A 57,671-nucleotide genomic window follows, 5' to 3' on the forward strand; every position below is an offset into this window, starting at 1 on the left:
ACCTTCCTCAGCAACAGCGTGGTGCCGGCCTGAAGCCAGGAAGGGACGGGCGCCGCCATGCCGGCGCCCGCGCGCTTTCTGCCAGGGTTACGGTGCCGTCCGTTCCAGGAAATACTCCATCTCCTGGATGATGCCGCTCTGCGCGGCCCAGAGGGCGGCCTGGGTGCGGTTGCGGACGTTGATGGTCTGCATGATGTGGCGGACATGCAGCTTCACCAGATCCTCCGTCATCCCCATCTCGCGCGCGATCTCCTTGTTGCTGCATCCGTCCATGATCAGCTTCAGGATACGGGCGTGGCGCGGGTAGAGGCCGGGATAGCCCAGAAGTTCGCTTTCGTGCTGGGCCATCGCCCCGTCCTCTCCGCCCCGGCGGAGCGCGGTGGGGGAGAAATAGTCGAAGCACTCCTCCGGCACCACCGGCTCGCCGGCATGGATCAGGCGCAGCGCCAGCACGAAGGCGGTCGGGGCCATCCGGTTCAGCAGATAGCCGCGCACGCCGAAGCGCAGGGCCATCCGCATGTGATGCGCGGAGAACTCGTCGGCGATCATCGCCAGCTTGGCCTGCTCGCCGTACCAACTGCGGAAGTTCCAGGCGTCGGTCTTCAGAGAGGCGAGGTCGAACAGGACGATGTCCGCCGTCCGTTCGGAACCGCCGTTGCCGGCCGGCGGTTCCAGCGTGGCCACGGCCCCGCCGGCCGACAGGCCGTCGGAGTAGCGGTCGGGGCCGCCGTTGGTCCGGCCATTCCACATCGGCTTGGGTGAAAGTCCGGTTGCGAGGCGGCTTTGCGGATCAATGACCTCGAAACAGTCGTCCAGGATGTTCAGGATGGATTCGCGCAGCAATCGGCTTTGGTTGTGAACAATCACACGAATGCGATCGGACATGTCCGTCTCCCCCAAGAAATAGACGAATTGGCGGACGGTATCGCGCGGCCGGAAGGCAAGGATTCCCCCCTGGACGCTTTGCTTCGACGTCGGTGGCTCCGGTACATGGCAATTCAGGTCTGCCGGATTCTCGTGTCCGGCGTACACCCCTCGGCCCCCCGTTCGGGCCGTTGCCACCCTAGTCTCCGGTACCTCCACGCCTGGCCGCGCAATGCCGCATATCCGATGGACGGTGCACGTTGTATCGGTCCTCTCGTGCTCGCCCGATCGAATTTAGATCAAACTATGATCCGGCACTCACGGCATTGTCTGCTGCACTTCTGGAATGGTTCCAGGCTCAGTGGGGTGTGAACTCATACTGTCCGGGCAGAGTCCTTCGTCAGAAGGCCAGCAGTAATAAGTCATCCTCGCACGCGAATATGGAAGTGATTACCCGCTGAAGCGAGGTCCGTCCCTGGCGGGTTGCGCCGAGTGGGGAAGGTCCCAAGCAAAGGAAGCCAAACGATATTGCCGTTCAAAGAAGAAAAAGTTCTTTGTAAGACAACTTATATTAGATGGCTCGTCTTTGGGTCGGTCTGCACTGGGCCAGTTCACTGACGATAATATAGACTCTTAAACAGAGTTTGCCAGGACATTTTTCGCTGAACACGGAAACGAAAACGGAGCCCCGCCGGGACGGGACTCCGCTTTCGTTTCGACGGGTTGCCGCCGGGCTTCCGCTTTAGGCCGCCATGTCGTGGGTGATGGCGAAGACGCCGGTGTCCCAGCGGGCGATGGTGGTGTCGAAGCCGCCGACACCATTCACCACGTCGAAGCCCTGCGTGGTGTTGTGGATCAGGTCCTGGACCGTGTAGTGGCCGTTGGCGAGCTGAAGCTCCACATGGGTGTCAACCGCCTTGCGTGCCGCGGTGTCGTTGAAGTCGACCCGATCGGAGGCGACGACGATCAGCCGGTCCTTCTGGTCGTAGAAGCCGTAGCCGGTGATCTGGGCGTCCGGATCCTTGTCGGTGAAGGTCAGCGGGTAATGGTAGTTCAGCGCCTCGTCGCCGATCAGGACCGGCGCCTTGGCCTTCAGGGCGGCGATCTCGGCGTCGCTGAACAGGTTGTGGCCATCGTAGGTCGCCTGCGGAATGATCCAGGCGCTGGGCGTGCTGGCCTTGGTCATCGACGGCAGGGCCGCGTCGCTGACGTAATAGCCGAAGGTCGCGCCGGCATCATGCAGCTTGGTGATCGGCTCCAGCAGCTCGCCGAGATAGGCGTTGCCGATGGCATTGCCGTCGGGCTCCAGCGCGTTCATCGCCTTCTCGGCATTGGCGCTGTAATAGAGCGCCGGGCCGAAGGGACGGGTCGGCACGATGTCGCGCAGCATGTCCAGCCACGGCTGCTTCACCTCGCCCCAATCGTGATAGCTGCGCGACCACTGTTCCGCCGCGCGGCGGACGCCGCCCTGGTCGTCGGCGATCATCGTCCAGCCGCTCTGCAGCCAGGTCTGTTCCAGGCGGCCCCAGCCCAGTTCCTCGCGCACCGTACCGGTCACGCCGGTGTAGAGGCTGTTCACCGCACCCCAGTAATCATCCTCCGACGAGGACATCATGTGGCCGAAATGGGCGTCCGGCGCGCGGGCGGCATGGATGCCCAGCATCGCCTGCTCGTAGGAGGCCGGCGCCTGCTTGTGCTGCATCTCGAAGCGTTCGAGGGTCTGCACGTTGAACAGGATGTCCTTCTCGTTCATCGTGTCCGCGATCACGCGGGCGTCGACGCCGGCGAATTCGCGCATCGCCGCCGGGGTGAAGGACACCTGGGTGGTCAGCCATGCGGCGTGGCCGGTGTTCTTGACGATGGCATCGTCCAGCGCCTTCCAGCCATAGGCCCAGCCGTCGACGAAGTAATCCAGCCACTGGGTCGGGTGGTTGTCGACGATGTCCGCCGCCTGCTGCGCCAGCGTGCTGCCCGCCACCTTGATGCCGGTCTTGGCGCTGAACTCTGCGATCATGCGGCTGTTGAAGAAGTCCATCACGCCGGAATGCGGGCTGCCGTCGAAGAAGTCGGCCAGCTCATAGCCGCGGGTGCCGGTCAGGGCCGACAGGCGGCCCAGCTTGTCGGCCATCCAGTCGGCGTAATGGGCTGTGCCGCCGGTCCAGCCGGCCGGCGCGTCCTTGGCGTCCAACGGCATCAGCGGGCTGATATAGCCCCAGCCACTGGGATTGCTGCTGTCGGCGTTCAGGACGTAGCCCTCGGCGTCGCGGCCCAGATACTGCTGATGCGCCTTGACCCAGGACACCCAGGCCTTGTGGCCGCCCAGGCTGGCGAACTCACCGCCGTTCTGCGACTCCGTGAAGGTATCCTCCCACAGCTGCAGGCCGATCAGCGGCATCACCCCGTCGGACAGATGACCGGCGGCGACGTCGCGGGTTTCCTTCAGGTGGGCGGCGTTGGAGTAATCGGGCACAGATTCCCAGAACAGGTGCTGCGGCGCCAGCCCGCGGTCGGCACCCCAGGAGATGGTCGACACATCGGACATCAGCGGCGGCCGGTCGCTGCTGACCCCGGCGCTGGCGCTGTGGTCGTTCTTCGGCAGCGTGGTGGTGGGCGTCGTCGGAGCCGGCGTGGTGGGGGCGGGCGCAGTCGGGGTAGGGGAAGTCGGGGTGGGTGCCGTGGGCGTGGTGGTCGTCGTACCGCCGAGCATGTCCTTGGTGACGGGAACGCTCAGCGTGCCGTTCCACCAAAGGCCCTGCTGGCCGGAGATGACGTCCTTTCCGTCCAGCGCGCCGCGGTCATAGGTGACCCCGGCGGCGTTGGAGGCGACGCTGTGCCCGTTCACCACGACCGAACCAACAAAAAGGCTGCGGTCCTGGCCGTTGACGACGGCGTCATTGTCGTACTGGACCTGGACCTTGTGCGCCTGGGTCGGGTCGAGATCGACCGTGAATTTGTAGGCGGTCTGGCTGGTGGCGGCCACCTTGGCGTCGCCCACCGCCTTGCCGTCGACGAGAAGCTTGAAGTGCGGCGGCACGCCGCCGGCGCTCTTGCCCCAGGCATTGACGACGACGCTGTAGGACTTCGTCCCCGCCGGCACCGCAGCCGCCGGATCGGCAATATCGGCCGCCGGGAACAGCGAGGCCGGCAGCGGCACGTTCAGCGCGCCGCCCCAATACAGGGCTTCCTGCCCCTTCACCACGTCCTTTCCGTCGACCGCACCCTTGTCATAGGTGACCGACGGATCGGTGGCGGCGATCGACGTGCCGTTCACCGAGACGGCGCGGACGAACAGGTTGCGGTCGACGCCGCCCGACAGGCCGTCATTGTCGTAGACGATCTGCAGCTTGTGCGCGCTGTCGGCCGCGACCTTGGCGGAGATGGTGTAGCGCCCCAGGGTGCTGCTGTTCACCGTCGCCTGACCGATGGTCGCGCCGTCGAGCTTGAGCGCCAGATGCGGCCAGACGCCGCCGGCTGCTTGTCCCCATGCGTCGATCGCGAAGGTGACATCGATGAGATTGGACCCGGTGAGCGACATCGGCACGACTCCCATTAATCGAATATTAAGATCTTGCTAGACTGGGTTAACCGTATCGGTTGGATTACCCTGCTCGTTGGGAGTAGTCGCACAGAATTCGCTATATAATGGAGAGTCAATCTTGGGACATGACTCTGACTCATCTTTGACTCTTCCAAAAAAATCGATTTTGAGTCCGCGAATGTTTTAGTGTCTGAAGGACTGAGTCAGACAACGGCAGTCTTAAGCCTGTTGTGTGGTGTCCGTATCTTTCGTTTGTTTGGCGTGGGTGCCGGCGCCGTGCTCCACTTCGGCACGAACCGCCGCAAATACCGCCGATCAGACCGGGCAGGAGATCGTTCCATGCGCACCGCTTCCCTGCGCATCGCCGTCGTCACGCAGAAGATCGTCCGGCATGACGGACAGGGGCGTGTGAACGCCGTTGTGGTCGACGAACTGCTCCGCCGCGGGCATGAGGTCATCGCCATCGCGTCGGAATTGGCGGAGGAACTGGCGCGCCATCCCCGCTTGCGCTGGGTCCCGGTCAGCGGCGGCGGTGTGCCCACGCAATTGGCGAAGGACCAGCTGTTCGCCTGGAGGGCGAGCCGGGCCTTGGCGCGGGAACGGCAGGCGGGAATTGACCGGGTGGTGGTGAACGGCTTCGTCAGTTGGGCGCGGTCGGACGTGAATGCCGTGCATTTCGTCCATTCCGCCTGGATGCGCTCCGCCACCCATCCGATCCGCAAGGGCGTTTCGCCGCTGTCGCTCTATCGCGCGCTCTACACCCTGCTGAATGTCGGCTTCGAGCGCTGGAGCTTCCGCCGCGCCGGACGGCTGGTGGCCGTCTCACGGACCGTTGCGGACGAACTGCGCCGGGACGGCATCGAGACTGCCCGGCTGCGGGTGATCGACAATGGCGTCGATGTCCGGGAGTTCCGTCCGGGCACGCCCGATCCGACGCTGTTCGGCCTGCCGACCGGCCGTCCTGTGGCGCTGTTCGTCGGCGACGCCCGCAGCGACCGCAAGAATCTGGACGGGGTGCTGCGTGCGCTGGCCGAGGTGCCCGATCTGGCGCTGGCGGTGGTCGGCGACGAGCGCGGCGGCCCGTTCCCGGCGATGGCGCGGGCGCTGGGGGTGGAGGATCGGGTTCGCTTCCTCGGCCATCGGCGCGACGTGGCGGCGCTGATGCGGGCGGCCGACCTGTTCGTCTTTCCGACCCGCTATGAACCCTTCGGTCTCGTCCTGCTGGAGGCGGCGGCCAGCGGGCTGCCGGTCGTCACCACCCGGCTGGCCGGCGCCGGCCGTCTGCTGGAGGACGGCGCCGCCATCCTGCTGGACGACCCGGACGCGCATGGGGATCTGGTGCGGGCGATGCACGCTCTTGCCGCGGACCCGTCACTGCGCCGCCGGATGGGCGAGGCAGGCCGCCGCATCGCCGAGAGCCAGGACTGGTCGGTGACGGCCGGACACTATGCCGATCTGCTGGAGGAACTTGGGCCGGCGGATCAGCCGGTCGACGGGCGGCGGCTGTTGACCGGGTCGGCGTCCTGACCGGCCATCCTTACCGCAACTCCAACCTCAGCTCCATGACCACGTTGTCGGTTCCCGGCGCTGCGTCCGTCACCGCGATGCCGACCGGCGCCGCCGGTCCGGGGGTGGGATCGACACGCTGGGGGGTGCCGCTGCCGGGGCGCAGGACGGTGCCCATGCGGATGGCGGCTCGGGTCTTGCCGACCGGGGCGGTTCCACTGGTCGCGACGGGAACGACGCCGCCGGCGGCAGCCGAGGTCAGGGCGACGCCGTCGGCCGGGCGGTCGGGCTCCAGCCGGCGCACCCGGTCGTAGTCGCGCTGCACCAGATTCCCGGCATCGACGCCGCCGGCCCCGACCTTGCGGAACTCGCCGGAGCAGTCCAGCGCCTCGAACCGGTTGGCGCGGCAGGTGCCGGAGATGGCGAGAGCCGGGGCGAAGCCGTCGCGGCCGAGACGGATCAGCCGTTCCGCATCGTCGAACCGGTTGCCGACGGCCGAAGCCGCGACGATGGCGGCGGTCTCGATGTCGGCGGCGCGGTCGTTGGTGCCGTCGCCGAAGCTGGCGCTGCCGCCGGTGAATTGGTTGCGCTCCAGCGCCCGCACCACGATCAGGCCGGTGACCGGCCGCTTGACCAGACGATAGGCCGGCAGCAGCGATCCGCTGCACCCGATCAGCACATTGCCGTACATCTCCGCCATCGGCCCCTGGATCCAGCCGTTGCCGCAGGCTTCGAAGGCGCAGTCCAGGAACTTGTTGTTGGACAGGAAGGTCCGCTTCGCCGGCCCGTCCTCCGCCAGGATCGCGTAGGGCGAGAAGCCGAAATGGCAGGAGATGAAGCTGGAATGGTCGATGCCGTTCTCCGGCGACACGGCGATGGAGGCCAGCGTGTTGCCGGCGAGGTCGGTGTCGAGGAACAGATGATCGCCGAAGCTGTCGGTCCCCGCCGACCAATAGGCGCCGATGTGGTTCTTGGTCAGCTGGCAGGAGATCAGCGAGGAATGGTCGCGCCAGACGTCCACCCCGGCGCGGAAGCCGAACACCCCGACCCGCTCCAGCAGGAAGCGGGAGGTCAGCGCCAGCCCGTCCATGCCCGGCGGCGGATCGCCCGGCCGGTTGCCGGGCTTCGGCCCGCGCAGGCTGATGTGCGCGATGCGGCTGCGCTGATAGCCCTTGTCGTCGTCGCGCATACCCTGTCGGCTGCCAGCCCGGATGGCAAACCGTCCCGGCCCCAGATCTTCCGGCCAGGACAGCAGCGAGGCGCGCATGCCGGCGCCGACGATCTCCACCTCGTTGAAGGCGTCGTCGTAGCGGTCGAGGTTGGGCAGGACGATCTCGCCATCCAGCCGGTAATGGCCGGGCGGCACCAGCACCGTCCCGCCCTGTCCGCTGCGCGCCAGTTCCAGCACGGCGCCCTGCAGAGCCGCCCAATCGCACTCCTGGTCCAGGGAGCGGACATGCGGATGGACGCGCCGTGCCGCCTCCAGGCTCTTGTAACGCTCCGACAAAGGATGGCTGCGCCCGTCGCCGATGGCGCCGCGTTCGCGGATCGACAGGGCTGGGCCGCTTCTCGGCGGCTGGTCGGGGGTCGGACGCAAAGGCTTGTCCTGGGCGGCTTGGGCGGCAGCTCTGGCGGCGGGCAGAGCGAGGGTGGCTGCCAGCAGCGCGCGCCTGCCGATGCGGCAGCCGGGACCGCCGCTCATGGCGTGAAGGCCCGGGTTCGCCGGTCGAGCCGGCCCAGCGAACCGATGCCCTCGCTGAGGGCCGCGCGATAGACCTGCTCCAACCGGTCGAGATGGCGGTCAAGCGTGAAGGGCGCGCGCCAGTACCCGTCATGCGCGTTGCGGCCCATCCGCTCCACCTCCGCGTCGTGGGACAGCAGTCGGAGGCAGCGGGCAAGGTCGGCGGCATCGCCGCTGCGGAACAGGAAACCGTTCTCTCCCGGCAGCACTGCCTCCGCCGCCGCGCAATTGTCGCTGACGATGATGGGAACGCCATTCGCCAGCGCTTCATAGGCGGCCAGCCCGAACGTCTCGTACCACAGCGATGGAACCACCAAGGCCCGCGCCCGCCGCACCTCCTCCAGCACGGCGTCGGGCGGCAGCCAGCCGGCAAGTTCCGCATCGGGGTTCAGCCGCCGCACCGCCGCCACCTCGACGCCATCGCCCACGAAGCGCACCGGACAGCCGGCCTGTGCGGCCGCCTCGGCAAACAGAGCGGCGCCCTTCTCGCGCGACAGGCGGCCAACGAACAGCACGTGGCGGTTGCCGGCCACCGGAGCGGGTCCGCGGTCCCTGAGTTCGTCCGGGACTTCAACCGGGTTGGGGACGGGCAGGGTGACGGTGCCGGGCGGCAGATGGGGGGCGATCACCGCGCGCTGCCGGTCGCTGAGCGTCACCAGCGCCATGCCGCCGGTGAAGCCGCCGGCCAGCGCCCCCGCCGCATGGCGGGCGGCCCGCCACCATTTGTGGTGCCGGGCTCGGGCGTCGCAGTCGGTGGCGAGGCAACCGGCGGACAGCGCCCGGTGCGGGCAGTTGACGCCCTCGGGAAAGACGAAGAAGGCGCCGTTCGGGCAGAGCGGAAAATAATCGTGCAGGGTCAGCAGCACCGGCAGGCCGGATTTCCGGCAGACCGGGAAGACGCTGGGCGACAGCGCCTTGGCCCAGCCATGGATATGGACCACCGTGTCGTTGGCCGGGCAACTGCCGAGCAGGCTTTCCAGCGCGCGGGCCGCCTCCCGGTTCCAGATGCCGCGCAACGCCGCCTGCACGCGGTCGGCATTGCCCTTCAGGTCGGGCTGCTCCAGGCAATGGACGGTGATTCCCTCCGTCAGCAGGGCGGGGTCGATGGGTGGGACGGCGGTGAAGAAATGGACCCGGTGACCGCGCCGGGCCAGCCCGACGGCGCCGGCGATGGCGACCTTCGCCAGCCCGCCGCTGGGGTGGGCATGGTCGCAGAGGATGACGATCGTGCTCATCGCGGGATGCTCATTGCAGGGCGCCGCGATAGACGGCGGCGGTGCGGGCGGCGATGACCGGCCAGTCGAACCGGCTGCGCACCAGGGCCCGGCAGGCGTCGGCGTCCGGCAACCGGCGGACGCCGGTCAGCGCCTCCGCAAGGCCGATGCCGATTGAGCGTGCGTCGGTCCCGGCCAGCACGAGGTCGCCGTCCAGCCCCTCCACCACCTCGGGAAGGCCGCCCACGGGCGTGACCATCACCGGCGTGCCGGCCGCCAGCGATTCCAATGCGGTCAGGCCGAATCCCTCCAGCGCCTGCGACGGCATCACGCACAGGTCGGCGGCGCGGTAGGCGAGCGGAAGTTGCGCGTCGGGAACGAAGCCCAGCAGCCGCACATGCTCCTCCAGCCCCAGCGCGCCGATGCGGTCCTGAAGCGCCGCCGCCTCCGGTCCGCGCCCGGCGACGACCAGCAGCACGTCGGGCACCCGGCGGCGCAGCTCCACCATGGCGTCGACCAGTGCGGTCAGCCCCATGCGCTTCACCAGTCGGCGCACCGTCAGCAGGATGGGGCGCCCCTGCGGCCAGCCGAGGCGGGCGCGCGCCTGATGGCGGCTGTCGGCAAGGTCGTAGCGGTCGGCAACGACGCCGCCGGGCACCCGGTGGATGCGCTCCGGCTGTACGCCATAGCGTTCGGCCAGGATGGTGGCGAAGGACTGCGACAGGACGACGAAGCGGGCGGCGCGGCGATAGACCAGCCGCTCCACCATGAATTTCAGCCGCACCGCCAGCGGGCCGGCGCCCTCCGCGGCGCTTTCCAGCGCCCAGGGGCCATGGAAATGGACGACCAGCGGCCGGTTGCGCAAGGCGGGCAGGGCGCCCACCATGTTCAGCGCGAAATGGGCGGCGACGAGGTCGGGCGCCTGCCGGCGCAGGGTTTCGGCGATGGCGCTCCGGGCCGCCGCCACCCGGCGCGGCAGCGAGGCGGTCGGCGGTGCGAAGCTGTCGATGCGGGCGCCATTGTCCAGCGTATGGGAAACGGTGCCCAGCACCAGCCCGGAAAAGGCGATGCCCTCCTGCGGCAGGTAACGGGCGAGGTGGTAGAACATGTTCTCCGCCCCGCCATGAGTCTCCGGAAACCAGCCCAGCCCAAGCTGAAGCACGCTGGCCTCCCGCTTCTTCCCAGACAGGGTGCCGGGCAGGATCAGGCTTCCGTCCATTGCTTGTCCTCTTGGAAGTGATGGGCCGGGACGAATTCATGGACGGGTGCCGGGGCGGCGCCCTGCAGGCTGGCGAGCCCGTAATTCTTGGCCGCCATCGCCATGCCCAGGAAGAACCAGAAGCCGACGCCGGTGACCTTCACCAACGTGTGTTCGAACACCATGCAGCCGAGCATCGTCAGGGCCGCCGTCTCGGCGCAGCGGGCGAACGGGTCGGGCGGGGCGCCGCCGCGGCGCAGCATCCCGGCCGTCAGGGCGATCAGGCCGGCGACATAGCCCAACGCGCCGGGCCAGCCCAGCTCATAGGGCACACGCAGGATGCCGCTGTCGAAATTCGCCAGAATTCCCAGGTGCCCGTCCTCGTTGGTCAGCTTTGTCGCGGTGTCGATGGTGCCGAGCCCGGCGCCACGCACCTCGGTCATCGCATAGAACAGGAACGTCACGTAGAATTCCTGCCGGTCCTGAAAGCTGCGGTCGCTCTCCATCGAATTCAGCGTGTCGAAGCGGGAGACGATGGCCTGATTGACCTTCGGCACGCTCAGCAGCGGCAGGGAGCACAGGACCAGCCCGACGCCGACCGCGATCAGCCGCATCCGGTGGCGGCCGGGCATGGTCAGCATCAGCCAGGTAAAGGAGAACAGTCCGGCGAGCCAGGCCGCCCGCACGAGGCTGAGCAGCAGCGAGCCCAACGCCAGGGCGCCGGCGACCGGCACCAGGACGCCGCGGGCGGCGGGAAGCAGGGCCAGTCCGGTGACCAGCAGGAAGGCGAGCGGGCCGGAGGAGTTCATCGTGCTGAACACCCGCACCTGCATCGGCAGCGGCAAGCCCTGGTTGGTCATCCCGACATTGAGGAGCCACCGCGCGTCCCAGGCCGGCATAAGGAAATACTGGATCAGGCCATAGCCGCCGACCAGCGCCAGCCCGAGGACGAAGGCGCGCAGCACCGCGTCGCGCATCTGCGGGTAGATCGGCCAATGCAGGGCGACGTAGAGCCCCAGCGTCACCGGGATCAGCCAGTTCAGCAGGGCGAAGGTCGCCGCCGCCACGCCCGCCTGGGTGATGCCGTTGACGTAGGCGTAGGAAATGCCCAGCATCACCGGCACGAAACCGAAAAAGGCGCGGTAGCGCAGCATCGGCAGATATTGCGCGATCACCAGCCAGCTCATGGCGCCGACGACGAAGGGCGTCACCATGATCGGGCTGATGACGCTCCAGCCCGATTGGTAATCGACCAGCCGGCGCACCTCCGGCGTCAGGAACCACAGCCACCACGTGAAGGCGGCGAACCGGGCCGGGTCGCGGGTCACCAGCAGGGCGCCGACGGCCAGCGCCCCGATGGGAAAAACGATTTCCAGCACGCCGGCCTTGCCCATCAGGACCGGGACCGCCACCAGGAACCAGAAGACCGGTGCAGCCATTCTGTTCAGGGACGGCAGGCCGCCCATGCCGTGGTGGCCGGCGTCATGATGGGCCGCGCCGTGATGGCCCACGCCGTGATGGCTCTGCTCGAAGCCGGCTGTGGCGAAGGTCATGCCGCCGTCTCCCGCCAGTCACGCATCCCCTCCAGCCGGCCGCGCACCGTGGCGCGCAGCTTGGCCCCGGCGTGGCGGTCGCCGCGCAGAGACAGCCGCGCCCATTGCGCCAGACCGGGAAACTCGCAGGTCCCCACCAGCATGGCCCAGGCGGCGAAGGCGGCGCGGTTGGCCGGGCCGAAATGGGCCATCAGGGCCAGCGTGTCGTTGAAGGTCGCGTTCTCCTGCGCCAGCGGGTGGAAGTGGTTCGCGCCGCGCTGGTCGATGTCGAAGCGCACCGCCGGGAAATGGTCGACCGCCACCAGCGGGTCATAGACCAGCCGCCATCCCCGACGGGACAGCCGCAGGCAGAAATCCACCTCGTTGCGAACCTGGGCGCCGCTGCCGCGCAGCCGGGTGTTCAGCCGCTGGCCGTCGATCGCCGCGCGGCGGAAACTCCAATTGGCGCCCTTCAGAACGTCGACATCCTGAGCCGGGCCGACACCCAGATGATGGTTGCCGATGACCCGGCCGAACCATTGCAGCCGGCCGACGACCTGGGCCTCCCCGGTTTCCGGCACGCCGTCGTGATAGACATGGTCGCGGCCGCCGACACCGCCGATCCGCGGATCGGCGCGATACCAGGCCTCGATCCGTTCGACCCAGTCGGAATGAGGAACTGCGTCGTCGTCGGTGATGGCGACGATGTCGCCGCGGGCATGATCCATGCCGCGGTTGATCGCCGCCACCTGCCCCGGCACGTCGATATCGGCGACCTCGATCGGCAAGGTGGATGCGTAGCGCCGGGCAACCTCGGCGGACTCCGGATCGGTGTCGCGCACGGTGACGACCACCTGAACCGGTGCCAGGGTTTGGCGGACCAGACCGTCCAGGCAGCCGGCGAGCTGGTCCGGCCGCCGATAGGTCGGGACGATCACGGTGACGCCCAGCCGCTCGGCGGCATCGGGCGCGGCGGGGGCGACGGTGGACGGGTTCATGGCGACGCTCATGCCGGAGCCAGCTCCCGCCCGCGGGCGTCGTTGGCGGCGGCTCGCGCCGGGGCCAGGGCCGGTTCCTCGCCGTTCATCCAGCTGTCGATGGTCTCGCGCAGCCGTGCCTTGAAAACGGCACGGTCGAAGCGGGCGGCGTAGGCCTGGATGACGGTGGGGTTGAAGCGGCGTTCCTGCGCCTCGAAGCGTTGCACCGCCTCGATCAGCGCTTCCGGCGTCTGCTGGTCGAAGAACAGGCCCGACAGCCCGTCCCTCACCGTCTCGGTCGCGCCGCCGCGGTTCAGGGCGATCACCGGCCGGCCGGCGGCCATCGCCTCGACGGGCACGATGCCGAAATCCTCGTTGGCGGTGAAGATCAGGGCGCGGCAGGCGGCATACTGCCGGTCCAGTTCCTCGGCGGAACAATGGCCCAGCAACTCCACCGTCGGCCCGGCCATCTGCTTCAGCCGGCGGTATTCCTCGCCCTCGCCGACCACGACCAGCTTGCGGCCCATGCGGTTGAAGGCTTCGATCGCCACATCGGCCCGCTTGTAGGACACCAGTTGGCTGACGAACAGGTAATGATCGCCGGGTGGCTCCGCGGTGGCGAAGCGCCGGGTTTCCACCGGCGGGTTGATGACGGTGGAATCGCGGCGGTAGACCCGCCAGATGCGCTTCGCCACCGTTTCCGAATTGGCGATGAAGCGGTCGACCCGCGCCGCCGTCGCCAGATCCCATTGCCGCAGCCGGTGGATGGCATAGGGCATCAGCGGCCGGACAATCGGTCCGGCCGAATGCAGGTAATCGTGGTAGCCGCTCCACACATAGCGCATCGGCGTGTGGCAGTAGCAGACGTGCAGCGCGTCCGGCCGGGTCAGCACCCCCTTCGCCGGGCCGGATTCGCTGCTGATGACGAGGTCGTAGGCGCTGAGGTCGAGCTGCTCCAGTGCCAGCGGCATCAGCGGCAGATACTTCTGATACATCCGGTGGGCCATCGGCAGCCGGTCGATGAAGGTCGTGGTGACCTGATGGCTGCGGATGATCGGAGAGATCCGCTCCGGCCGGTAGACGTGGGTGAAGACGTCGGCCTCCGGATACAGCTCGCACAGGGCTTCGATAACCTTCTCCCCCCCGCGCATCCCGACGAGCCAGTAATGGACGATCGCGACTTTCATTGTGGGTCCTCCGGCAAGGGGCAGGCCTTCACTTGGGCCGAGGTTTTTTGGGTTCTGGATACTTCCGCTCAGGCGATGCGGCGCAGGCGGTACGAACGGCCGCTGGGCGGACGGGCGCCGTATTCCAGGTTCGCGTGGTCGCGGGCGTTGACCATCGACAGCACCGCGCCGCCGATCCGCCCGCCGACCTGCCGCACCTGCTTGATGCCGGCGCTGGCGAGACTGGTGGCGGTGCGCGCCCAGCGCACGACGTAGAGGACACGGTCGGCCAGCGGCGCCAGGATCAGCGCGTCGGACACCGACAGCACCGGCGGCGTGTCGAGGACGACGACGTCGTAGCGTTCGGACAGCTCCACCAGCAGCGACAGCATGGCCTTGGAGCCGAACAGGATCTGCGGGCGCTCGACCGGCCGGCCGGCGGCGATCACCGCCACCCGGCGGCGGTCATCGACCTGCACGACCTGATCCAGCGTCGCATCGCCTTCCAGCAGGTCGGTCAGCCCCATGGGCGGGCGGGTGCCGCCGAGAAGCCGGTGCACGGCGGGGCGCCGGGTGTCGCAGTCGACGATGACGACCCGGCGGCCGGTGTCGGCCAGGAACGCGGACAGCGCCACCGCCAGCGTCGTCTTTCCCTCGCCCGCGACCGACGAGGTCAGCATCACGACCTCGCCGCCCTTGACCGTGGCCGGCTCGGCGCCGGTGCGGACCAGATGCAGCCGTGCGCAAAGCCGCCAGACCGCCTCGGCGAATTCACCGCCGCCGGTGTTGGAATAGGGATCGCGTTTGGCGTCGGAGCCGGCGTACCGCTTGATCCGGCCCAGCAGCGGCACGATGCCGACCGCCGGAAGCCCCAGAACCGCCTCCACCTGATGGGAGCTGTAGACGCCGCGCTGGCTGGCGGTCCGCACCAGCGCGATGCCGGTGGCGATGGCGCCGCAGACCACTGCGGCCAATGCCGCCAGCACGGACTTGCCCGGCCCGACCGGCCCCACCGGGACGTCGGCGGAGGACACGATGCGCACGTCGGGCGTCATCTCCAGCGCCTGGAGCACCTGGGTCTCCTTCAGGCGGGTGACGGCGCGGCGATAGTTGTCGTCGGATGCGTCGGCCTGCCGCTGAAGCTCGCGCAGCCGCACGTCCGCCTGCAGGTTGTCGAAGGACTCCGTTCGCAGGGCCTCCAACCGGCGGGACAGGCTCTGGATCTTGGCGATCTGCTGCTCCACCTCGCCCCGCAGGCTGCGGATCACGCGATCCACCTCGGTGGCGAGGGCAGCATTGAGTTCGCGCAGTTCGGCGGTGGGCCGAGCCAGCGCCGGGTGACGGTCGCCATATTGGGCGCGCAGCTCTGCCAGCTGGGCGCTCAGCGCCGTCTGACGCTGGCGCAGGCCGGTGATCAGCGGGTCGGTGCCGATGTCTGCGCCGGTCAACGATTCGGGATTGCCGGGTTGGACGGACTGCAACTGGCGCAGCCGCCCCTGGGCATTGGTCAGCGCAGTGCGCGCCTCCGCCAGCTGGGCGTTCAGGGCCGACATCTCTTCGTTCACCAGTGGGGCATCGCGGCCCTTGGTCATGCCGGTTTCCGCGCGCATCGCCTCGACGGCGGCGCGGCCGGTGGTGGTCATGTCCTGGCGCAGCTCGTCCAATCGGCTCTGCAGCCACTCGCTGGCGTTCTGGGTGGCCTTGCGCTTCGCCTCCACCTGGATGGCGATGTAGGCGTCGGCGACGGCGTTGGCGGCGCGGGCCGCCAACTGCGGGTCCTTGGCCTCCACCGTGATGCGGATCGCCCGCGACTGCACGCCGGGGTTGACGCGCAGGTTCTTCTGGAAGGCGTAGATCAGGCGGGCGGTTTCCTTCTCCTCGGCACTGCCGGTCGGAGCGGGCGGGCGCGCGGCCGGCGTCAGCAGGGCGGACAGCGGTTCGGGAAGACCGGACGCCACATCCGTCAACAGGGCGCGGCCTTCTTCGAACAGGGGGGTCAGAAGGCCGGGCTTGTCGGGAGTCGCGGCATATTCCGGTTCCTTCCCGAGATTCAGCATCTCCACCACCCGGCGGGCCAGATCGCGGGACCGCAGGATCTCGACCTCGGTGTTGACGGTGTCGAGAAACATTCCCATCGGTTCCGACACCGAGGGGATGTTGATGACCCGGTTCGTATGCGGATCGATCACCACGACGGATGAGGCGCTGTAGAGCGGCGTCATGGCGTTGATCAGCAGCACCGCGGGCAGCCACAGCACCGCGGTCAGCCCAAGGATCAGCCATTTCTGGCGCCACAGCGTCTGGACCAGACGGCCTACGTTGACCTTATCGGCGCCCGTTCCGACCGGCGGTGCGACAAAGCCGGAGGGGATACCGGCCGTGCCTGGCGGCAATCGGTGTTCCGGTGCGTCCATGGGCTGAACTCCTTCATCTCGACAAACGGTGCGCGGAGGTGCAATGCGGCCGCGATGGTTCAGGCGACCAATAGTTCAGGCGACCTCTGCCGGGTCACGGGTGGGCTGGCGGGGAGCGGAGGGGGCGTCCGGCGCCGGGTTGCCGCGGATCTCCGCCGGCGGCTCCGGGATTGCGGGGGTGCCCCGTCCCGCCTTCGTCTCGGCCAGGATGCAGGCGTAGCGGGCGACGGTGTTGGGCGTGACGTTGACCAGCGTCCCGGTCCCGCCGCCGCCGGCGACGAGCCGTGCGACCTGGAACAGGGCGCGTCCCTTCTCCAGCACCTCGCCCGGCAGCATCCACAGGATGGAATCGATGTTGGACGCCAGCCATCCCGGCCGCCCGCCGCGGGTCAGGCGGCGTTCGGCCGCCCGCACCTGGGCGGTGTTGCGGATGGTGTAGAAGGGCGACCAGCCGTCCCAATCACCGGCGGTGAAGGGCAGGGCCACGAACTCCCCGTCGACCAGCGCCGGTTCCGCCGAACCGAAGGCGGCCTTGGTCCACATGTAGTCGAAGCCGGCGGAGCGGACGGCGGCGGCGACCTCCCGCCGCAAGGGACCGGGACGGGCGCTGTCATAGGGCCGCCACGCCTCGTAGAAGCGGTCGAGCCGGTAGCGGCGCAGCGCATTGCCGATCAGGCGCCGGGCGTCCATGGCCGGAGCCCCGGCCCGTGTCGGCGCCTTGCGGGGCGTGCCCTCCGTCGCGGCCTCAACGCTGGCCGCCGGGGTTTCCAACGGGCGCGGACGGGGCGAGATGCGCAGGACGGGCCGGCCCTCCTCCCAATGCAAACGCGGCGTGCGGCCCGGCACGAGCGGCGAGTCGACCAGCGGCCACCAGCCGCGCGGCATCAGCCCCGGCGGCAGCATGGTCGCCATCTCCGCGCGGGCATCGGTCAGCAGGCGGGCCAGTTCGTCGCTCGGCATTTCGCCTTCGGCGCAGACCCCACGGCCGGTGCTGCCCAGCAGAAGCTCCACCCGGCCCAACACGCCGCCGCGTTCCTCCGGCACCGACAGGAGCGCGAGGTCGGCGGGGCTGGACTGGGTCAGGCTGTCGACGGTGACCACCAACCCGCAGCGCAGGCCGGTCGCCGCCACCAGATCGAGGATACGCGGGATGCAGTGCAGTTCGCGGATCATGCCCGACCACAGCACCAGCGTGGTCAGCACTCGCCCTTCCGCCGCCCAGCGGCGCAGGGTGGCGTCGTCCGGTTCGTAGTCGGTGAAAGGGCGCGGCGGCTCCGCGATGCGCAGCGGCACGTCGGCCGTGCTGGCGAAGGGCGGATCGGGATCGACGATCTGCAGCCCACGGCCCAGGCGGCCCAGGGCGAAGAAGTCGTGGTCGTCGAACTGCCGGCCATAGACCGGGTCGGCCCCGTTGCGGATCAGGTCGGCGGCGCGTTCGATCACGTCGGTCTGCGGCCGGCCATAGAGCGGCAGCAGGCGCTTGGCCGCCGCCAGCGGCAACTGCGCCGCGATCAGATCGGGATCGCCCAGCAGGGTGCCGCGGCCCCAGCCGGCATGGCGGTGGGCCAGAGCGGCGCTGAAGCTGGCATAGCTTTCCCCCGCCACCCTGCCTTCCACGGCGTCGAGGCCGCCGGGGAAGTGGCGGGCGCGCACCGGGTCGACGCAATGGCCGGTGAAATGGCGGGCGCCCAGCGCCTCCAGCCGCTGCCGCAGCCCGGCGTCGGCGCCGACATCGATGCCGAGGCAGGGTTTCGCCATCAATTGCGGGTAGAGGAAGGGCGCGGCGACGATGCCGAGCGGGGTCTGCGGTGCCATATCCAGCACGGCGACCTCTGCCGGGATCGGCTGCTCCAGCAGGCGGAAGGCAGCCTCGTAGAGCGCAGCGGGGTCGGTGCTGCGCAGGGCGCATTCGCCCCCCGCCTCCACCACCGGCCACAGGGGGGAAGCCGGATCGCCCAGCGCCACGACGCGGTAGCGGGTGGTCAGCCACAGCGCATGGTCCAGGTGCCGGCCGCCGGCCATCAGGCTGCCGGTGCCGGTCGCTTCTGTGCGGTTGCCGTCCTCCCAGCCGCCGAAATGGCGACCGCTGCGCCGCCCGTCGTAATAGAGGTCGAAGGCCCAGCCGGCGCGTTCCGCCGCGGCGGCCAGCACCGGCGCCATGGCGACGCGGTGCGGATCGCCGCCATGGGCGAGGAAAAGGAGCAGGGGCGGTTTGGTCACGATGCGTGCCCCTCCGTGCCCTTGCCGCCGCGCCGGCACCACCACAGGTGCCACTTCGCCACCCCCGGCGGGCCGAAATGATCGGTCTTCTGAAGGGTCAGGCCGGTGGCGGCGATGGCCTTGCGCATTTCCGGCGCCCAATGGTGGCGGACCAGCGCCTTCCATTCCGGCAGGACGCCGTGGCAGCGCATGGTCGCCAGCAGCCGGTCGGGCCGCCAGCGGTAGTAGCCGGGATAGGCGATTACCCACAACGGGTTGGCGTTGGTGGTGTCGCAGACGATCCGCCCGCCGGGCTTGACCACCCGCTGCAGCTCGCGCACGCCGGCTTCGAGGTCCGGCAGGTGGCAGAGCAAATCCATCGCGATGACGAGGTCGAAGCTGTCGTCGGCGAAGGGCAGCTTGCGGGCGTCGGCCTGCTGGACGGTCAGGGCCGGGAAGCGCTCCTTCGCCTCGGCCAGCATCTCGTGCGAGATGTCGACCAGCGTCACGTCGTGACGGCCGGCGAAGGGGCCGGTGATGCGGCCGTATCCGCCGCCGACATCAAGGATGCGCATCCGCGGCAGCCGCTCCAGTTCCGCCGCCACCGCGCGCCGCTTCTCGTCATAAATGCGGTAGAATGGGGTGGTCGGGTGGTCGGGGCGGAAATGACGGCGATAGCCGTTGTTGTAGATGCCGGATCCTGCGGCCTGCGACCGCTCCGCCTTGGCATTCTCCAGCAGGGCGGCGACCTGGGCGGCGACCGCGTCGACGTCAAAGCTTTTGGCATGTTCCAGCCCCGCCGCGGCGACGGCCTTCAGCCCCTCGGGGTCGGCCAGCCGGGAGATCAGCATGTCGCGCAGCGGCTCCGCCTCCCCCGGCGGGACCAGCCAGCCGGTGCGGCCATGCTCGATGATTTCCGGGAAGCCGCCGCAGTCGCTGGCGACCACCGGCACGCCCAGCGCCATCGCCTCCACCACCACGAAGCCGAAGCTTTCCCACAGGGACGGGACGACCGCCATCTCCGCCCGCGCCACCACGGCCAGCGCATCGTTGCGCGGCAGGGCGCCGGTGAAATGGACCCGGTCGGCCACCGGCGCGACGTCGCGCCGGAACTGGTCGATGATCGCGGCGCTCGCGACGTCCTCTCCGCCGATCATCATCAGATGCAGGTCGGGGTTGGCGGCCAGCACGCCGGGGATGGCGCGGCCCAGCGTGGCGATGCCCTTGCGCCCCTCCAGCCGCCCGAAGAAGGCGATGAAGCGCTTCGGCAGCGCCATCGGCGGCTCGGCCGTCCGGTTCGCCGCCACCGCGGCGAGATCGATGCTGTTGGGGATGACCTGGACCAGCTCCGGCGGGATGCGCCAGTAATCGGCCACCCGCCGGGCGATCGCTCGGGTGGAGGCGTAGATCGCCGCGCTGCGTTTGGTCTGGTCGCGTTCGAGCGCGTTCAGCAGGTGGGTGTGCGGCACCCAGGGCTGCGTGTTGGTGTCCATCACCAGCCCGGTCGGCGTCGCCAGCCGCGTCACCACGGGAATGGTGCTGAAACGGGTCAGCCACCAGGCGTCGGCATCGAACTCAGCGGCATGAACCACGTCGGGACGGAAGGCGCGGACGGCGTCGGCCAGGCGGCGGTTCGTCCGGAACCGGTCCACGACCGCATGCAGGCGCGGCCCCGGATCGACGCGGTTCACCGTCACGCCGTCCTCGATGGTGGTGCCGGCCGGCAGGCCGCCGGCCTTCCACGGGGTCACCACCTGGACGGTGTGGCCCAGCCGCGCCAGCGCACGGGCCATCGTGTGGGTGTGGGTGGCGATACCGCCGAGCTTTTCGCCGGGTGGGTATTCGGGCGTCAAGAGCGACAGTCGCATTGTGTGTCCCCCCAATCCTGTAGGTTCTGTCATTTGCCTGCGGGTCCGGCCGGAGCGGCGGTCACCGGAGACGGTTTGGCGAGTGCGATCAGGCGCCGCGGCAAGGCCGCGAGCACCGCCGGGTCGGGAAGGAAGACGCGCCAGGGCAGTCCGGTCGCCCGGCGGTAGAGGATCGCCGCGGTGGCGAACACCAGCGTGTAGGCCACCGTGGAGACGATGGCTGCGGCCAGGATCCCGCCGCTGCGCAGGAACAGCAGCAGGCCGCCCAACGTGACCAGCATGCCCAGCAGGTTGGCCATGGTGGCGGTGAAGGGCCGGTTCTCCGCATAGAGGCCGTTCAGCAGGATCGAGGCGGCGGCGTAGAGAACTGCGCCCGGCAGCAGAAGCCGCAGCGGAAGCGCGCTGTCGGCGAAGGACGGGCCGTAGACCAGCCGGATGGCGATGTCGGCGAAGACGAACAGCCCGCCGCCGAGCAGCCCGCCGATGGCGAAGGTCACCTGCAGGCTGTTCAGCACCAGCGCCCGCCCCGACTGGCCCCGCCGGGTGGCGGCGGGCATCACCACGGTGGCCAGCGCGCTGGACAGGCTGACGATCAGCCAGGACAGGCTGGTCGCCAGGGCGTAGAGCCCGACCTGTTTTGCCGGCAGGACGGCCGGGATGATCAGCAGGTCCAGCCGCTGGGTGATGACGCCGCCCACCACGTCGCCATGGGTACGCAGCGCATACCAGAGCGTTTGCCGGCCGAGCGCCGGGTCGGGGCGGCCGATCCCGTGGCGGCGGACCAGCAGGACCGTGGCCACGACCAGCACCAGCGTGCTCATCGCCGCCTGCACGATGACGGCGGCCTCCACCGTGAAGTGGCCGGCGGCCCAAAGGACGGCGTAGAGCGTGGCGACGCCGGCCGGCTGGATGAAGTTCAGCGCGTTGAAGCTGCGGAAGTCCTGATCGCCCAGGATCAGCCCCAGCATCAGCTCCGCCAAAAGGGCCATGGCGATCATGGGCAGATAGAGGCGCGCCAGTTCCAGCGTCTCAATCGGCTGCGCGGCCAGCAGCAGCGGCAGCAGCAGGTAGCCGGTGCCGATCGCCAGCGCCGCCAGAGGCAGCAGGATCAGCGTCCAGGTGCTCAGCAGCCGGCCGCCGGCCGAATGGTCCCGCGACAGCGCGTAGGTGACCGCCTTGCCGCAGCCCATGGCAAACAGCCAGCCCAGCATCTGAATGGTGGTGAGGACGGCGGTCAGCGCCCCCCGCCCCTCCGGACCGATGGTGCGGGCGACGAGGATTCCCGTCAGCAGTCCGAGCGCCATCGTGGCGGCAGTGACGAGTACAGTCGTCACGCCATGCCGGGCGAAACCGCCCCCCTTCGCCGCCGTCTTGCGTCCGGTCAGAGCTTTCAGCATCGCGCCCTCACCCCCGTCGAAGTCCCTGAAGTGTGCGCACTGCGTCCTCCCCCGGATTCGTGCTTCTTGTTTTGTCGGCAGGCCGGTCCCCACCAGGGGAGACCATCATGGGTCATGAACGTCACCAAGAATTAGTTGGTTGTCACAACAATTACTTGGTTGCCTTAAAAATTATCGCGGAGTGGAACAGCGATCGTTGGTCTTCGTTATTAGCTCAGACGAGCATTTTTGTTGTGCATTGCAAACTGAACGGTAGTGGGGTGTTGGGCGACGGTCAACGCCGCTTTCGGAACTGTTCTTCCCGCACACCGGGGGAGTATTTTTCTTTGATCGTCCGTTGCCGGGAACTGGGAGTCCTATCGTATCTTTCGGGCATTGGTTATCGGCCACGCCCATGTTCCGGCATCGGGAGTAGTCCGTTGCCCGACCGGCGGCACACGAGAGGAGAGGGGGAAGCGCGGTTGCGTTTCGCTGCCGGGTGCGGCGGCGATGCCGCAGCCCGTTCGATGCGGGCTCCAATGTCCGGCCGGTCAGGCTGGTCGATGAAAGGTTGCAGTCGGGGCCGGTAGCCCAATCACCGCAGGACGCGCCGGTTCAGTTCCGCCGGCTCAGTCGGCGTCGGCCATCCGCGCGGCGGTTGAGCCGCGCACGATGCAGGTGCCGCCCAGGATGAGGCGGCGGCGGGGACGGTCCGGCGTTTCCAGCCGTTCGAACAGCAGGGTCATCGCCGATTGGCCGATGTCCTGCACCGGCTGCTCGATGACGGTCAGGCCGGGGCCGACCAGTTCCGTCCAGGGTTCATTGTCGAATCCGGCAACCGCCAGCCCGTCGGGAATCGACAGCTTCAGCCGGCGGGCGGCCTTCACCACGCCCATCAGGAACAGGCTGTTGCTGACGATGAAGGCTTCCGGCCTGTCGGACTCGGCCATCCAGTCCACCACCGCGGCCTCCGCCGCGTCGGCATGGGGGGCGAGGAAGCGGGCGGCGGGTGCCAGACCGCGGGCCGACATGGCGGAGCGATAGCCCTCGTACCGCTCCTGGCCGGTGGTGCTGGTGTTGCCGAACAGGCCGGCGATTCGGCGATAGCCCTGGGCGTGCAGATGCTCCACCAGCATCGCCGCGGCGCGCGGGTTGTCCAGGACCACGGCGTCGTGGCGGGCGGTGGGCGCGTTGCGGTCGATCAGCACGACGGGAAAGTCGAGGTCGAGCGTGTCGAGCCGGTCAAGCGTCGCGCGGGTCGGGGCGAAGATCAGGCCGGTGATCCGCTCCTCCTGCATCAGGCGCAGGTACAACTCCTCCCGCTCCGGATTCTCGTCGCTGTTGCACAGGATCACGCGCATGCCGGCGCGATAGGCCGCATCCTCCACCGCGCGGCTGACGGCGGTGAAGAAGGGGTTACGGATGTCCGACACCACCAGCCCGATCGTCTGCGAATGCTGAGAGCGCAGCCGCCGTGCCGACAGGTTGGGGCGGTAGCCGGTGGCGCGCACCGCATCCTCCACCCGTTTGCGCAACGCCTCGCTGACCGGGCCGTTGCTCAGCACGCGCGACACGGTGGCGACCGATACGCCGGCGGCCAGGGCCACGTCCTTGATGCTGGCGGTCTTGCCGGAGGCGTTCATCTGCAAACCAGTGGTGGTAGGGGGTGCCCCGTAAGGGGAGGCGATCTTAGCCGTGCGCGGCCCGGCCTGACCAGAGCGGGTTAGGGCGAGGACGGTTTTCTGAAAACGTTTCCAATACGATGACCGAAGCATTCCCCATTTCAGCCCGCTTGACAAGACGCTCTGCTGAAAAAGTGCCGATGCTGCATTGCGGCAGCCGTTGACAGTCCGACTGTAATCGTTTTCACTGAGCATCAAGAGGACAGACAAGAACACGCGGAGGAGACGGTTGCCATGGTCACCGACACGCACCCCTTGAGCCTTCCCCCCGATCTGATCCGCCTGGGCGCCGCCCCGGCCGGGAAGGAGGCGGCGATCCGCGAGGCGGCGCAGCTGCTGATCGCCGCGGGCTGCATCGACCCCGCCTATGCCGACAGCATGATCCGGCGGGAATCGGTGGCGAACACCTTCCTGGGCCATGGCGTCGCCATCCCGCACGGCATGGTGGACGACCGCAATCTGGTCCGCCGCAACGGCATCGCCATCCTGCAGGTGCCGGACGGCGTGGTCTGGAACGACGGGCAGACCGCCCGGCTGGTCGTCGCCATCGCCGCCCAGTCCGATGCCCACATCGCCATCCTGCGCCGCCTGACCCGCCTGATGCAGGACGAGGCGCGGCTGAATGCCCTGTTCACCACCGCCAATCCCACCGATCTCGCCGCCGCCCTGTCGGACGAGACCGCCGCGCCGGCCACGGCCGCGTCAGAGGGCGGCGACCTTGCCGAGAGCTTCGAGTGGGTGGTCGATTACCCGACCGGCCTGCATGCCCGCCCCGCGGCCACCTGGGTCGAGACCGCCCGAGCGGCTTCCGGACGGGTGCGCGTCCGTCATGGCGACGAGGCCGTGGACGGCAAGACGCTGGTGGCGCTGCTGCAGCTTGGCCTGCGCCCCGGCGACCGCATCACGGTGTCCGCCGACGGTCCCGATGCGCGCGCGGTGCTGAACCGCCTGCGCGCCACCATCACCGGCCTCAGTGCGCGGGAGAAGGCGGACGCCGCCGCCGCGGCGCGCAAGGCGAAGGCCGTGGTGCAGGGCTGGACCCCGCCGCCCGTGGCCGGGCGCGAGATGCCGGTGGTCGCCGGTATCGGTGCCAGCCCCGGTCTTGCAATCGGGCCGGTGCATGTGATGCCGAAGGCCGACCTGACGGTTCCCGACCGGCCGGCCCCGCTGCTGGAAGGCGGCAACCGCCTGCACGAGGCGCTGAACCTGACCCGCCAGCAGTTGAAGGCGCTGGCCGACGACACCGCCCGCCGGCTGGGACCGGCCGAAGCGGGAATCTTCGCAGCGCAAGCGGAATTGCTGAACGACACCGACGTCATCACGCTCGCCTGCCAGCTGATGGTGGAGGGGCATGGCCCCGGCTGGTCGTGGAACGAGGCGGTGGAGCGCAGCGCCGCCAAGCTGGCCGCCAACCCCAACCCGGTGCTGGCCGGCCGCGCCGCCGATCTGCGCGATGTCGGCCGCCGGGTGCTGACCCGCATCGATCCCGACCTGCGCGGCGGTTCCATCCGCGACCTGCCGGACACCCCCTGCATCCTGGTCGCCGACGATCTGTCGCCGTCCGATACCGCCGCGCTCGACATGGGCCGGGTGATCGGTCTGGCGACGGCGCAGGGCGGACCGACCTCCCACACCGCGATCCTGGCGCGCACGCTGGGGCTGCCGGCGATGGTGGCGGGCGGCGGCGCGCTGACCGAGCTTGCCAACGGCACGACCGCCATCCTCGACGGCCAGTCCGGCCGCCTGTACCTCGACCCGCCCGACACCGCCCTGGCCGCCGCGCTTGGCTGGATCGAGGAGCAGCGCGTCAAGAAGGCCCATCAGGAGGAGCGGCGCGGCCTGCCTGCCCGCACCCGCGACGGCCACACGGTGGAGATCGGCGCCAACGTCAACCGTCCCGATCAGGTGCCTGTCGCCCTGTCGCAGGGGGCCGAAGGTGTCGGCCTGATGCGCACCGAGTTCCTGTTCCTGGAGCGCGGCGACGCCCCAAGCGAGGAGGAGCAGTACCAGACCTACCGCGCCATGCTGGAGGCGCTGGACGGCCGTCCGCTGATCGTCCGCGCGCTCGACATCGGCGGCGACAAGCAGGTGCCGCACTTGCAGTTGCCGCATGAGGAGAACCCCTTCCTCGGCGTGCGCGGCGCCCGCCTGCTGCTGCGCCATCCGGAACTGCTGGAACCGCAGGTCCGCGCCCTCTACCGCGCCGCCAAGGGGGCGAAGCCGGGCGCGCTGCTGATCATGTTTCCGATGATCACCACGCTGCGCGAGATCGAGGCTCTGCGCGCCGTCTGCGACCGCATCCGGGCGGAGCTGGACGCCCCGGCTGTACCGCTCGGCATCATGGTGGAGGTGCCGGCCGCCGCCATCCAGGCCGACGTGCTGGCCCGCCATGTCGATTTCTTCTCCATCGGCACCAACGACCTGACGCAATACGCGCTGGCCGTCGACCGCCAGCATCCCGAACTCGCGGCGGAGGCCGACAGCCTGCACCCGTCGGTGCTGCGCCTGATCCGCATGACGGTGGAGGGGGCCGAGAAGCATGGCCGCTGGGTTGGCGTCTGCGGCGGCATCGCCGGCGATCCGTTCGGCGCCGCCCTGCTCGCCGGCCTCGGCGTCCGCGAGCTGTCGATGACCCCGCGCGACATCCCCGGCGTCAAGGACCGGCTGCGCGACAGCGACCTTACCGGATTGCGGGCGCTGGCCCAGCGTGCGCTGGACTGCGAATCCTCCGACGAGGTGCGGGCGCTGGAGGGGGACGTATCATGACGAAACCCGTCGTCACCGTCACGCTGAACCCTGCCATCGACCAGACCATCACGGTGGATGCGCTGAAACCCGGCAGCGTCCATCGCGCCAGGGCGGTGCGCCACAATGCCGGCGGCAAGGGCGTCAACGTCGCCAGCTGCCTTGCCGATTGGGGAACGCCGGTGGTCGCCACCGGACTGCTCGGCACCGGCAACGCGGCGCCGTTCGAGGCGCTGTTTCAGGCGAAGGGCATCGCCGACGCCTTCCTGCGGCTTCCGGGCGAAACGCGTGTCAACGTCAAGATCGCCGATCTTGCGGCCAACGACACGACGGACATCAACCTGCCGGGCCTCACAGCCGATCCCGGTGCGCTCCGCCGGGTGCAGGAGACGGTTCGCCGGCTTGTGGAGCCGGGTACCCCGGTCCTGCTGGCCGGCAGCCTGCCGGACGGACTGCCCACCGACACCTACGCCATCCTGACCGCCGATCTGGCGGCGGCCGGGGCCCGCGTGGTGCTGGACAGCAGCGGGGCGCCGCTGGCTGCGGCCCTGGCCTCCACCGGCGCGCTGCCCCACTGCATCAAGCCCAACCGGCACGAGCTGGAGGATTGGGCCGGCCGTCCGCTGTCGACCGATGCCGACCTGCTGGACGCGGCGCGTGGACTGCAGCGGCGGGGCGTGTCGGTGGTGGTGGTGTCGCTGGGGGCGGACGGCGCTCTCTTCGTGGATGGCGCCCGCGCCCTGCATGGCCGGTTGCCGCCGGTCCAGGCGCTGAGCACCGTCGGGGCGGGCGACGCCATGGTGGCGGGGCTGATCGCCGCCTTTCAGCAGGAAGGCGGGCTGGAGGATGTGGCCCGGCTGTCGGTGGCCTTCGCCGCCGCCAAGCTCGGCTGCTTCGGCCCCAACCTGCCCGATCCGGCGACGGTGCAGGCGCTCGCCGCGCAGGTGACGCTGAGCCGGTTCGACTGAACCTGCCGAAAGCATCCGACGGACTTCAATACAGTGACAGGCGCGGGCGCGAACCCGCGAGGAGGAAACAATGGCGAACCTGTTGGCCGTGATCGCGGCGGGAGACCTCACCACCCAGGCGGTTCTGGCCGCCGAAGCGTTGCGCAAGGCGGCATCGTCGGCCGGCCACCGTATCCAGGTGGAAATCCGCACCAGCCTCGGCATCCAGTCGCCGCTCGACGCGGCGGCGTTGGCGGCGGCGGACGGCGTGGTGCTCGTCGGCAGCGGCGATGTGGAGGAGGGACGCTTCGGCGCGGTCAAGCGCGTTTCCGCTTCGCTGGACGAGGTGCTGGGCAATCCCGGCGCCGTGCTGGGGAACGTGCTCGGTTCCGCTGCTCCTCCGGCGGCATCGGCGCCGCGCCGGATCGTCGCCATTACCTCCTGCGCCACCGGCATCGCCCACACCTTCATGGCGGCCGAGGGCATCCAGCAGGCGGCGACCGCGCTGGGCCACAAGGTCCGGGTGGAGACACAGGGCTCCGTCGGTGCGCGCGACACGCTGACCGACGAGGAGATCCGCGAGGCCGACGTCGTCCTGATCGCCGCCGACACCCAGATCGACCTGTCCCGCTTCGCCGGCAAGCGCCTGTTCCTCAGCGGCACCAAGCCCGCCATCAATGACGGCAAGGCCCTGGTCAACCGCGCCCTGGCGGAGGCGAAGATGCATGGCGCAGCCGGCGGTGCCCCTGGCGGCGCGACCCCGCTGGCCGATGCGGTCGCCGCCGGCAAGGCGGAGCGGTCGGCCCAGCGCACCGGCCCCTACAAGCATCTGATGACCGGCGTCTCCTTCATGCTCCCCTTTGTGGTGACGGGCGGTCTGCTGATCGCGCTCGCCTTCGCACTGGGCGGCATCTACGTCTATGAGGAATCCAATGCCGGGACGCTGGGCTATGCCCTGTTCCAGATCGGCGCCAAGGGAGCCTTCACCCTGATGGTGCCGGCGCTGGCCGGCTACATCGCGTATTCCATCGCCGACCGCCCCGGCATCGCCCCCGGCATGGTGGGCGGCATGCTGGCCGGCAGCATCGGCGCCGGTTTCCTCGGCGGAATCGTCGCCGGCTTCATCGCCGGCTATGGCACCGCCTTCCTCAACCGGCACATCAAGCTGCACCGCAACCTGGAAGGGCTGAAGCCGGTGCTGATCCTGCCGCTGCTGGGTTCGCTGCTGACCGGCCTGCTGATGATCTACGTCGTCGGCACGCCGGTCGCCGAGGCGCTGGCCTGGATGAGCGCCTGGCTGAAGGGCATGCAGGGCAGCAGCGCCATCCTGCTCGGCCTGCTGATCGGCGCGATGATGGCCTTCGACATGGGCGGTCCGGTCAACAAGGCGGCCTACGCCTTCTCCACCGGCCTGATCGCGTCGCAGGTCTACACCCCGATGGCCGCCGCCATGGCCGCCGGCATGGTGCCGCCGCTGGGTCTGGCGCTCGCCACCAAGCTGTTCGCCGACCGCTTCACCCATGAGGAGCGCGAAGCCGGCAATGCCGCCGCCGTCCTGGGCATCGCCTTCATCACCGAAGGCGCCATTCCCTTCGCCGCCCGCGATCCGCTGCGCGTCATCCCGGCGTTGATGGTCGGCGGCGCGCTGACCGGCGCCATTTCGATGGCGGTGGGGGCCGAGCTGAAGGTTCCGCATGGCGGCATCTTCGTCCTGCCGATCCCGAACGCGGTGACGCATCTGCTGGGCTATGTGGTGGCCCTGGTGGTCGGCACGGTGGTGACCGCGGTTGCGTTGCGCATCCTGAAGAAGCCGATCGCCGCTGCCGCGGTGGCGCCGAAGACGGCGGTTCAGGGGGCCGGCGTGCACGCCTGACCGTCACTCCGTTTCCTCTCGGGCGTCCTCCCGACCCTGGCCCCTTTCCGCAACCGCGGGGAGGGGCCTTTTTTTGCTCAAGTTTCCGCGCCAGCTTTCACCGGTCCGTCCGTGTGAACCGTCAAGACATCGCCCGGAGTGACGGACCCATGCTCGACGAGAAACCCGATGTGAAGCTGGGCAACATGCTGCTGCATGTGAACCTGCTGGCGCTTGGCACGCTGATGACCAAGATGATGGCGGAGTTGTTCCGCAAGGACGACGACCCGGCCGGCAAGGCGGACGAATGGCTGCGCCTGTTCGAAGCGACCGCCGCGCAAATGACCTTCGCCAGCGAGACGCCGGAATGGAGCGACCTGACCGCGCAGGAGTTCCGCGACGTGCTGATGCAGCACATCCACCGAGCCCGCGCCATGGCGCTGGGGGAGGAGTGCGACCCGAACGCCTATCTGCGCCATCACGGTTGACCGGAAATCAGGCGACGGCGGCCAGGATCAGGACCGCCGCCGCAAGGCATAGGGCGGCAAGCAGCAATTGCAGCCGCAGCCCGCGCTGGCTGATCATGGTCGGCGGCTGGTCGTAATCCTCGGTTGTCGTAAGCCGCTCCAGAGCCTTGCGGCGGAACAGCCGTTCGGCACCATGCGGTCCGGCTTCAGTCCGACTCATGGAATCCCTGGTTCTGGAGGCTTCGGCATGCGCGCCGGCGTTGAAAGACAAGAAATTTTGTTGTGGAGCTGAAACAGTTCCATGTCAGTCCTGACACCGCTTATTGCTTGCACCCCTTTGTTTCGCACGCATAATGGTTAGAGAGCATCCGGATTGTCCAGCGGACTTCGCAGGGTCTCCATCTCTTCCAGAGTGTGCATGATCGGGATCGCTGGCGTGAAGGATCGGGTTGGGATGAAGGATGTCACGGCGCCGAACGGCGGCATCGCCGGCCTTCGCGTCGCGCCGCTGTCCGGCAATGCCGCCGCATTCGCCACTCTCGGTTTTCCCCGGTTGGCTCCGGTGCTGGATCGGCTGGAGCCGCCATGGGTGGCCGTTGGCGCCACGGTCGGCGGGCTGCCGGCCGGGCTGGCGCTTGGGCAGAGGCAGGAGGATGGGGCAAGGCTGCTGTCGCTGACTGTCGCGCGCAGCCTGCGCAACCGCGGCATCGGCCGGGCCCTTGCCGCTGGGTGGGGGAGGGCCGCCGCCGCCGCGGGCGCCAGCGGTCTGATCACCGCCTTTTCGGACAAGCTGCCGGAACGCGCCGCGCTGGCCGCGACCCTGTCGGCGGCCGGTTGGACTGCGCCGCGCCTGACCCATGTCCGTGCCATCGGAGAGGCGGCGCCGATGGTCGAGGCGGTCGGCCGCTGGCCGTCGCTGACCGGCCGGCTGCGCGATCCCGACGGGTTCAGCTTCGATCCCTGGCGGACGCCGGACGTCGACGACCGTGGCGCCATCGCTGCGCTGGCGGCAGAGCCCGACCATCATCCTCTGATGCATCCCGATGTCCGTGCCGAGCGGATCGAGCCTGCCTGTTCCATCGCGGTGCGGCGGCAGGGTGTGCTGGTCGGCTGGGTGCTGGCGGAGCGGGCGGAAAGCGTTCCGCTCGACGGCTATCGCGACCGGCCGGCGATCGATTACCGCAGCGCCTATCTGGCGCGGTCGCTCTGGCATACGGGAATGCTGGTCGGGGCCTATTGGCATGCCTATGCCCGGCAGGTGGCCGCCTTCGGTCCGACCTCCATCGCCATGTTCGGCACCATGTTCCCCCGCATGATGTCGCTGGCCCGCCGCCGCTTCGCCCCGATCTCGCTGCGGGTGGACGAGACCTTCGAGATGATCCGCGAACCCGCGACCGGTTCGCCGTGATCGCCCGCCGCAGAGTTTTCTTCAGCTTTTCACCCAATCGCCAACTGGAGCATTTCCGAAATGAGCAACATTGACTTCGAGCAGATGTACGGCGCCGATGCCATCGCCGCGGCTGCGGAGCGGCTGAAGACCGACGACGCCTTCCGTGCAGAGGCTCAGGCCGACCTGAACGCAGCCGTGAAGCGCCATTACGATGTCGACCTGCCGATGCCGATGCGGCTGGTCGAGACCGATGGGGAACTGCTTGCCGTTCCGGCCGAGGACAGCCAGGCGGAACTGAGCGACGAGGAACTCGACATGGTTGCCGGTGGCTTCCCGCCCACCGGGTTCGGCCAGAAGGAAGCGAAGAAGGGTTCCGGCTTCGGGCGCTGAGGTCGTTCGAACCGGCAGGCGTTGCGTCTTGCGGAGAATTTCCCCGCGGACGCAACGCTCAGCAAGAATGAGCAACTCCCCACCATCGAATTTCACCCGTCAAGGCCGAAGGCGGACGGCGACGCCCGAACTGCGCCAGGGCGAGATCGCCGAGTGCGGTCTGGCCGCGCTCGGCATCATGCTGGCCCACCACGGCCGCCCGGTTCCCCTGGAGCAGTTGCGGGCAGAAGCGGGGTCGACCCGGCTCGGCGTCAATGCCCGCGCCCTGATCCGCATCGCCCGCGACCACGGCATGGTCGCCCGTGCCTTCCGCACCGAGCCGGACCGTCTGTCCTCCCTCGGCTTTCCCCTGATTGCCCACAGCCGCTTCATCCATTTCCTCGTGGTGGAGGCCGAAACCTGCGACGGGCTTCTGGTCAACGACCCGGGCGGCGGGCCGCATGTCATGGGCTGGGACGAGGTCGACGACTCCTTCACCGGCATTGCCATCACCATCCAGCCGCCGGAGCCCGGCGCACAGCATCCGCAGGGGAAGTGGCGTCCGCCGACACCGGCGCGGGCGCTGGCGACGCGGCTTCGGCCGCAAGCGGGCATCGTCTTGGCCATTCTGCTGTCCGCCGCGCTTGGCCGCGCCGCCGGTGTGGGGGCGGCACTCGCGGCCGGGAGTTGGGCCGACGGAGGCGCCGCCCTGAACCCGCTGACCGGAGCCTGTGTTGCCGCGGTCGCCGCCGGATGGGGCAGGGACCGGCTGACCGCGCTTCTGGGTATGAGGCTGGCCGACGACACCGCCGCCGGCGTGTTCGGCCGGCTCCGGCGGATGCCTGCCGTCTGGTTCGCCCGCCGGGATATGGCACAGGTGCTGGAGGTGCCGCTGGCGGGCGGTGCGCTGCAACGGCACATCGGCGACATCATGCGGTTGGTGGAACTGCCGCTGCTGGTCCTGCCGGTCGCAGCCGCGTTTTGGCTCGACGGGTGGAGCGGGGCGGCGCTGCTGCTGACCGTCATCCCGGCCTTGGCCGCGCTCGGCATGATTCATCTCAGGCGTGGTGCCGTGGCTGCACGCCGGAATGCGCCGACACCGTTGGTTCCGGACGGCGGAACCATCACGACGCTCGACACCCACAGGACCGGTGGGCGCGATGGCGAGGTTCTGGCCCAGCTTGCAGGCCGCCATGCCGTGCAGACCATCTGGCGGCAGAAGTCGGTGGCCCGCCATGCGCGGCTCATGGCGGTGCTCACCGGCGTCGCCGGGGTTGGTCTTGCGGCTGTATTGCTGACGAGCCTCGCCGCCGGCCGGATCGGGAGCGGTGGAGTGGTGGCGCTCGCCGTGCTGACGCTGGCGGCACATCGGCAGGTCCTGCGTCTGGACCGCGTCATGCCGGCGTTGCAGGATTTGAAAGCCGCCCTGCATCGCCTGGACGATCTGGAAGCGGCGGCAGCCGAGGCGGAGCATCCCCCCGCGGCAGAGCGCCCTGCCGCCCGTCTCTGCGTCCAGTCCGTCCGGTTCCAACCGTCGCCGCAGGCGCCGCCGGTCCTGCCCGGGATCGATCTGCGTCTCGACCCGGGTGAGCGGCTGGGGGTTTGCGGCGACTCCGGTTCCGGAAAGTCGGTGCTGGCCAAACTCGCCTGTGGGCTGCTGGACCCCTCGTCCGGAGGCATTCTGCTGGACGGCCGGCCGGTCGCGACGGTTGCCCGCCAATGTCCCGGCGCGGTGGCGCTGGTCGACCGTTCCAGTCCGGTGATCGCCGGCACGATCGCCGATAACCTGCGGGTCGGCGACCTCTCCGCAAGCGATGCGGCGTTGGTGGCGGCGCTGGAGCAGGTCCGGCTGTGGAGCGATCTGGAACCCCGCGGCGGCCTTTCCCTGGAACTGACCGAAGGCGGCCCGGAACTCAGCGGCGGACAGCGACGCCGGTTGGCCTTGGCGCGGGCGCTTCTGCGCAACCCGGTCCTGCTGGTGATCGACGATGCTCTGGATACATTGGAGCCGGCTTTGGCGCGTCGCATCCTCGACGGGCTGCAGCGACCCGACCGCATCGTCCTGGTGACCAGCCGTCGCCCGGCGACTCTGGAGGGCTGTGAACACCGTCTTCACCTCGACCCGTCTGCGGCCGGGGCGGAGATGCCGTCGTGACCGCTAGCGCAGGCGACATCGTGGACGGGCTGCGCGCCCTGATCCGCGACGGGATCCGCAAGGGCGGCGGGGAAGCGGACTTGCGCGCGGCGGCCCCGGCCTTTGGAATGCGCCTGCGCCGGGTGCGCTTGCCGCCGGGCAGCCGGGGGACGACGCCCTGGTGGCAGCGCGACCAGGGGCCGCTGTTGGCCTTCCGGCAGAGCGATGGCGGACCGGTGCTGCTGCTCCCCGATCGACGTGGCGGCTATCGTCTGGAGGAGACCGACGGCCGTTCCCGCCCGATGGATGCCACTCTCGCCGCGACGCTTTCCCCCGATGCCTGCGCCCCTGTCCGCGCCGGAGGTGTCGAGCCGCTGACGCCGGCGCGATGGCTGGAAGTTGCGCTGAGTGACGGCCGGGACGACCGGATGCTGGCACTGTTCGCGGCGGCCGGCGGTGGCGTCGCAGCGGTGCTGCCGGCGGTGGCGGTGCTGCTGCTGGGCGAGCGCGCACTGGCGCGCGGCGCGATGGCGTTAGCCGCCCTGGCCGTGGTTCTCCTGCTCGCGGCATCGGCGGCCGGACTGTGCGAACGGGTGCGGCGGGTCGCCTCGGCACGCTTCGGCGCGGCATCGGACCTCGGGCTGCATGGCCTGCTGTGGGAGCGGCTTCTGGCCGTCCCGCCCGCCATGTTGCGGGCGGTCGCCGGTGCCGTTCAGGAAGACCGGCTGCGCGACGGCATCACCGCGATGCAGCAGGCGGTCGCAGGTCGCGATGCGATGGTCGAGGCTTCGGTCCGGCTGGGGCCGGCGCTGGTGGTGATGGGATGGGCCGCAGCTTGGCCGGCGCTGGCAGGCGGCTTCATGATGATCGTGGGCGGGCTGCTGCACGCGTGGCTGTTGCGCCGGTCCGCCCGGATACGGCGGGCAGGGCGGGATGCCGCGGCGGACTCCTGGCACAGGATAGAACTCCCGGCCGCCAGCCTGCCGCAGCTTCGCCTTCTGGGGGCCGATCGCTGGGCGGCGGATCGGGCGATGTCGGCCTTGCGCAATCTGTCCGCCCAGGTCGGGCTCGCGGCGGCACGCAGGACCGACGCCGACGCGGTCGCACAGGCGCTGATGCTGGGAGTGCCGCTTCTGGTCGGCGGACTGGCGATGCGGGAGGGCAGCGGCCTGCCCGTCGCAGCCGCAGCAGCCTTGGCGGCGTTGCCGACGGTGCGGACCGTGCTGGGGTTGGCGGGAGCGTTCGGCCGGCTTCCCGATGGTGAACTGATCGCCCCCCTGCGCCCGCTGCTGGAGGCGGCGCCCGAAAGTCCGCCCGGCGCGCCCGATCCCGGACCGGTGGAGCGCCTGGACCTCTGCGACGTCACCTTCACCCATCCGCGAGCGCCGGCGCCCTGCCTGCGCGGCGTGTCGCTCAGCCTTGCGCGGGGGCAGGTGGTGGCGGTTGCCGGCCCATCCGGCAGCGGAAAATCTACGCTGATCGCGCTGGCGCTCGGCCTGCTTCGGCCGGATTCGGGAATGGTGCGGATCAATGGCCGCGACCTTCGCAGCCTGGATGCCGCCGCCGTCCGTGGCCGCACCGGCGCCGTTCTGCAGGACGAGCAGATCGGGGTGGCGACCATCAGGTCGGTCATCCTGGGCATGGCGCCGCTGCCGGTCGAGCGCGCGTGGGAGGCGGCGCGGCTGGTCCGGCTCGACACCGACATCGCGGCCCTGCCGATGGGCGTCCAGACACTGGTGGGCGAGGACTCCTTCCCGGCCGGATTGATGCAGCGGCTGCTGATCGCCCGCGCGCTGGCCCGCGATCCGGATCTCCTGGTTCTAGACGAGGCGACCGCCGCGCTGGACGAGGATATGCAGGCCGCCCTGTTCGCCGACCTGCGCGCCCGCGGCATCGCCGTGCTGGTGGCGAGCCACCGCCCGTCCACGCTCGCGCTCGCAGACCAAGTGCTCGACCTGTCCGGCTCGGCACGAAGCTGACCGGCCGGCCGCAAGCCGCTCACCGATACTCCGGCCGCCGCGCCAGCCCATCCTTCAGGTGCCGGATGGCCGCATGCACCTTCGCCGGCACGTGCCGCTTCTGCGGATAGACCGCCCACACCGCCGTGTTGGGCGGCTGGTGACGGTCCAGCAGGGAGACCAGACGCCCCTCCGCCACCGGCCCGCGCACGTAATAGTCCGGCAGCTGGCACAGCCCGAAGCCGCGCAGTGCCGCGTCGAGCACCGAGAAGCCGCTGTTGCAGCGCCAGCGCCCGCGCGGGCGGAACAGCCAGTCCTGGCCGTTGTCGTCGAACAACCAATGGTCGGTGGTGCCGATCAGGCATTGGTGGCTGCTGAGGCTCGCGAGGCTGTCGGGCGTGCCGTGACGCTCCAGATAGGTCGGGGCGGCGCACAGATGCATGACGCGCGGGGCGATGCGCGTCGCCACCAGACTCGATTCGCTGAGGCGTCCGAGGCGGATCGCCAGATCGTACCCCTCCTGCACCAGATCGAGCTGGCGGTTGGTCAACTCCACCTCGATGCTCAGTTGCGGGTGGCGCTCCATCAGGTCGTTGATCAGCGGCATGATGAACTGCTCGCCATAGGCGGTGGCGCTGGTCATGCGCAGCAGCCCCTTCACCTCGCTGGCGCTGCCGCCCTGCAGAGCGCCGACCGCGAGAAAGGCGTCGTCGCGCTGTTCCGCCAGCCGCTGGCAGCGGGCGAGGAAGGCCCGGCCGCTCTCGGTCAGGCTGACCTTGCGGGTGGTGCGGTAGAACAGGCGGGCCTGCAGCCGGTCCTCCAGCCGCGCCACGCTGCGGCTGACATGGGAGGAGGAGACGCGCAGCCGCTCCGCCGCGCGGGAGAAGCTGCCGCTCTCCGCCACCGCCACGAATTCGTCGATGCCGTCCCAGCCGCTCATCGAATTACACCCTGAACCCGCAGCATTATCCCCGTACCGCAAAAATCTATTCCCGAAATCGCCATTTTGGCAATGACCCGAGGCGTTTACACTGTAGGAATCAAAAAGCCATCCGCATTGGGGAAGGAAACCCACATGGTTCTGTCGCGCGCCGCCGTCGCCTGGGAAGCCAACCGTCCGCTGGAGATCGAAGAAGTCGAGGTCGCGGCGCCCAAGGCCGGCGAGGTGATGGTCCGCATCGTCGCCACCGGCGTTTGCCACACCGACGCCTACACGCTGTCCGGCAAGGATTCCGAAGGCGTGTTCCCCTGCATCCTCGGCCATGAGGGCGGCGGCGTGGTGGTGGAGGTCGGCCCCGGCGTCACGTCCGTGGCGGTCGGCGACCACGTCATCCCGCTCTACACGCCGGAATGCGGCAAGTGCAAATTCTGCCTGTCCGGCAAGACCAACCTGTGCCAGGCGATCCGCGCCACCCAGGGCAAGGGCCTGATGCCGGACGGCACCAGCCGCTTCTCCATCAAGGGCAAGCAGATCGCCCATTACATGGGCACCTCGACCTTCTCCGAATACACGGTGCTGCCGGAGATCGCGCTCGCCAAGATCAACAAGGCCGCCCCGCTGGAGAAGGTCTGCCTGCTGGGCTGCGGCGTCACCACCGGCATGGGTGCGGTGATGAACACCGCGAAGGTGGAGCCGGGCTCGACCGTCGCCGTCTTCGGCCTCGGCGGCATCGGCCTGTCGGCCATCATCGGCGCCACCATGGCGAAGGCCAGCCGCATCATCGGCGTCGACATCAACCCGTCGAAGTTCGAGATCGCCAAGCAGCTGGGCGCCACCGACGTCATCAACCCGATGGACTACGACCGCCCGATCCAGGAAGTGCTGGTCGAACTGACCGACGGCGGCGTCGATTACAGCTTCGAGTGCATCGGCAACGTCAAGGTGATGCGCGCCGCGCTGGAATGCTGCCACAAGGGCTGGGGCGAGTCGGTCATCATCGGCGTCGCCGGCGCCGGCGAGGAGATCTCCACCCGTCCGTTCCAGCTGGTCACCGGCCGCGTCTGGCGCGGTTCCGCCTTCGGCGGCGTCAAGGGCCGTTCGGAGCTGCCGGAATATGTGGAGCGCTATCTGCGCGGCGAGTTCGAGCTGGACACCTTCATCACCCACACCATGGGTCTGGAGGACATCAACCACGCCTTCGACCTGATGCATGAGGGCAAGAGCATCCGCTCGGTCATCCTGTACAACCAGTGAGGTGACGAGGGCTCCCTTCTCCATATTGGGGGAGGGAGCCTTGCCGCCATCGATTTTCAAAAGGCGTTTCCATGACCGACCCCCTGACCACCCTGTCGGAAACCCGTGTCTTCGGCGGCCGTCTGAAACGGGTGCGGCACCAGTCCGCGGCGGTGAATTGCGAGATGACCTTCGCGATCTTCCTGCCGCCGCAGGTGGAGGCCGGCGCGACCGTTCCGGTCTTCTACTGGCTGTCGGGCCTGACCTGCACCGACGAGAACTTCACCCAGAAGGCCGGCGCCTTCCGCGTCGCGGCGGAGCTTGGCCTCGCCATCGTCGCCCCCGACACCAGCCCGCGCGGGGAGGGGGTGCCCGGCGATCCCGACGGCGCCTGGGACTTCGGCCAGGGCGCCGGATTCTATGTCGATGCGACCGAGGAACCCTGGGCGCGCAACTACCGCATGCACGACTACGTGACGCGGGAGTTGCCGGCACTGATCGAGGAAAATTTCCCGGTCACCGACCGCCGGTCCATCGCCGGCCATTCGATGGGCGGGCATGGCGCGCTGGTCTGCGCGCTGAAGCATCCCGGCTTCTACAAGGCGGTGTCGGCCTTCGCCCCCATCGTCAACCCGGCGGTGGTGCCCTGGGGCGAAAAGGCCTTCGGGCGCTATCTGGGGCCGGACCGCGACCGCTGGATGGAATGGGACGCCTGCGCGCTGATCAGGACCGCGACGGAGCGGCTGCCGATCCTGATCGACCAGGGCGACCGCGACAGCTTCCTGGAAGTACAACTGAAGCCGGAGGCGCTGGTCGCGGCGGCGCAGGAGGTCGGCCACCCGGTGACGCTGCGCATGCAGCCGGGCTACGACCACAGCTATTTCTTCATCAGCACGTTCATCGAGGATCACTTGCGCCATCATTGGGCGGCGCTGGTGGGGTAGGGGCTGATTGGGTGGAGTTAGACCCCCACCTATCCTCCCCCGCTGGGCGGGGGAGGGACTGCCGCTGCTATTCCGAACAAGCACTTGCCCCCTCCCCGCCCAGCGGGGGAGGGTTGGGGTGGGGGTCTAACTCAGCCCCTCAAGCGACCCGCCGCGTCAGGTGGTTGTCCCAGCGGAAGGCCGGCGCCTTGCGCTCCGGTCCCGCTTCGGCGCTGACCGACACCGGCTCGATCACGCCAAGCCCGCTGGTCGCCAGATAGCCCTCGCCGTTCGGAGCCAAACCGCAGCTGTCGGCCAGCGCGGTGGAGCCGAGCCACGCCCCGTCCGCCGCGTTCCACAGCCCGATGAGCCCGCCCAACGGCGAGCTGGCGGCCACCGTCTTGCCATCCGACGCGACGCTGCCGATGTAGCCCTGCATGCGTGACAGCACATCCTCCGGTGCGTCGAACAGGCGGACCGCGCCGCTGCCGGGACGGTGGGCGCCGGTCAGGGGCTGCAGCATGCCGATGGGGCGTTCGTCCTGAACACCGAAGGCGACCCCGCCGTCGTCCAGCAGGGCGATGTGACGGATGCCGAGATTGGCGTGCTCCTCCGGCAGGCGGGCCTTGTCGAGCAGCTTGCCGGTCGCCGCCTCCACATAGGTCAGCGAGCTGTCCATGCTGTCGAGGTTCAGCTTGGCCCGGCCGGTGTCGGGGTGGGTGATGACGCCGCCGTTGGCGACGGCCAGGGTCGAGCCGTCGCGCATCAGGATCAACTCGTGCGGACCCAGCCCATGGGTCGGAATGACGCCGATCCGGCGGTAGCCGTCGGTGGCGTCGTAGACGCCGATGGCGCCCTCCTCGCGCGGGACGTCGTCCTCGGCGACATAGAGGATGCGGCCGTCGGCCGAATAATCGCCATGGCCGGTGAAGCGGCGGTCGTCGGGCGCCCGCACCACCGGGCCGGGGGTGCCGTCGGCCAGCGACAGGGTCTGGAACCAGCGGCCGGGCCGGCGGGCGAAGACGACCGCCTCGGCCACGCCGGGACGCGGCATGATGGCGTGGGCGCGGCCGGGCGTTACGGTGGTGAACAGCACCTTGCCGACGCGGTCCAGCGCGGCGACGCCGAAGCTCGGCTCCGCCCCGGCGGTGGCATAGGCGTTGAGGTAGAGCGTGCCGGCGTCCGCCGCATGGGCCTTGCCGGTCAGCACGGCCAGCAGTCCGCCGACGATGCGCCCACCCATTGCGCGTCCACCGAATACTGGCCCGGCGAGCACGCCCAGGATGTTCCTGCGGTCCATCGCCATGGTCAGTCTCCGTCCAGTTCGTTGAATCCCAGCGTGATGTCCAGCAGCGGGGCCAGCGTGCCCAGCATCTCCACCCGCGCCGCCTTGACCAGCCGCAGCGCGCTCTCCGTCTTCTTGCGGGAAGTGGGGTCGGTCACCGCCTTGTCCAGCGGACCGGGGATCGCCTCCACCGCGCTGATCGCGGCGGCGAAGCTCTCGTCGATGGCCTGCTTGGCGGTGGCGCCGTCGTCGTTCGCCGGCAGCAGCGAGACGAAGCCCAGCCCGCCATGCTCGCCCATCAGCAGGGCGCGCAGCCCCTCCAGGTTCAGCGCGATGTTGCGGAGCGACCGGCCGCTGCGCAACGCCTCCACCACCATCGGCTTGGCGTCCTCGATGCCGCCGCCGAGCGGGGCCATCAGCTTCTGGTCGATCACCACCTGCATGGCGGTGATGGCGGCGGAATAGAGCGTGTTGACCGCTTCCGAGGCAGTCGGGCCGAGGACGGTCGGCTGCCCGGCGGCGAGCGGCGCCTCCAGCTCCTTCCAGCCGTCGCGCGCTTCGGTTGCGATGGCGGCGATGTTGCGGGCGGCGGCGACGGCCAGCTGCCCGCGGTATTTCTTGGCCTCGCTGCCGGTGAAATTGTCCGCGGTGACGCCCTCGTCGAACAGCAGCCGTTCCAGCACGGTCAGCCCCTGCACAGCCGCGCTCTGGCGGGCGAGCGCGCCCGGCTGCAGCAGCTTGGGGTCATGGTCGCGCAGGATCTGGCCGATCTGGCGCTGGACCACGCCCGGCCGCTCCGGCCAGAAGGACATGCGGTCGGCGCGCAGATTCATGGTGAGGGGGCCCGGGCGCAGATGCTGCACGGATGCCCAGGCATCGGTGACTTTGGTGTGGGCCGCGCGCGCCTCCTCCAGTCCGGCGGCGGTGGGGCCGGCGGCGAAGCGGTCGAGCGTGTCGACATAGGTATTGGCGGCGGCGACCAGCGCGTCGAAGCGCGGCAGGGCATGGGTGCGGACCATGCCACCCAGGAAGGCGGCATCCTTGTCGGACTGGCGGGCGGCGAAGGCCGGGGTCCGCGGCAGCAGAGCCGCCACGGCGGCGGCGGCGGACATCAGTCCAAGCACTATGCGGCGTCGCATACGTTCAAATCCCTTCTGCCGTTGGCGTGGATCGAAGCCCCCGCCCTTCCTTTACAAACCCAGCACATAACGCACCAGCCGATTCCGCTCCCCACCCGCCAAGGCCATGAAGCGGTCCTTCGCCCCTTCCGCCTCGCCTCCATGCCACAGGATCGCTTCGGTGACGCTGCGGGCGCGCCCGTCATGCAGGAGCGACAGTTGCCCGTCCTTGGCCGCCAGCCGGTTCAGGCCCCACAGCGGCGTGGTTCGCCAGTCCGATCCGCGCGCCTCGCCCATCGGCAGCTCGTCTCCCAATCCGGGGCCGAGGTCGTGGAGAAGCATGTCGCTGTGCGGGTAGATCGCGCGGTTGGAGAGGGCCGGGTGGGCCGGGTCCTCCGCCGTGCGCCAGGACGGGCGGTGGCAGGCGGCGCAGCCGGTATCGGCGAACAGCGTGGTCCCCGCCTTGTCCTTCGGCGCTTCCAGACTGCCGTCGGGCGGCAAATCGCGCAGGTAGCCATCGATCAGTCCGATGATCGTGCTGGGAATCTCCAGCCCCTCGAACTGCTTGGAATCGCCGTGCGGTGCCTCGCGGCAGGCGGTCTGCGCCGGGGTGCAGTCGCCCCAGGGCTCGCGATAGGCCGGGGTCGACATGCCGATGTCGAGGCTGAAGGCTTCCGCATCCTGATGGTCCAGCGTGGGGTGCATCGCCTTCCAGCCGAAGCGGCCGACCTGCCGCTTGCCGTCCACCGTCACATGGTTCACCCGCCCGGCGACGGGACCGCCGGACGCCGCCTGCCGCGCGGCTTCGGCCTCGATCGCTTCGGCCGGGATGCGGTCGAGCAGGCCCATGCCATGGACGCGCGGCGGCACGCGGGCGGACATCACCGTCGCCTCCGCCAACGGGCCATAGCCGAGATCCTCGACCACCGGCGTCGGATGACGCAGGCGGACGGTCTCGCCGTCAGGGAAGCGCACCTCCTCCTCGCGGTAGGTGACGCGGGGGCGGCCTTCGATCACCTGTCCGAGAGTGGCGTTGGACTGGATCTGCCGGCCATAGACCGGGTCGGCGTTCAGCTTGATCGCATAGCCGACGCCCTGGTCGCCCTCCACCGCCGGATCGGGCGGCCGGCCGCCGCCGGCGCGCGGATGGCAGGTGGCGCAGGAGCGGGCGTTGTAGAGCGGCCCGAGACCGTCCGCCGCCTGGGTCGCGGTGGGCGCGGCCACCCACATGCGGCGGAAAAGCGCCTCGCCGATGCGGTTGTCGAGGCTGTCGGCGGCCTGGGCGGTGGGGGCGACGAGGAAGAGCAGGGCGGCGGCAACCGCGACGCGGAGCGACATACCCTCTCCCCCCCGGGGAGAGGGAAGGGGCCCGCCGCGAAGCGGTGGGAAGGGTGAGGGGGCCGGCGCGCTGTCGCGCGCCGCCAAAGGGCATTCTGCCCCTTGGCAATCCCCTGGCATGGGCTGGCGCCCATGCTGCCCCCTCACCCTGACCCTCTCCCCGGGGGGGAGAGGGAATTTCAAGTGCATAGGTCGTGAATCAAACAACGCGGATGTATCCCATCATGCCGGTGTCCTGGTGTTCGATGATGTGGCAGTGGAACATCCAGTCGCCGGGATTGTCGGCCTTGATCGCCACGCGCAGCCGTTCCTTCGGTTCCAGCAGCACCGTGTCGGCATGGTGGGGCACCACCTGTCGGCCGTCGGAGGACAGCACCTTGAAGGTGTAGCCGTGGATGTGGATCGGGTGCAGGTGCGGCGTCAGGTTGGCCAGCTCGAAGATATAGCTGCGGCCCTTTTCCAGCGTGACCAGCGGCGGCGGCAGATGTTCGTGCCCGCTCTCCGGCCAGCTCTGTTGGTTGATCGCCCAGAAGGTCTTCGCCGACAGGCACAGCGCGTCGGCATAGGGCAGGCCGGGCAATACCGCCGGGTCGAAGCTCTGCGCCACCGCGGTGGCGGAGAAGGCCATCGGGATGATCGGCGCGTCCTTCAGGTCCGGCTCGGGAATGGCGGACGCGGGCAGGGCGCGCGGCTTGAAGCGCTTGTTCGGCCGGGCGGGACCGACGGCGCGGAAGGTGGCGAGCGGCCGGGGCTCGGCCGAATAGACGTTGGTAAGCCGCAGGGTCTGGCCGGCCTTGGCCGGGGCGCGGAACAGCACGTCGATGCGCATCGCCGGCCCCATCGGCCAGCCGTCCAGCGGGCGGGGCGGCAGCGGGTTGCCGTCGACGGCGATGATCCAGGCCTCGGCACCCTCCACCCGCAGATCGACCACGCGGGTGTTGTCGATGTTGTAGAGGCGGGCGCGGATGTCGCCGTTGGTGGGCACCTCGATCACCGGATCGATGGCGCCGTTGACGGTGGACACACTGCCGAAGGTGCCGGCGCGCGAGGCGCCGCGGTCGGTCATGAAGGTGCCGAACTTGCCGGTCTTGTCCAGTTGCCAGTCCTTGACCAGACAGACGAGGTCCGCGTCGAATTTGGGCGCGTCCGGCTCCTCGACGATCAGGACGCCGGCAAGGCCGCGGCCCAGCAGCTCCACCGTGTTGCAATGGGGATGGAAGAAGAAGGACCCGGCATCCGGCGGCGTGAACTCGTAGACATGGCGCTCACCCGGCTTGGTCGGCGGCTGGGTCAGGTAGGGCACGCCGTCTTCCAGGTTCGGCAGGCGGATGCCGTGCCAGTGGATGGAGGTGTGCTCGTCCAGCTCGTTCACCAGCGTGGCACGCAGCCGCTGGCCCTTGCGCATGCGGATGATCGGGCCGGGGAAGTGGTCGGCATAGGTGATAAGCGGCGACGGTTCCGCCGGTTCAGGCAGGATGCGCTGCATCCGCTGTTTGGCGACCAATTCGACCTCGACCAGATCGCCGGCCGAGGTGACGGGCGCCGGGCCGGCAAGGCCGGGCTTCAGCGCGCCGGCATCGGGAGCCTTCAATCCGGTCCCGCCAAGTGCCGTCGCCGCGACGGCGGCACCTCCGGCACGCAGGAGGGCGCGGCGGGACAGCGGAACGGCGGGACGATGCGGCATGACGGCGGTCCAAAAACTTCAGGCGGGAAAAGTGCCGGCTCCGGTCCCGCCTCCGTCCCTCGCCGGATCGGCCCGGAAGGGAAGCGCGGGTGGTTCGGTCATGCGCGGGACGGAAGCGAGACCGGAGCCGGGGTAGGCGTGCTTACTTGCCGACCTTCGACGGTTCGTCGAGGCTGTCGGACCCCTTGACGTCGACCGAGACGCCGAGTGCGGCGACGGCGCCTTCCAGAGCCTTCTTCTGGGCGACGAGGCCGTCGATGCCGGCGGACACCAGCTTGTTGCCCTCGTCGTTGTCGGCGGCGATCATCTGGTCGTAGGCCATCTTGCCGCTGTCGGCGGTGTCCTTGATCGCCTGCATCGCCTTCATGGTGTTGCCCAGGGCGGTCTTCACCGCGGCGTCGGCGTCGGCGGACTTGGCGGCGACCAGCTGCGACAGCGAGGCGCCCGACACGGTCTTGCCGTCGGTGCGCTTGTAGCTGCCGTTGTAGACGTTCACCATGCCGACTTCGTCGTAATAGTGCGAGTTGTGGGTGTTGTCGGAGAAGCAGTCATGCTCCTCCTCCGGATCGTGCAGCATCAGGCCGAGCTTCATGCGCTCGCCGGCCAGTTCGCCATAGCTCAACGAGCCGAGGCCGGTCAGCATGCGGGCGACGCCCTCGCCCTCCGGCGCCTTGGCGATGGAGACGCGGGCCTTGCCCTTGGCCGCCCAATTGGCGGTCATCTCGGACAGATCGTCGACCAGCATCTGGGTGGCGACCTTCAGATACTGCGCGCGGCGGTCACAGTGGCCGTTGGTGCAGTCCTTGCCCTTGGCATAGTCGGTCGCCTTGCGCTCGCCAGCACCCGGACCGGTGCCGTGCAGATCCTGGCCCCACAGCAGGAACTCGATGGCGTGATAGCCGGTGGCGACGTTCGCCTCGACCTTGCCGGCCTCGTGCAGCTTGTCGGCCAGCAGCTCCTTGGTGATCCTGGTGGCGTCGATGGTCTTGCCGCCGGCCGTGATCTTCGGGTTGGCGATAACGTTCGCCTTGGCGTAGGGGTTGCTCTCGCCGCCGGCATAGCCCTCGTCGACATAGTCGATCAGGCCCTCGTCCAGCGGCCAGGCATTCACCTTGCCTTCCCACTCGTCGACGACGGGATTGCCGAAGCGGAAGGCTTCGGTCTGCATGTACGGAACGCGGGCGGCCTTCCAGGCCTCGCGCGCCTTCGCCAGCGTCTCCTCGGTCGGGTTGGCGACCAGGGCGTCCACCGCCTTCTTCAGCGCCTTGGCGCCGTTGGTGGCGTCCTGATAGGCGGCATGGGCGATGTCGGCGTAGTTTTTCGCCACGTCCTTGTAGGCCGGTCCGGCCGCCTGGGCGGCGAACGGCAGCAGGGCAACGACGGCTACGGCGGCGAAGCCGGCAGCGCGCTTCGACATGGAGGTCTCCTCGAACGTCGGGGTCGGTGTTTGACAGCAAGTGCGACTTATTCTCAGCGAATAACGTCGCGAATCATTCTCACTGTCAAGCCCTATCCGCGTTGGGGGTACTCGGAAAAGCGCATGCCGCCGGTGCCGCGTCGATCTGTCCCCGCCGCTCAGCCCTGGCCGAGTGATTGGCCGAGCGCCTGATCCAGGTCGTCGTAAAGGTCTTCGGGCGACTCCAGGCCGACCGACAGGCGCAGCAGGTCGCCCGGCACGGGGGAGGTCGGGCCTTCGATGCTGGCGCGATGCTCGATCAGGCTCTCCACCCCGCCGAGCGAGGTGGCGCGACGCCAGATGCCGACGTGGGCGGCGGTGTCGATGGCGGCCTGGGTGCCGCCCTTCACCCGGATGGACAGCATACCGCCATAGCCGCCGGTCATCTGGCGGGAGGCGATGCCGTGGCCGTGGAAGCCGGGCAGGCCGGGATAGAGCACCTCCGCCACCCGCGGATGGGCCGTCAGCCGCTCCGCCAGCGACATCGCCGCAGCGCTCTGCCAGCGGACGCGGGCGAACAGGGTGCGCAGGCCGCGTTGCAGAAGCCATGCCTCGAAGCTGCCGAGGATGCCGCCCTGCTGGGTCTGTACCGCCTTGATGCGGGCCCAGAACTCGTCCTTGCGGGCGGCGGTCAGGGTGCCGGCGACGATGTCCGAATGGCCGTTCAGGTATTTGGTCGCCGAATGCATGACGATGTCGGCACCCAACTCGATCGGCCGGGTCAGCACCGGCGTGGCGACCGTGCTGTCCACCGCCAGCCACGCCCCGGCCTCGTGCGCCAGTTCGGCGACGGCGGCGATGTCGGTGACGGTCCACAGCGGGTTGGCCGGGGTCTCGACCCAGACCAGCCGCGTCTGGCCGGGACGGAGTGCGGCGCGCACCGCATCGGTGTCGCTGGTGTCCACCCCTTCGACCTTCAGCCCCCAGCGGGTGGCGGGTCCATGCACCCAGTTGCGGAAGGCCCAGTACATCACGTCGGGCACCAGCACATGGTCGCCCGGATCCAACGCCTGGAACACGGCGGTCGCCGCCGCCATGCCGGAGGCGAACAGCAGCGTGTCCGCGCCCTTTTCCAGTTCGGTGATCGTCCGCGACGGAATGTCGAAGGTGGGGTTGTCGGCGCGGGCATAGACCCGGCCGCGGCCATAGCCGTTGTCGGGATCGCGGACATAGGTGGTGGACGGGTGGATCGGCGGAATGACCGCGCCGCTCGCCGCGTCCTCAAAGCCCAGGGCGCCGGCAGCGATGGTTTCGGGACGGTGGGGACGGTCGGTCATTGCCGCGGCACTCCGGGATCGGGCGTGAAGGGGGCGTCAAGGATACGTCCACCGGTCACACGGGCGCAACGTCCCAGCAGATAGCCGGCAGGCTATCGGCCTAGCCAAGCGGCCAATTGAACGGAATAGCCGAAAAACGTATCTAAACGAAGACGTCGCATCGGGACGCCCTGACGGAGAAGAGCTTTGCCCCCCAGCGACATCGGCACCGGACAACACTTGTCGTTGCGGGACAGCGTCGTCGGCTCCCTCGTTGCCGATTTCGATTGGTCGAACACATGCCTCGGACCTATCGAGAGTTGGGCCGGCAGCCTGAGAACGATCGTCGACCTGATCGTCCATTCTCCGATCCCGATGGTGCTGATGTGGGGTCCGGAACACCGGATGATCTACAATGACGGTTACGCCCTGATCGCCGGTGGAAAGCATCCGCAGGCGCTGGGCGGCACCGTGCCGGGCATTTGGCCGGAGATCTGGGACTGGAACCGCCGGATTCTGGAAAAGGGCTTCCGGGGAGAGGTGCAGACCCACACCGGGCATCTCTTCATGCTGGAGCGCAACGGCCCGGCGGAGGAGGTGTGGTGCGACCTGTTCTACAGCCCGGTGCCGGACGAATCCGGACGGGTGGCCGGCGTGCTGTGCACCGTCATCGAGACGACGGATCGCGTGAAGGCGATGCAGGCGACCGAACGGAGCGAGGCCCGCCTTCGCCGCACCCAGGAGGCCGGGCAGGTCGGGGGCTTCGAACTGGATCTCGCCACGGAACGGATCGAAGGATCGGACATGTTCTTCGCCCTGTGGGGGCTGCCGCCCATGAGGTCGGCGCCGTCCTCGCAGTTCCGCGATCTGGTTCATGCGGACGACCGCTGGATGGTGGCCGATACTCTGCGCAGCGTCGATGAGGCGCCACAACTGTTCGCCGAATACCGGATCCGCCGCGCCGACAACGGGGAGGAGCGCTGGATCGCCCGGCGGGCCAGCTTCGAATCCGATGCCGATGGCCGGCCGGCCCGGCTGGTCGGAACCCTGCACGACATCACCGACCTGAAGCGGGCCGAGATTGCGCTTCGCCGCCTGAACGGCGATCTGGAAGAGCGGGTGTCCCAGCGCACCCGCGAGCGCGACCGCATCTGGACGGTATCGCAGGACCTGCTGTGCGTGGCCGACCGGACCGGCGCGATTCTCAGCGTCAATCCGGCCTGGACCCGCACGCTCGGCTGGGAGGAGGAGGAGATCGTCGGCCGCCGCACCCAGTGGATGGAGCATCCCGACGACCAGAACCGCACGGCGGCGGAATTGATGCGGCTGGCGCAGGGCGAGACCACGCTGCGATTCGAGAACCGCTTCCGCTGCAAGGACGGCGGCCATCGCTGGCTGTCCTGGACCGCGGTCCCGGTGGAGGGGTATCTCTACTGCGTCGCGCGCGACGTCACCGCGGAACGGGAACGCGATGCCGAGTTGGAGCATGCCCGCGACCTACTGCGCCAGAGCCAGAAGATGGAGGCCATCGGCCAGCTGACCGGCGGCATTGCCCATGATTTCAACAACCTGTTGCAGGCGGTGTCCGGCTGTCTGCAGATGATCGGCCGACGCGCCGGCGGGCAGCCCGGCATTCCGCAGTTGCTCGACGCCGGACGGCAGGCGGTGGACCGCGGCGCGCGTCTGGTCCAGCAGTTGATGGCCTTCGCCCGCAAGCAGAGCCTGCGCCCCGAGCCGTTCGACCTGCGCAACCGGCTGCTGGGCATGAACGGACTGCTGGAACGCGCCTTGCGCGCCGATATCCATGTGTCGATGGAGCTGGCGCCCGGCCTGTGGGGCGCCGAAGCCGATCCGGTCCAGTTCGAACTCGCCGTGCTCAACCTCGCGGTCAATGCGCGCGACGCCATGCCGGGCGGTGGCCGCCTGATCGTTTCCGCGGCGAACGTGACGTTGAAAGAGCGCACGCCGGACGGGCTGTCCGGCGACTATGTCCGCATCCGCGTGTCCGACACCGGGACCGGCATGCCGCCCGACATCGCCGCCCGGGTCTTCGAGCCCTTCTTCACCACCAAGGAGGTGGGCAAGGGAACCGGGCTCGGCCTGTCGCAGGTCTATGGCTTCGCCCGCCAGTCGGGCGGCACGGCATCGGTGGAAAGCCGGCCAGGAGAGGGGACGGTCGTCACCCTGCTGCTTCCGCGCGCACAGCAGGTCGCCATCGAACCCGGCATCGTTGCCGAGCGCACGGTCTCACCCGGACACGGTGTCCGCATCCTGCTGGTGGAGGACGATCTGGTGGTGGCGTCGGTGGTGACTGCGGCGCTGACCGACATGGGCTATGCCGTCGCCCATGCCGCGACCGGGCGGGAGGCGCTGGAACGCCTGCGCAACGGGGAAGCCGTGGATCTGCTTTGCACCGACGTGGTGATGCCGGGTCCCGTCAATGGCGTGGAACTGGCGCGGGAGGCGCAGAAGCTGCGCGCCGGCCTGCCGGTCGTGCTGACCACCGGCTATGCCGAGGGTGTCGGCGGCATGGACGGCTTCCGCGTGCTGGCAAAGCCCTATCGCATCGAGGATCTGGCCGCCGCCATCGAAGGCGAACTGGGCACGCTCGAAGACGGCGGACCCTACAGGATTCAGGCGTAACGGGCGATCAGCCGGGCCAGCGGCGGGCCGGACAGCACCACCACGAACAGCCGCAAAGTCTGCAGCGCCAGCACCAGCGGCAAATCCACCCCGGTTCCCAGCGCGATCACCACCACGGAATCGAGCCCGCCCGGGCTGGTGGCGAGGAAGGCGGTCAGCGGATCGGTCGGCAGCAGCGTGACCAGCACCCAGGCCGACAGGCTGCACAGCGCGATCATCAGCCCGGTCGACAGCAGCATCTGCGGCACGGCGCGCATCGCGTGGCGCAGCACCTCGCGGGTGAAGCGCAGGCCGATGCTCCAACCGATGACGGTGTAGGTGACGGTCAGCAGCAGGTGCGGCAGTTGCAGGGTCACACCGGCGCCGGCCTGGACCAGCGCGCCCAGCACCATCGGCACCAGAAGCGCGCCCGAGGGAATGCGGAAGCGCTGCCCGATCCAGCCGCCCACACCCGCGACCAGCAGCGTCGCCGCCAGCCCGCGCAGGTCCAACGCCTCCACCGGCGCCACCGGCAGGGCGCCGCCGTCCGGGGCGGCGGTCAGCGCGTGTGTGACCAGCGAGGCGCTGAGCACCACCAGCACCACGCGCAGATACTGCATCACCGCCACCAGCCGCGCATCCGCCCCGTATTCCCCGGCCATGGCGACCATGGCGGCGGCTGCACCCGGCGACACGCCCCAGGCCGCGGTGGTTCCGGGCAGGCTGCCGTAGCGGACGAACAGCCAGCCGACGATGCCGCTGACCAGCACCGTCAGCCCGACGGTTCCCAGCATCAGCGGCCAGTTCCGCGCGATGGACAGCAGGATCGACGAGGTGACGGCATGGGCAACGAGGCAGCCGATGATCGCCTGCGCCATGGTGAAGCCCGAAGGCGGCACCCGGATGGAGGCTCCGCCGACACCGAGCGCGATGGCCCCGATCATCGGCCCGATCAGCCAGGCCGCCGGCAGCCCGACCGCTTCCAATCCCAACGTCACCGCCGCCGACAGAGCGAGCAGGCCCGCCCATTGCGCCACCGTCCGCGCGCGGAGCTTCGGCCAGCCCCCTTCCGACCCGTCCCTTGTCCCGACCACGAACTCTTACCTGTGCGAATGATTTGCCTCACCGGCATGCTGCCTGCCGCCGGCCTTCCCCGTCCAGCAGGCGAACGGGCGCGGCAGCCATGCGCGGCGGATCAGCGGGCGGTGCGGATGCGGGTCAGGAAATCGCCGACGCCGCGGTTCAGGTCGTCCGCCTGCCGGTGCAGCAGACCGGCGGCGGCCAGCACCTCCTGCGCGATTCCGCCGGTCTCCGACGAGGATTGCGTCACCTGACCGATGGAGTCGGTGACCCGGCGGGTGCCGACCGCGACCTCCTGCACGTTCCGGGTGATTTCCTGGGTCGCGGCGGTCTGCTGTTCCACCGTGGCGGCGACGGTGGTGACGATCTCGTTGATGTGGGTGATGGTGCGGCCGACCGCGTGAATGGCCTCGGCGGCATTGCCGGCGGCGCTCTGCATGCCGGCGATCTGGCTGGAGATGTCCTCCGTCGCCTTGGCGGTCTGGTTGGCGAGGTGCTTCACCTCGTTGGCGACGACGGCGAAGCCCTTGCCCGCCTCGCCGGCCCGCGCCGCCTCGATGGTGGCGTTCAGGGCCAGGAGATTTGTCTGGCTGGCGATGTTGCTGATCAGCTTGACCACGTCGCCGATGCGCTTGGCCTCCTCGACCAACCCGCTGACGGTGCTCTTCGTCCGCTCCGCCTCGTCGACGGCGGAGGAAGAGATGCGGGACGATTCGGTGACGTGGCGGCTGATGTCGGAGATGGAGATCGAGAGCTGTTCGGTCGCCGCGGCCACCGTCTGCATGCTGGACGAGGTGACTTCGGTTTCCGACGCCACGTCGGAGGAACGGCGGCTGGTGCTGGTGGCGATTTCCGACATGCGCTGGGCATGGGCCTGCATCTGGTTGGAGGCGGCGACCGTGCCCTCCACGATGCCTTTCACGCTGTCCTCGAACGTGCCGGCGAGCCGGTCGAGCGTGGCGCGCTTGCTCTCCTCCTCCGCCTCGCGATAGGTTTCCAGAAGCAGCTCGATATCGAACCACGCGATCTTGTTCAGCGTTTCCAACTGGGCGGCGCGGGTGCGGCGGGCGGCGGCGCCGAACAGGTTGGCGGCCAGACCGTCGTCGCCACCGGTTAGGCCAAGCTCGCGGGCGATGTTGGAACTGACGACGTAATGGCAGATCGACACCGCATAGGCCGGAACGCCGTTCCGATAGAACAGGGTCGCGAGCCGCTTCGCGGAGTCGGCGAACTCGGCATCGATCCGCCCGGACGCGGCCCGCGTCCAGTGGTCCAGCCGGGCGGCGTGCACGTCGGGACGCTTCAACGCCGCCTGGATTTCCGGCCAGGCGTCGAAATGCCGGTGCCATTCATTCAGAAGCGCGGGAAGCCGCCGTTCCGCAAATTCGCGGTTGCCCCGAAGCCGGGCCAGATCGTCATTGGTGATGGAGAAGGTGGAAAGTCGCTTCGTCTGCGAATCTGTCAGCTCGACGGTCATGATTTTGGACGATCCTCGGTTCAGGTGCCTCTCAAGGATCGTTCTACGTTACGAAACGTCTTCTGGATCGCCCGCCGAGGGCGTCTGACGCCCTCATTTTCATCATACTCCCATATGTCTAAGAAAGAGTGCAGCGGCCGATCATAAAAGGGCGACGAGCCATGAGCCCGCGCACCTTCGGCCTATCATGCGGGGCGCGGGCGCAGGCCGTTCAGCAGAAGGGCGATGGACTGGCGGGAAATCTCCGCCGGGTCCAGGTCACCGTCGGGACGGTACCAGCGCGCAACCCAGCTGAGCGCGCCCGACAGGGTGAAGGCGGCGATCTTCGGATCGCAGGGGGCGATGCTGCCCTCGGCGATGCCGCGCTCGATCAGGCTGCGGAATTTCAGGTCGATGCGGCGCTTCAGGCCGCGCAGGGTGCGGCGGCTCTCCTCGGTCAGCGGCTCCTCGCCGACACGGATCACGCACATGCCGAAATCCATGGTGACGATGCCGACATAGGTGGTCATCACCGCCACCAGCTCGTCATAGGCACTGCCGCCATGGCCGATCACTTCGCTCGATGCGCTGTCGAGCAGTTCCAGCCCGATCCGCACGCACTCGAACAGGATCTCCTCCTTGTTCTTCACATAGTAATAGATCGTCGGCTTGGTGACGTTCAGCCGTCGGGCGATATCGTCCAGCGAGGTGGCGTGATAGCCAAGCTCGTTGAACGCCTGCGCCGCGGTTCGCAGCACGGCGATCCGCTTTTCCTCGCGCTCGCTGCGGCGGTCGGCGGCGGTCTTCCATGGCGACTCCGACATGCGGCGTTGGCTCCCTTCAATCATTGTCCTGCGTTCCTGCCCATCGCTTTCTCACTTGCCGGTGCCTATGTCCAGCGGCAGCGTTCATCCGTTCGTTCAGCAAACTTGTTTCCCTTCCTACTTTCAAGTAACTTAGGTTCCAGTTAGTAAAAAAGAAATCCGGCCGCGCCCGTGCATCGGTGAGCGGCGCCGGTCGCGAAAACCTGAAAACCGGGAGGACACGCATGCCTATGGACGTTGCGAACAACGCGATCGCCGCGGCGCGCGGTATCAGCATCGGCGGTGCTCTGGCACGGGCGGCGCGGCGGCATGGCGGCCGTATCGCGCTCCGCTATGACGGGCGGGAGTGGAGCTTCACCGACCTGCACATCGCCGCCAAGCGGGTGGCAAGGCGGTTCACGGACATGGGCCTGAAGCGGGGAGACCGGGTGGCGGCGTTCGGGCGCAATTCCGACGCCTATGTCGTGGCGTGGTTGGGCTGCGCGGTCGGCGGCTTCATCCATGTCCCGGTCAATTACGCCCTGACGGGGGAGGAGCTGTCCTACATCCTGACCCAGTCCGGCGCGCGGATGGTGCTGCATGACGCCGATCTCGCTGGTCCTCTGGCCGATGCCGGTCAGGCCGCGCGGCTGGAATGGACCGGGACGCTGGCCGCCGGCAGCGGTGAGCTGGATGTTCTGTCCATCGCGCAGGATGCGGGCGCATCGGCGGACATCGAGGTGGTGGTGGACGCCGACACGGTGGTTCAGCTTCTCTACACCTCCGGCACCACCGCCGCGCCGAAGGGCGCGATGATGACCCATGGCAGCCTGCTGGCGGAATATGAAAGCGCCATCCATAATTGCCGCTTTGCCGAAAGCGACCGCGCGTTGGCGGCGCTGCCGCTCTACCATTCGGCGCAGATGCACGTCTTCCTGATGCCGCAGCTGATGGTCGGCGCCACCACCCTGTTGATCCAGACCCCGGCGCTGAAGCAATGCCTGGAGCTGATTGCGGCGCACCGCATCACCTCCTTCTTTGCGCCGCCCACGGTGTGGGTCGGGCTGCTGCGCCATCCCGATTTCGACGCGCATGATCTGGGGTCGTTGGAAAAGCTCTATTACGGCGCCTCAATCATGCCGGTTCCGGTGCTGCAGGAGCTTCGCCAGCGCCTGCCCAACGCCCGCGCCTTCAACTGCTATGGCCAGAGCGAGATCGGCCCGCTCGCCACCGTCCTCGCGCCGGAGGAGCATGAGGAACGCCCCGCCTCCGCCGGCCGCCCGGTGCTGAATGTCGAGACGCGGGTGGTCGATCTGGAGATGAACGACGTGCCGCCGGGCACTCATGGCGAGATCGTTCACCGCTCCCCCCAGCTGATGGTCGGCTATTGGGACAAGGAGCGCGAGACGGAGGAGGCGTTCCAGGGCGGCTGGTTCCATTCCGGCGACGTCGGCTATCTGGACGAGGCCGGCTATCTCTACATCGTCGACCGCATCAAGGACGTCATCAACACCGGCGGCGTGGTGGTCGCCAGCCGCGAGGTGGAGGAGGCGATCTACACCCACCCCGCCGTCGCCGAGGTCGCGGTGGTGGCTTTGCCCGACCCGAAATGGATCGAGGCGGTGACCGCCTTCGTCGTGCTGCGCAGCGGCCAGAGCGTCGATGCGGAGGGGCTGATCGCCCATTGCCGCGGCCATCTGGCGCCCTTCAAGCTGCCCAAGCAGGTGCATTTCGTCGACAGCCTGCCGCGCAACACCGCCGGCAAGCTGCTGAAGCGCGAACTCCGCCGCGCCTATAGCGAAACTGCCGTATGAGCGCGTATGAACCGCCGCTGCAATCCGTCCGCTTCCTCGTCAACGAGGTGCTGAAGGCTCCCGAGGCGCTTGCCGCAGCGGGTTGGGAGGACGCGACGCCCGATCTGTTCGACGCGGTGCTGGCCCAGGCCGGACGGCTGGCGGTGGACGTGCTGCTGCCGCTCGACCGTTCCGGCGACGAAGAGGGTGCGCGGGTCGAGGGGGACGGCGTGCGCATGCCGGCCGGCTTCAACGAGGCGTGGCGCCATTGGCGCGAGGGCGGCTGGAACGGGCTGGCCGGCGACCCGACTTATGGCGGGCAAGGGATGCCGGCGCTGCTCGACACGCTGGTGACGGAGATGGTGTGTGCGGCGAACCTCGCCTTTAGCATCACCCCCGGCCTGACCCAGGGCGCCATCCGGGCGCTCGCCGCCCATGGCGACACGGCGGTGAAGGAGCATTGCCTGCCGCCGATGCTGGCCGGCGATTGGACCGGCGCCATGGCCCTGACCGAACCGCAGGCCGGCACCGACCTGGGCTTGCTGCGCACACAGGCCGTGCCGGTGGGCGACGGCACCTATCGGCTGGCTGGGCAGAAGATGTTCATCTCCTCCGCCGACCATGACCTGACCGGGAACCTCGTGCATCTCGTGCTGGCCCGCCTGCCCGACGCGCCGCCGGGCACCCGCGGCATCAGCCTGTTCGTCGTGCCCAAGCGCCTGCCCGATGGCGCCCGCAACGGCTGGTCGGTGCTGTCGGTCGAACGCAAGATGGGGCTGCACGCCTCGCCCACCTGCGTGGTATCCTATGAGGGTGCCGTCGGCTGGATGGTGGGAGAGCCGCACCGCGGCCTCGCCGCCATGTTCACGATGATGAACCATGAACGGCTGTTCGTCGGCATCCAGGGCATCGGCGTTGGGGAGCGCGCGGCGCAGGCGGCCTTGGCCTATGCCCGAGAGCGCGTGCAGGGCAGGGCGCCGGGTGGCGGTGGATCGGGCGGAGCGGGCGACCCGATCCTGCATCATCCCGACGTGCGGCGGATGGTGTTGACCGCCCGCGTGCTGACCGATGCCGGACGGGCGCTTGCCGGATGGGTGGCGCTGTGGCTCGACCGCGCCGCCAAGGATCCGTCGCTGACGGAGGAGGCGGAGGATTGGGCGGCCCTGCTGACGCCGGTGGTGAAGGCCGCCGGCACCGATTTCGGCTTCGAGGCGGCGGTGCTGGCCCAGCAGGTGATGGGCGGCCACGGCTATATCCGCGACAATGGCGTCGAGCAGTTGGTCCGCGACGTGCGGGCGACGCAGATCTATGAGGGAACCAACGGCGTCCAGGCGCTCGACCTCGTGCAGCGCAAGCTTGGCCTGCATGGCGGTCGGCCGCTGATGCGGATGCTGGACGCGGTGGAGGATGCCGCGGCGAGGCTGGCCGACGATCCGGCGACGGCCGAACTGGCGGAGCCCCTGCGGAGCGCTGCCGACCGGTTGCGCGGCCTCGCCGACTGGCTGCGGCAGGAGGGGCGCGACCCGCGCGACGGGGCGGCCGGGGCGACCGACCTGCTGCGGCTGACGGCGCTGGTCGCCTATAGCTGGATGTGGGGACTGACCGCCTCCGCCGCGGTTCAGCGACCGGCAGGCTATGACCCGGCATTCCTCGATGCGCGCATCGGGTTGGCCCGCTTCTTCATGATCCGCCTGCTGCCGGAGACCGCCATGCTGGATGCGCGCATCCGCAGCGGCTATGCCGGGTTGGATGCGGGACTGTCCGGCCGGCTGGAGGGCATCGAAGGGTAGCGATCCGTCACGCTGCCGCCACGATCAGAACGGCCGCGATCAGCGCCACCGCATCTTCCAACAGGGCGGCGGGGCGGTCGCGACCGAAGGCGGCGGCCATCCGCATGCGTGCCGCATAGCCGACGAGCGTGCCTGCGACGGCGCCGATGCCGCCGGCGACCAGACCGCCGACCCAGACTCCGGTGTTCATCCCGATGGCAGCCCCGGCGATGGCTCCACCGGCGATGCGGCTGGCGAAGGGGAAGGGCTGCTTGCGGCTGGGGGTGGTCGGCAGCTTGTCGACGATCAGCTCCACCACGGCCATTGCGGTGAATACCCACGGCGACACCGGGTGTGCGAGGAAGAACAGCCAGCTCCCCGACATATCGAGCCAGCCGCCATAGGCGGCCCAACTGACCGCTGCCGGGGCGAGCAGCGTGCGCGAGCCGGAGACGGAGCCGATCAGGAAGGCGAGGATCAGGGCAAACATTCGGTCATCCATCATCAATTCGGCATAATCAATTCGGCATCGTCAATTCGGCATCGTCAATTGTGGGAGCGTCCACGCACCGCCCGCACCATCTGCCTGAGCGCTCCAGCGCGGGTGCCGGGGCCGCCATGAAACAGACGCAGCGCCGCCAACATCAGCGCGTCGTCGCCCTCGCGCGGAGCGTCGAAATGCGGGCGCAACCGCCCCTTGCGCAACGAGACGGTCTTCACCTGCGTCATCTCCAGAAGCCCTTCGGCACCACGGGTGACGCCCCAACCGCTGGCATGCCGTCCGCCGAAGGGCAGGCGGGGGTCCGCGGTCGGCACGATCAGGTCGTTGATCGTCACCGTCCCGGCATCGATCCGCCCCGCCAACTCCCGCGCCTGCGCCACCGGCCCGAAGACCGACGCCCCCAGTGCGTAGGGGCTGCGCGTCGCCGCATCCAACGCCTCGTCCATGTCCCGTACCGGCACCAGCGACAGGACGGGCGCAAAGATCTCCTCGCGCAGCAACGCCATGCCGGGCCGTGCGTCGGCTAGGATCAGCGGCGTCATGGCGGGGTCTTCCTCCTCCGGTACATTCCCCAGAGCACGCGCGCCCTCCGCCATCGCATCGCGCGCAAGGGCGGCGAGCCGGCGTCTCACCGGCAGGGATGCCGGCACCGGCGGGATCGTGGCGACCTGACGGACAAGAGCGGCCTCCAGACCTGCGGCCATCCCGTGCGGAACAAAGACCCGCCGCGGCGCGATGCAGGTGGCGGAGCCGTTGAGCCGCAGGCCGAAGGCCAGCGCACGGGCGACCCGATCCACATCCGCCCCCGGCAGAACAAAGACGGCGTCATTGCCCGAAAGCTCCATCGTCGAGGGCACCAGATGGCGGGCAAGACGTTCCGCCACCGCCCGGCCGGTGTCGGCGGAGCCGGTCAACACCAGCTTGTCGATGCCGGCGGCGATGGCCTCGGCCACCGTCCCGGCGGACTCGTCCAGCACCTGGAACAGCCCCGGCGGCAGGCCGGCCTCCTCCAGCCATTCCCCCAGCAGGACCATCGGCTCGCCGCATCCAGGGGCCGGCTTGACCATCACCCGGTTGCCGGCCGCCAGCGCCTGCACCGCCTGCACGCCCGGCAGCAGCAGCGGGTAGTTGGACGGCCCGACGATCAGGACCGTGCCGACCGGGTCCCGCCGCACCTCCGCCTCCACCCCGAACAGCCAGACCGGGCGCCCGCGCCGGCCCAGCCGCCTTGGCGCCAGCAGGCCCGCCGCTTCGCGTTCCAGGAATCGGCAGGCCT

41 protein-coding genes (2 of these 41 running past the window's edge) are annotated in these 57,671 nt (G+C 69.2%); 15 read left to right on the forward strand and 26 right to left on the reverse strand.

The features are described from left to right. Nucleotides 1-33, forward strand: the end of a protein-coding gene (locus tag ACCD06_RS03555; protein WP_109074180.1) for an EAL domain-containing protein. Its footprint begins 2,025 nt before the window's first position; only the last 33 of its 2,058 coding nucleotides appear in the window; the start codon falls outside the window, past its left edge; the stop codon is at nt 31-33. Nucleotides 34-87: 54 nt separating this feature from the next. On the opposite strand, the gene ACCD06_RS03560 is transcribed toward ACCD06_RS03555, so the two are convergent. Together ACCD06_RS03560 and ACCD06_RS03565 are read right to left on the reverse strand one after the other, a co-directional pair. Continuing rightward, entirely contained in the window at nt 88-885 is a 798-nt protein-coding gene (locus ACCD06_RS03560) for a LuxR C-terminal-related transcriptional regulator (protein ID WP_109074181.1), read from the reverse strand. Nucleotides 886-1,606: 721 nt separating this feature from the next. Then, nucleotides 1,607-4,399: a carbohydrate-binding domain-containing protein gene (locus ACCD06_RS03565; protein WP_413338839.1), complete on the reverse strand. Its 2,793-nt coding sequence runs from the start codon at nt 4,397-4,399 to the stop codon at nt 1,607-1,609. Nucleotides 4,400-4,741: 342 nt separating this feature from the next. On the opposite strand from ACCD06_RS03565, the gene ACCD06_RS03570 reads away from it, so the two are divergent. Further along, the gene (locus ACCD06_RS03570; protein ID WP_413338841.1) at nt 4,742-5,929 is read left to right on the forward strand and encodes a glycosyltransferase family 4 protein; all 1,188 of its coding nucleotides are present in this window, start codon (nt 4,742-4,744) and stop codon (nt 5,927-5,929) included. Between the two features lie 10 nt (nt 5,930-5,939). Here ACCD06_RS03570 and ACCD06_RS03575 read toward each other — a convergent pair whose 3' ends face one another. From ACCD06_RS03575 to ACCD06_RS03625, 11 genes are all read right to left on the reverse strand, one after another. After that, nucleotides 5,940-7,610, reverse strand: a complete 1,671-nt coding sequence (locus ACCD06_RS03575; protein WP_413338843.1) for a DUF2190 family protein — start codon at nt 7,608-7,610, stop codon at nt 5,940-5,942. Beyond that, complete coding sequence (locus tag ACCD06_RS03580; protein WP_413338845.1) at nt 7,607-8,884, reverse strand: glycosyltransferase family 4 protein; 1,278 nt, start codon at nt 8,882-8,884, stop codon at nt 7,607-7,609. The genes ACCD06_RS03575 and ACCD06_RS03580 overlap by 4 nt, the downstream gene beginning before the upstream one ends. A 10-nt stretch (nt 8,885-8,894) precedes the next feature. Further along, nucleotides 8,895-10,082: a glycosyltransferase family 4 protein gene (locus ACCD06_RS03585; protein ID WP_413338847.1), complete on the reverse strand. Its 1,188-nt coding sequence runs from the start codon at nt 10,080-10,082 to the stop codon at nt 8,895-8,897. Further along, nucleotides 10,067-11,614: an O-antigen ligase family protein gene (locus tag ACCD06_RS03590; RefSeq protein WP_413338849.1), complete on the reverse strand. Its 1,548-nt coding sequence runs from the start codon at nt 11,612-11,614 to the stop codon at nt 10,067-10,069. The genes ACCD06_RS03585 and ACCD06_RS03590 overlap by 16 nt, the downstream gene beginning before the upstream one ends. Beyond that, a complete protein-coding gene (locus ACCD06_RS03595) occupies nt 11,611-12,603 on the reverse strand; it encodes a glycosyltransferase family 2 protein (protein ID WP_413338851.1) in 993 nt (330 codons plus the stop codon). The genes ACCD06_RS03590 and ACCD06_RS03595 overlap by 4 nt, the downstream gene beginning before the upstream one ends. Next, on the reverse strand, nt 12,600-13,757 hold the full coding sequence (locus tag ACCD06_RS03600) for a glycosyltransferase (RefSeq protein WP_109074186.1): 1,158 nt from the start codon (nt 13,755-13,757) through the stop codon (nt 12,600-12,602). The genes ACCD06_RS03595 and ACCD06_RS03600 overlap by 4 nt, the downstream gene beginning before the upstream one ends. Before the next feature lie 68 nt (nt 13,758-13,825). Beyond that, on the reverse strand, nt 13,826-16,150 hold the full coding sequence (locus ACCD06_RS03605) for a GumC family protein (RefSeq protein ID WP_413338853.1): 2,325 nt from the start codon (nt 16,148-16,150) through the stop codon (nt 13,826-13,828). A 75-nt stretch (nt 16,151-16,225) separates the two neighbouring features. Continuing rightward, nucleotides 16,226-18,370: a hypothetical protein gene (locus ACCD06_RS03610; protein WP_413338855.1), complete on the reverse strand. Its 2,145-nt coding sequence runs from the start codon at nt 18,368-18,370 to the stop codon at nt 16,226-16,228. After that, nucleotides 18,367-20,217 (reverse strand): glycosyltransferase, encoded by a 1,851-nt coding sequence (locus ACCD06_RS03615; protein WP_413338857.1) that lies wholly within the window; start codon nt 20,215-20,217, stop codon nt 18,367-18,369. Before ACCD06_RS03615 ends, ACCD06_RS03610 begins: the two co-directional genes overlap by 4 nt. A gap of 29 nt (nt 20,218-20,246) precedes the next feature. Then, a complete protein-coding gene (locus ACCD06_RS03620) occupies nt 20,247-21,614 on the reverse strand; it encodes an oligosaccharide flippase family protein (protein ID WP_136703352.1) in 1,368 nt (455 codons plus the stop codon). Nucleotides 21,615-22,222: 608 nt separating this feature from the next. Continuing rightward, the gene (locus tag ACCD06_RS03625) at nt 22,223-23,236 is read right to left on the reverse strand and encodes a LacI family DNA-binding transcriptional regulator (RefSeq protein WP_413338859.1); all 1,014 of its coding nucleotides are present in this window, start codon (nt 23,234-23,236) and stop codon (nt 22,223-22,225) included. Between the two features lie 273 nt (nt 23,237-23,509). Here ACCD06_RS03625 and ptsP point away from each other — a divergent pair, with 273 nt between their 5' ends. The 4 genes from ptsP (at nt 23,510) to ACCD06_RS03645 (ending at nt 29,307) form a co-directional block, all read left to right on the forward strand. Next, nucleotides 23,510-26,041: a phosphoenolpyruvate--protein phosphotransferase gene (gene ptsP / locus ACCD06_RS03630; RefSeq protein ID WP_413338861.1), complete on the forward strand. Its 2,532-nt coding sequence runs from the start codon at nt 23,510-23,512 to the stop codon at nt 26,039-26,041. Further along, a complete protein-coding gene (gene pfkB / locus ACCD06_RS03635; protein ID WP_413338863.1) occupies nt 26,038-26,988 on the forward strand; it encodes a 1-phosphofructokinase in 951 nt (316 codons plus the stop codon). Before ptsP ends, pfkB begins: the two co-directional genes overlap by 4 nt. A gap of 70 nt (nt 26,989-27,058) precedes the next feature. Continuing rightward, the gene (locus tag ACCD06_RS03640) at nt 27,059-28,840 is read left to right on the forward strand and encodes a PTS fructose transporter subunit IIC (protein WP_413338865.1); all 1,782 of its coding nucleotides are present in this window, start codon (nt 27,059-27,061) and stop codon (nt 28,838-28,840) included. 149 nt (nt 28,841-28,989) lie between these two features. Further along, nucleotides 28,990-29,307, forward strand: a complete 318-nt coding sequence (locus tag ACCD06_RS03645) for a hypothetical protein (RefSeq protein ID WP_413338867.1) — start codon at nt 28,990-28,992, stop codon at nt 29,305-29,307. A 7-nt stretch (nt 29,308-29,314) separates the two neighbouring features. On the opposite strand, the gene ACCD06_RS03650 is transcribed toward ACCD06_RS03645, so the two are convergent. Next, on the reverse strand, nt 29,315-29,506 hold the full coding sequence (locus ACCD06_RS03650; RefSeq protein WP_413338869.1) for a hypothetical protein: 192 nt from the start codon (nt 29,504-29,506) through the stop codon (nt 29,315-29,317). A 234-nt stretch (nt 29,507-29,740) separates the two neighbouring features. Here ACCD06_RS03650 and ACCD06_RS03655 point away from each other — a divergent pair, with 234 nt between their 5' ends. From ACCD06_RS03655 to ACCD06_RS03670, 4 genes are all read left to right on the forward strand, one after another. After that, a complete protein-coding gene (locus ACCD06_RS03655) occupies nt 29,741-30,694 on the forward strand; it encodes a hypothetical protein (protein ID WP_413338871.1) in 954 nt (317 codons plus the stop codon). A gap of 60 nt (nt 30,695-30,754) precedes the next feature. Further along, entirely contained in the window at nt 30,755-31,066 is a 312-nt protein-coding gene (locus ACCD06_RS03660) for a hypothetical protein (RefSeq protein ID WP_109074197.1), read from the forward strand. Between the two features lie 67 nt (nt 31,067-31,133). Then, nucleotides 31,134-33,200, forward strand: a complete 2,067-nt coding sequence (locus ACCD06_RS03665) for a cysteine peptidase family C39 domain-containing protein (RefSeq protein WP_413338873.1) — start codon at nt 31,134-31,136, stop codon at nt 33,198-33,200. Then, nucleotides 33,197-35,158 carry an ATP-binding cassette domain-containing protein gene (locus ACCD06_RS03670; RefSeq protein WP_413338875.1) on the forward strand — a complete coding sequence of 654 codons (1,962 nt, stop codon included), beginning with the start codon at nt 33,197-33,199 and terminating at the stop codon, nt 35,156-35,158. Before ACCD06_RS03665 ends, ACCD06_RS03670 begins: the two co-directional genes overlap by 4 nt. Before the next feature lie 19 nt (nt 35,159-35,177). On the opposite strand, the gene ACCD06_RS03675 is transcribed toward ACCD06_RS03670, so the two are convergent. Then, complete coding sequence (locus ACCD06_RS03675) at nt 35,178-36,077, reverse strand: LysR family transcriptional regulator (RefSeq protein WP_109074200.1); 900 nt, start codon at nt 36,075-36,077, stop codon at nt 35,178-35,180. Nucleotides 36,078-36,212: 135 nt separating this feature from the next. Between ACCD06_RS03675 and ACCD06_RS03680 the strand changes: the two genes are divergently transcribed. After that, a complete protein-coding gene (locus ACCD06_RS03680) occupies nt 36,213-37,331 on the forward strand; it encodes an S-(hydroxymethyl)glutathione dehydrogenase/class III alcohol dehydrogenase (RefSeq protein ID WP_109074201.1) in 1,119 nt (372 codons plus the stop codon). 71 nt (nt 37,332-37,402) lie between these two features. Next, nucleotides 37,403-38,254 carry an S-formylglutathione hydrolase gene (gene fghA / locus ACCD06_RS03685; protein WP_413338878.1) on the forward strand — a complete coding sequence of 284 codons (852 nt, stop codon included), beginning with the start codon at nt 37,403-37,405 and terminating at the stop codon, nt 38,252-38,254. A gap of 139 nt (nt 38,255-38,393) precedes the next feature. Here the strand turns inward: fghA and ACCD06_RS03690 are convergent, their stop codons facing one another. The 6 genes from ACCD06_RS03690 to ACCD06_RS03715 form a co-directional block, all read right to left on the reverse strand. Then, on the reverse strand, nt 38,394-39,539 hold the full coding sequence (locus tag ACCD06_RS03690; RefSeq protein WP_413338880.1) for a DUF1513 domain-containing protein: 1,146 nt from the start codon (nt 39,537-39,539) through the stop codon (nt 38,394-38,396). 2 nt (nt 39,540-39,541) lie between these two features. Further along, on the reverse strand, nt 39,542-40,657 hold the full coding sequence (locus ACCD06_RS03695) for an imelysin family protein (protein ID WP_413338882.1): 1,116 nt from the start codon (nt 40,655-40,657) through the stop codon (nt 39,542-39,544). 51 nt (nt 40,658-40,708) lie between these two features. Then, nucleotides 40,709-41,974, reverse strand: a complete 1,266-nt coding sequence (locus ACCD06_RS03700; RefSeq protein ID WP_413338884.1) for a di-heme oxidoredictase family protein — start codon at nt 41,972-41,974, stop codon at nt 40,709-40,711. A gap of 199 nt (nt 41,975-42,173) precedes the next feature. Beyond that, nucleotides 42,174-43,658, reverse strand: coding sequence for a multicopper oxidase family protein (locus tag ACCD06_RS03705; protein WP_413338885.1), 1,485 nt, complete (start codon nt 43,656-43,658; stop codon nt 42,174-42,176). 142 nt (nt 43,659-43,800) lie between these two features. After that, nucleotides 43,801-45,075 (reverse strand): imelysin family protein, encoded by a 1,275-nt coding sequence (locus ACCD06_RS03710; RefSeq protein WP_413338887.1) that lies wholly within the window; start codon nt 45,073-45,075, stop codon nt 43,801-43,803. A 158-nt stretch (nt 45,076-45,233) separates the two neighbouring features. After that, nucleotides 45,234-46,391 carry a trans-sulfuration enzyme family protein gene (locus tag ACCD06_RS03715; RefSeq protein WP_413338889.1) on the reverse strand — a complete coding sequence of 386 codons (1,158 nt, stop codon included), beginning with the start codon at nt 46,389-46,391 and terminating at the stop codon, nt 45,234-45,236. 219 nt (nt 46,392-46,610) lie between these two features. Between ACCD06_RS03715 and ACCD06_RS03720 the strand changes: the two genes are divergently transcribed. Next, entirely contained in the window at nt 46,611-49,013 is a 2,403-nt protein-coding gene (locus ACCD06_RS03720) for a PAS domain S-box protein (protein ID WP_413338891.1), read from the forward strand. Here ACCD06_RS03720 and ACCD06_RS03725 read toward each other — a convergent pair. The 3 genes from ACCD06_RS03725 to ACCD06_RS03735 form a co-directional block, all read right to left on the reverse strand. Continuing rightward, a complete protein-coding gene (locus ACCD06_RS03725) occupies nt 49,004-50,086 on the reverse strand; it encodes an AbrB family transcriptional regulator (RefSeq protein ID WP_199231883.1) in 1,083 nt (360 codons plus the stop codon). The genes ACCD06_RS03720 and ACCD06_RS03725 overlap by 10 nt on opposite strands. A gap of 101 nt (nt 50,087-50,187) precedes the next feature. Continuing rightward, complete coding sequence (locus ACCD06_RS03730; protein WP_413338893.1) at nt 50,188-51,549, reverse strand: methyl-accepting chemotaxis protein; 1,362 nt, start codon at nt 51,547-51,549, stop codon at nt 50,188-50,190. A gap of 185 nt (nt 51,550-51,734) precedes the next feature. Further along, on the reverse strand, nt 51,735-52,352 hold the full coding sequence (locus ACCD06_RS03735; RefSeq protein WP_109074230.1) for a TetR/AcrR family transcriptional regulator: 618 nt from the start codon (nt 52,350-52,352) through the stop codon (nt 51,735-51,737). A gap of 224 nt (nt 52,353-52,576) precedes the next feature. Here ACCD06_RS03735 and ACCD06_RS03740 point away from each other — a divergent pair, with 224 nt between their 5' ends. Both ACCD06_RS03740 and ACCD06_RS03745 read left to right on the forward strand, forming a co-directional pair. Beyond that, on the forward strand, nt 52,577-54,145 hold the full coding sequence (locus tag ACCD06_RS03740; RefSeq protein WP_413338895.1) for a fatty acyl-CoA synthetase: 1,569 nt from the start codon (nt 52,577-52,579) through the stop codon (nt 54,143-54,145). Further along, nucleotides 54,142-55,914 carry an acyl-CoA dehydrogenase gene (locus ACCD06_RS03745; RefSeq protein WP_413338897.1) on the forward strand — a complete coding sequence of 591 codons (1,773 nt, stop codon included), beginning with the start codon at nt 54,142-54,144 and terminating at the stop codon, nt 55,912-55,914. The genes ACCD06_RS03740 and ACCD06_RS03745 overlap by 4 nt, the downstream gene beginning before the upstream one ends. Nucleotides 55,915-55,921: 7 nt before the next feature. Here ACCD06_RS03745 and ACCD06_RS03750 read toward each other — a convergent pair whose 3' ends face one another. Both ACCD06_RS03750 and ACCD06_RS03755 read right to left on the reverse strand, forming a co-directional pair. After that, nucleotides 55,922-56,383 (reverse strand): DUF4126 family protein, encoded by a 462-nt coding sequence (locus ACCD06_RS03750; RefSeq protein ID WP_413338899.1) that lies wholly within the window; start codon nt 56,381-56,383, stop codon nt 55,922-55,924. A 56-nt stretch (nt 56,384-56,439) separates the two neighbouring features. Further along, nucleotides 56,440-57,671: the 3' portion of an aldehyde dehydrogenase family protein gene (locus tag ACCD06_RS03755; RefSeq protein ID WP_413338901.1), read on the reverse strand. 241 nt of this gene lie beyond the right edge of the window; the window shows 1,232 of its 1,473 coding nt (coding positions 242-1,473); the start codon falls outside the window, past its right edge; it ends in the stop codon at nt 56,440-56,442.

Source organism: Azospirillum sp. CT11-132 (assembly GCF_047302835.1).
In the GTDB taxonomy this organism is placed as follows: Bacteria; Pseudomonadota; Alphaproteobacteria; order Azospirillales; family Azospirillaceae; genus Azospirillum.

Excerpts from the sequence above, each read along its gene's own strand:
- ACCD06_RS03560 (WP_109074181.1), bottom strand. The coding sequence starts at position 885 with ATGTCCGATCGCATTCGTGTGATTGTTCACAACCAAAGCCGATTGCTG.
- ACCD06_RS03565 (WP_413338839.1), bottom strand. The coding sequence starts at position 4,399 with ATGTCGCTCACCGGGTCCAATCTCATCGATGTCACCTTCGCGATCGAC.
- ACCD06_RS03570 (WP_413338841.1), top strand. The coding sequence starts at position 4,742 with ATGCGCACCGCTTCCCTGCGCATCGCCGTCGTCACGCAGAAGATCGTC.
- ACCD06_RS03575 (WP_413338843.1), bottom strand. The coding sequence starts at position 7,610 with ATGAGCGGCGGTCCCGGCTGCCGCATCGGCAGGCGCGCGCTGCTGGCA.
- ACCD06_RS03580 (WP_413338845.1), bottom strand. The coding sequence starts at position 8,884 with ATGAGCACGATCGTCATCCTCTGCGACCATGCCCACCCCAGCGGCGGG.
- ACCD06_RS03585 (WP_413338847.1), bottom strand. The coding sequence starts at position 10,082 with ATGGACGGAAGCCTGATCCTGCCCGGCACCCTGTCTGGGAAGAAGCGG.
- ACCD06_RS03590 (WP_413338849.1), bottom strand. The coding sequence starts at position 11,614 with ATGACCTTCGCCACAGCCGGCTTCGAGCAGAGCCATCACGGCGTGGGC.
- ACCD06_RS03595 (WP_413338851.1), bottom strand. The coding sequence starts at position 12,603 with ATGAGCGTCGCCATGAACCCGTCCACCGTCGCCCCCGCCGCGCCCGAT.
- ACCD06_RS03600 (WP_109074186.1), bottom strand. The coding sequence starts at position 13,757 with ATGAAAGTCGCGATCGTCCATTACTGGCTCGTCGGGATGCGCGGGGGG.
- ACCD06_RS03605 (WP_413338853.1), bottom strand. The coding sequence starts at position 16,150 with ATGGACGCACCGGAACACCGATTGCCGCCAGGCACGGCCGGTATCCCC.
- ACCD06_RS03615 (WP_413338857.1), bottom strand. The coding sequence starts at position 20,217 with ATGCGACTGTCGCTCTTGACGCCCGAATACCCACCCGGCGAAAAGCTC.
- ACCD06_RS03620 (WP_136703352.1), bottom strand. The coding sequence starts at position 21,614 with ATGCTGAAAGCTCTGACCGGACGCAAGACGGCGGCGAAGGGGGGCGGT.
- ACCD06_RS03625 (WP_413338859.1), bottom strand. The coding sequence starts at position 23,236 with ATGAACGCCTCCGGCAAGACCGCCAGCATCAAGGACGTGGCCCTGGCC.
- ptsP (WP_413338861.1), top strand. The coding sequence starts at position 23,510 with ATGGTCACCGACACGCACCCCTTGAGCCTTCCCCCCGATCTGATCCGC.
- pfkB (WP_413338863.1), top strand. The coding sequence starts at position 26,038 with ATGACGAAACCCGTCGTCACCGTCACGCTGAACCCTGCCATCGACCAG.
- ACCD06_RS03640 (WP_413338865.1), top strand. The coding sequence starts at position 27,059 with ATGGCGAACCTGTTGGCCGTGATCGCGGCGGGAGACCTCACCACCCAG.
- ACCD06_RS03645 (WP_413338867.1), top strand. The coding sequence starts at position 28,990 with ATGCTCGACGAGAAACCCGATGTGAAGCTGGGCAACATGCTGCTGCAT.
- ACCD06_RS03650 (WP_413338869.1), bottom strand. The coding sequence starts at position 29,506 with ATGAGTCGGACTGAAGCCGGACCGCATGGTGCCGAACGGCTGTTCCGC.
- ACCD06_RS03655 (WP_413338871.1), top strand. The coding sequence starts at position 29,741 with ATGAAGGATGTCACGGCGCCGAACGGCGGCATCGCCGGCCTTCGCGTC.
- ACCD06_RS03660 (WP_109074197.1), top strand. The coding sequence starts at position 30,755 with ATGAGCAACATTGACTTCGAGCAGATGTACGGCGCCGATGCCATCGCC.
- ACCD06_RS03665 (WP_413338873.1), top strand. The coding sequence starts at position 31,134 with ATGAGCAACTCCCCACCATCGAATTTCACCCGTCAAGGCCGAAGGCGG.
- ACCD06_RS03675 (WP_109074200.1), bottom strand. The coding sequence starts at position 36,077 with ATGAGCGGCTGGGACGGCATCGACGAATTCGTGGCGGTGGCGGAGAGC.
- ACCD06_RS03680 (WP_109074201.1), top strand. The coding sequence starts at position 36,213 with ATGGTTCTGTCGCGCGCCGCCGTCGCCTGGGAAGCCAACCGTCCGCTG.
- fghA (WP_413338878.1), top strand. The coding sequence starts at position 37,403 with ATGACCGACCCCCTGACCACCCTGTCGGAAACCCGTGTCTTCGGCGGC.
- ACCD06_RS03690 (WP_413338880.1), bottom strand. The coding sequence starts at position 39,539 with ATGGCGATGGACCGCAGGAACATCCTGGGCGTGCTCGCCGGGCCAGTA.
- ACCD06_RS03695 (WP_413338882.1), bottom strand. The coding sequence starts at position 40,657 with ATGCGACGCCGCATAGTGCTTGGACTGATGTCCGCCGCCGCCGCCGTG.
- ACCD06_RS03700 (WP_413338884.1), bottom strand. The coding sequence starts at position 41,974 with ATGTCGCTCCGCGTCGCGGTTGCCGCCGCCCTGCTCTTCCTCGTCGCC.
- ACCD06_RS03705 (WP_413338885.1), bottom strand. The coding sequence starts at position 43,658 with ATGCCGCATCGTCCCGCCGTTCCGCTGTCCCGCCGCGCCCTCCTGCGT.
- ACCD06_RS03710 (WP_413338887.1), bottom strand. The coding sequence starts at position 45,075 with ATGTCGAAGCGCGCTGCCGGCTTCGCCGCCGTAGCCGTCGTTGCCCTG.
- ACCD06_RS03715 (WP_413338889.1), bottom strand. The coding sequence starts at position 46,391 with ATGACCGACCGTCCCCACCGTCCCGAAACCATCGCTGCCGGCGCCCTG.
- ACCD06_RS03730 (WP_413338893.1), bottom strand. The coding sequence starts at position 51,549 with ATGACCGTCGAGCTGACAGATTCGCAGACGAAGCGACTTTCCACCTTC.
- ACCD06_RS03735 (WP_109074230.1), bottom strand. The coding sequence starts at position 52,352 with ATGTCGGAGTCGCCATGGAAGACCGCCGCCGACCGCCGCAGCGAGCGC.
- ACCD06_RS03740 (WP_413338895.1), top strand. The coding sequence starts at position 52,577 with ATGCCTATGGACGTTGCGAACAACGCGATCGCCGCGGCGCGCGGTATC.
- ACCD06_RS03745 (WP_413338897.1), top strand. The coding sequence starts at position 54,142 with ATGAGCGCGTATGAACCGCCGCTGCAATCCGTCCGCTTCCTCGTCAAC.
- ACCD06_RS03750 (WP_413338899.1), bottom strand. The coding sequence starts at position 56,383 with ATGTTTGCCCTGATCCTCGCCTTCCTGATCGGCTCCGTCTCCGGCTCG.